Below are 57,671 nucleotides of genomic sequence, written 5' to 3'. Positions count from 1 at the left end.
AACCGTCCGGACTGAGGCCCTGGATGGAATGCGGAACACCGGAAGGGAAGAACCAGAGGTCGCCGGCACTGACGTCATCGATGAAGTAGCGCCCTTTGGCATCGACCGCCGTGATGCGGGCTGTGCCGTAGAGCATGTAGGCCCACTCAGAAGCCTTGTGCCAATGCAACTCGCGCACGCCACCGGCATTCAAGCGCATGTTCACACCGGCAAGAGCGGTGGCGACGCCGAGTTCGCGCCGGGTTACCTGGCGGGTCCAGCCGCCTGTCTCCAGCCGCATATGCGCATCGGAAAACGAGAAGCGCAGGTTCGGCAAGCTGCCGTGATCGGTCGAGGGCGGCACGAGCATATCCGGATTTTGCCGGTCCCGCGTCAGATCGCGCGGACCGGGATCGGTGCCGCCGCGGCCGGGCCGCTGCGGCTGCGGGATTGCGTCTATGGATTGCGCGTGTGCGATAGCGGTTGTCGTGAGAAGGCTGCCAGCAGCGGTCGCTGCCAGCATTTGGCGACGAGAAAGGGAATCCATGATCTGGCTCCTTTGGTTCGAGACTCTACACTGGTATTGCCACGGACGCGGGAACCTGAAATCCTCACAGCGTCATCGACCGCCGACAGTGGGCGCAGGGCGCGACCGTTCATCCTGCAGATGCATATAGGTTCACGGTCCTCTCGGCAGAATTGAAAATATAGCAGCAGCATCCTGCACCGGCCGCATTCCACGGCGCAAGACAGTCCATTTCAAGGTCGATCATCCTGCGTTGAGACCCGGCGTCTTTCGCTCTGGACTGACCGAGATGCTTCGCCTGCCCTTAGCGATCTCGCATTCTCTCTGCCATGCCGCCACAGAATGCGGACCGCAACGCCGCTGCTATCGGCTGTAACGCCATAGTGAGATGGCGTAACGGGATTTTACGGGAATGCCTGCGGAAGGCTGCCTACATATCACTGGATATGGGTGCGGATGAGATTGCCGATGATCCGCAATTTACGATGTTCGCGCTGTTTGCCAGAGCAACCTTTGGAGATAAGGTCATGAAACGGCTTCTTCTCGCAATCGCGATCGCCGGTATGGGCTCGCTCGCCGCTACCAATGCCGATGCGCGGTCTGCTTATGACGGCCCATGGAGTCTCCTGTTCGTCACGCAATACGGTCCCTGTGATCCGACGTACAGTTTCTCCGTCAACATCATCAACGGCTTCGTAACTCATCCCAACATAGTGAATTTCAGGGGGCGCGTGGCGCCATCCGGCGCGGTTCGCGCCTCTGTTACGGTTCACGAGAAATATGCTTCCGGATCCGGCAGGCTCGTCGGCCCATCGGGTCGTGGAACCTGGAGCGGCCATTCCGGCAATGCGCGCTGCGCGGGCTACTGGACCGCCCAACGCAACTGAACAGGCAAGCGGGTCCCCGCAACCCTGCCAGCTTCACGCAAGCAAGATGGTCATTATAGTCGGGAGTTCTCCAAAAGGACCTCTCGATGGTGTCGACGTATGCCAGCTACAATTCCGTCGTGCGCAACCTCCAGCAGTCCCTGACGCGGGTTGCGCAGCAGTCCGACGTGGCAAGAAGCGCCGCCTACTACAAAGAGAACATAGGCAAGGTAAAAGCCGTCGACGAATTTCTCCAGAACGATCGTCTCTACCAGTATGCAATGAAAGCATATGGGCTGGAGGATATGATCTATGCAAAAGCCTTCATGAGAAAGGTGCTGGAGAGCAATCCCCTCGACGCGAACAGCTTCGCCAACAAATTGACGGACAAGCGGTTCCGGGATTTTGCGTCGGCATTTTCCTTCACACAAGCCGACACGCCCGTCGCGCAATCCTCAAGCCAGACCGACGAGATGGTTGGCTTGTATACGGCAACGGTCCAGAGCCGGGTTGATGCCATCGACGAGGATACACGCTACTACAACGCCATGATCGGCGGGGTCAAAAGCGTCGATGAGCTTCTGAACGACGATCGCCTTCGCACCTATGTGTTTTCGTCGTTCGGTATCGATGACAGCAATTGGTCGCGCGACACGATACGGAAGGTGCTGAGCAGCGATCCATCCGATCCGAACAGTTACGTCAACACCACCCTGGCTCCTCAAAAGAATGAGATCAGTGCTAGCCTCGATCAAGCCCGGGCGGATGCGATGGACGCCAATTCGAAGATAGCAGACTACATGGCGCAGCTCTCGCAACCCGGCGCCGACGTGACAGACTTGAGAGCGAAGATCACGACTCAGGCAAACCGGTTGGCAAAAAGCAGCGCAGACATATCCAGCTTTCAGGACTCTCTCGCCACGATCGACCGCTATTTCGATATCGCCGGCGCGTTCGAGTTTTCGGCAGATGGAACGCTCGCCTCCGGCCAGTCCGCCCAGACCGACGAGAACCGGGACAAGACCAACGAAAAGTTTGTCCTCAGCAAGGGCGCAACATATCTCGACGCGGAGGAAGACTATGAAACCCTCGCGATAAAGCAGTTCAGGGCCGGCATCTACGGCGTAAAGTCAGTTGAACAGTTCGTATCCACGCCGAACGTGTACAACTTCGCGCTCAAGTCGGTCGGCCTCGATCCCGAAAAGGTCTCGGCGGTCACGATCAAGGCTGTGCTCACGAGCGATCTGAACGACCCGACGAGCTATGCCTATACCCTCCGAGACGATCGATACCTGCAGCTCGCGCACGCTTTCAACTTTGACGGCAAGGGCAACCTGGCAACGCCGCTGGTGGCGCAAAACTCGGTTGAGGTCACGCAAATTGCCAAGGATTACATCATCGCGAAAACGCGATTTGCCAGCGCTTCGGAAGCGGACGGACTTCGGCAGAAGGCTGAGCAGGATGCTGCGTATTACCAACGCACCATCGCAGACATAGGGAGCGTTTCCGAGCTGCTTTCGGACAGGAGATTAGTCGATATCATTCTTGTCGCCAAAGGCCTGGATCCCGCTGGGGTGACCGACGATTATCTGAAGAAGATCTTCAGTTCCGATCTGGACGATCCCAAAAGCTTCGCAAACACTGCCAGCGACTCCCGCTTTGCCGAGATTGCGGCATCGTTCAATTTTGACAAGGAAGGCAACGTCAGCCGTATCGCTGCAATAGGACCGCAGAAGCGAGACCAGCTTCTCGAAACGCAGAACAATTATCTCCAGCAAACGTTGGAAACGCAGGAGGGAGACGCAAATGCCGGCGTTCGGCTGGCGCTGTATTTCCAACGGAAGTCCACACAGATCACGTCGGCATACGATATCCTTGCCGATCCGGCTCTCGCGCAGGTGTTTCGAACCACCTACAATCTGCCCGACGCGCTCGGGGGCATGGCAATCGATCAGCAGGCAAAGATCGTGGAAAAGCACCTCAACCTGAAGGATCTCGCCGATCCGGAGAAACTTGGGGCGCTGTTGCAGCGGTTTACTGCCATGTACGACCTGAAGAACAGCAGCCAGGTTTCGTCACCGGCGCTCGCCATCCTGCAAGGGACGGGCGCAGGCATCAGTCAGGACACGCTCCTGTCCATCGCGCTGTTGGGCAAACAGCATTGAGCGGCCCCAGCTCCCGGCAACATGGGAGCTGCATTCTGGATGCTGGTCGCGGAACCCTTACGTAGCAGCCCGGATTCCAGCATCACGTCCCGCCGGCGGAGATCGTAGGGTTCGCACAAGGTTCGCTTGATATCCAGCAAATCAGGATTTGCCTGTCCGCCGATGAAACCATGGCCGAACCAGCAACCAACGAGACCGCAGCCCAAGCGACGAGCGCCTCGCAGCCAACCGCCGCCGATGCCGGCAAGGGCGGCGCATCGCAGACGCGGCCGGGCAATAAGGCGAAGGCCGCCGCACCTCGTGCGGCCGCAGCTACTGTTGACGAACTGCTCGCCCAGGAGGCGCTCGCCACCCTGAAGCGCACACGTGCAATGGCCCGCGGAGAGCCTGTCAGGTCCAAGGCGCGCGCGCCCGTTCCGGCCGCCACACTCGTCGTCAAGAAGCCGCAGCCACGGACATGGATGGCGCCGTTCGTCTCCCTTGCCGTGATCGTCGCGATCTCCTCTGTCATCTCCATAGGCGGCGTCGCCTACCTGTTCCTGCGGCCCATTGCCATCACCGCAGCCTCGGATGCCGAACTTCGCAACCTCCGCGAGGCGATGTCGCAACTGCGGCGCAATGTTGCAACGCTCTCAAGTGACGTCGCGGCGAACCGCGCGGCATTCGACGCCGCAAACAGAGCCTCGAGCGACCGATTTGGCCGCCTGGTCCAAAGCGTCGAGCGCGTCGAAAGAGACCAGTCAGTATCGGCCACAAAGGTCGAACGCTTGGCCGAAGGAAAGCCGCAGGTTGCGCGAACCGCGGCCGCAATCCCATCCCTCGACGTCACCGGCACCATTCAGCCACGGCCTCGGCAAACCACTGCACGACGAGAGATCATCCAGGGCTGGCGCGTGCGTCGTGCTTACGAGGGCGTCGCCATCCTTGAAGGACCGACAGGTGTGATCGAGGCTGCTCAGGGCCAGGACGTGCCGAACCTGGGTCGCATCGAGGAAATCAAAAACGAGAACGGCGGCTGGCAGGTGTTGACCAGCAAAGGCATCGTTGCTTCGCGTTGACATTGCTGCTGCACGACTCACCGTATGACACGGTCAAGTCGATATGACCGCCAGCGTGCATTGCGTTGGCATGCCAGGCGCAGCAATCAGGCGCTCGTCATGGCGAGGCTGCAGTTTCGTCAACTGGCATCACATCGAGCGATGTCTCTCGTCGTCGCACGATGATCTCGTGCCGGCGACGCGACTTCGACTTCGCGACCACGAGTGGCATGACACAACTTAGAGGAGCACATTGCCAAGTATTCCGAGCTGATCCGACGAGTAAACGTTTCAATAAAGCAACATCTACTCGCTGGTGAGTTGTCTCGCAGTAAATGCCTAGTTCAATTGCTTGACGATGATACTCCACTTCGACGTAATGGAGGTATTCCGATTCGACGGTGCGCGAGCTGATGTTCATTCTTGATGTGACCTTCAACAACAAGACGCTGTTCGCTTCGCGCCGGAAAGACAATCGGTTGTATCGAGGCCAGAATGCCACTGCACGAACAGTGCTGAGGACTCCCAAAAGATTGCCGAGCAGCATCTCCACGGCAACCGTCCTCATCGCCGCAAACGGCGGCACCACCCGCACCTGATCAAGCTTTCGAGCGAACCAGACGCGCGTGTTTCGGTCTCAGTATCTTGTATCGTGTCAGTACCTGTTGTTTTGCGTAACCAAGTGGGGCGAGCACGCCGGCTCGACTCCACAACAACACTCTAGGGCAAACAGGGGCATCCACATGTTCATCGTCATCGATGATCGGGAGACCGTTACACGAGGCTACGCAGCAGGATTCGATCGCGAAGGCGTGGTTTCGATCGGCTTCTCATCGAAAGATTTTCGCGAATGGCTGCAATCTGCCGTAGGCAATGACGTATTGGCAATCGGGGCGTTTATCCTGGGGGACTGCTCGGACCGGACGAGCATTCCCAAGAGCATCCGCAACAAGTCTCACGCGCCAATCATCGCCCTGAACAACCTGAAGCAGCTCAGGGATACGATCGAATTGTTCGAAGCCGGCGTCGACGACGTCGTTCATGTTCCGATCCATGTTCGCGAGATACTCGTTCGCACGGCCGTCATCCGCCGGCGAACCGTCGGTCAATCAGCGGACACGCCGACGAGCCTGATCCGCGTTTTCCTTGACGGCCGTGATCCCGAGATCGGCGGCAGCACGCTGGCCCTGCCGCGTCGCGAGCTGCGTATTCTCGAGCACCTGGTCGCCCACCAGGGAAAGTGGCTTACAAAGACCCAGCTCTTCAACGCGATCTACGGTCTTTTCGACGCGAGCTTCGACGAAAACGTGATCGAGGGGCATGTCAGCAAGCTTCGCAAGAAGCTCCGCAACCATCTCGGCTACGATCCGATCGAGTCAAAGCGCTATATGGGATACCGTCTCGACGACTTGAGAAAGCGGTCTAACGGCGAATTTGATCCCTCGAGACATAATTGAAATCCTGCACGAGCATGTCCTGCAAGACGTCAGCCTGAAGGCGCTTGTTGACGTGCTCTCTGACCGTGCGTGCAAAGTGGGCGAGGTCGAACCGAGCGAGGTTCTTGAAGTCGAGATTCTCGTCGGAATAGATATTCCGGAATGCCTCGTCCACGACAAAGGCCTCAGGCGGCACCGGAAGCTGACGAAGCACCGTTGCATCGGCCGTGAAGACGAACTGTGCAACGATGTAGCCTTGGACGCTGCCTTCCGCGATCATCGGCACGTTGATCACCCTGGTCTTCTCGTAGACGAGGCCGCCCGCGTAATCCTCCCTGGCAGCGGGCGCGGCGTGTCCTTCCTTCCAATATGACAGAGCCAGGCTTGCGCCGACGGTAACGATGCAGGCCCAGACGCCAGCCACCAACAGCCTGACTATTTGCATCCGCCCGGCCCCATCAATGAGTATGTACCGTCCGATTCAACTTCCTGGATCGACCTCGCGATGATCGCCGAAACCTCGCGAACGGCATCGAGATGCATTTGCAATGCGGCTTGATTTCTTACAAGGCTTGCCCGCAGGCGCGTCAGGTGCGCGACCACGCGCGGGTCGAACTCGACCCCTTGCGTCAGCCGCATGGCCCTTGTCAGTTCGAGCAGGCCACGATTCTTGCGCTGACTAAAGGAGTCGAAATCGACCTGCGTCCGGCTCTCAAGCCTGTCGGTTTCCTCGTCAATGGTTGCCGTGAGCCGCTCGATCGCATTCAACACGTTGGAGCTGGTTCCGAGCCATTGAGCGGCGATGTCTTGCGCATCCGTGAGCCCAGGCAGCGGTGGTTGCGGCAGCGCTTGCAACCCGCCTCCCTCAGAAGCTGCCCGCTCCTGCGCCTCGAGGATATCCAACGTTTGTTGCTGCTCGTCATTCTGATTCATCGTAGCGCCCATCTTGCTGCAAGTTAGCCTTTACCCGTCGCGGAATTGACAGCGCGGGATTTCGCCAGCTGCTTGGCAATTCCTATCCCCTCACCCTTGGCCATCTCATTGCCGATCTGCTCAGCCAGCATCGACCGCCAGATCGTGCCGGCGGTTCCTTTGCCGAAGACTTCGCTGGCGTCCTGCGGCAGCATCGACTCGACGAATGTCTGCAGGACGAACGCTTCGAACTTCCGATAGACGGCGCGATCGGTATCAGCCTTCTTGATGATCGTGGCGTGCCCGCTGCCGTCGATCGCGCCGCGCAAACCGCTCGTGCCTTGCTCGGATGCTGCGGGTCGTTCCAGCGCGCCTGCCTCGATCTTCCGGTCCACCGCCGCGGCGAAGTCCTCGCCGCCTGCAGATGACGCGCGCTCAAGCCTGCCAGCGGCCACGCGCTGGGAGGCCGGATCTGCGGCCTCCATCACATCCAGGATAAGATCCGGTACGGGAGTGACCATCATGCGCCCTCACTTGCCGACCCGGTTTCATTGCCCTGCATTCTCCCGGACGGCCGTTTCGCCGCCGCTTCAGTTATTTCCTCAAGGACGCGCTGTTCCCGCTCTCGAAACGCCTGCTGTGCAGCCGTCCCGGCCATCCGAAGCACCTGCTTCAGCTTGCGCGCCTCGCTCATTGCGTGCGAGGCGATCCGCTCCTTCGCCTTGGCAAGCACGCCCTGTTCGACGCTCGCGGTCCTCAGATTCTGGCCCGCGGTTTGCGCCGCCAGTGGCGGCACGCCGTTCGCGTCGTTGAAGCCCTCGATGATCCGACGCTGGCGCTCCTGCAGTTCGTGCTCCTTCGCGTTACACTCCATCAGCTCCCATTGCGCGAGGCGATGCATCTTCGCCTGGACGGCGGCAATGCGACGGATTTTGCGATCCCTTGATTTCATGCGTCGATCAACCGGTCAGCCATGATGAAAATGCGATAGTGAACTGCAGCACGAGTTCGCGACTGGTGAGGTAGACCAGCATGAGGCCGCCGAACAGCACGAAGGGCAGCGAAATGAAATAGACGGGAATGCTTGGCGTCAGCTTGTTGGCGAGTCCGAGCGCGAAATTGACGATGACCCCGTAAATGACGAACGGGCTGGCCACCCTGAGCGCCAGGATGAACGCCTGCGAGAGATGATCGGTAAGCTCGGAGAGCCCGGTCTCCCCGCTTATGCCGGCCGCCGGCGTCCAGATCCGATAAGAGCCGATGAGCCCGCGAAGCAGCTCCCAATGCTGATCGGTCATGAAGAACAGGACGATCGCCGGCAATGTGATGAACGGCACGAGGGCCGGCATGTGTTCGCCGTCTTCCGCCGTTCCGGCTATTCCGCTGAGCCCGATCGCGGATGCCGCCATCGTCGCCACTGTTTCCAGGGCGAGAAAGAACACCCGGGCGATCAGGCCAATCAGGAGGCCGATCACCAGCTCCGACATGATCGCACGGACGATGGCCGCCATCGCGGCCGCCTCCACGACAGGGCGTAAGGCGGCTTCGAGCAAGGGCGCCAGCATCAGGGTGACGTTGATGGCCAGAAACAGCCGGACCTGCACCGGAATATTGGAACGCGAAAATCCCGGCGCGATCATCAGGCACGTGCCGACCCGGCAGAAGATCAGAAAAGTGGCGAGCACGGAGCCTGATACGCTCGCGATCAAGAAATTGCTCCGAGCGACTTCACCTCCACACCACGCGCGATCTCGACATGCGACAACACCGGCAGGGTCGGGAACACCCGTTCCGTGATCATGCGGACATATGGACGAACTTCCGGGGGCGCGACGAGCACCACGCTTTCGCCCTGCCCCATTGCCTTTCGAACCGCGGTCGAGACATCCGCAGCGAATTGCTCGACAAGGCGAGGATCGGCGTCGAATTCCACAATCTCGCCCTTGGCATCGCGTTTGAGGCTTTGATGAAATGCGAGATCCCAGCGGTTTCCGAGCCGCAGCACTTTCAGCACCCCGTTGTCGGCAAAGTCGCCGCAGATCTGCTGTGCGATGCGCATGCGAACGTGCTCTGCGATATGTTCGGCGCGGCGGATGAAAGGCGCGATTTCCGCAACGGCTTCGAGAATCAGATGCAGATTCCTGATCGAGATGCGCTCGGCAAGCAGCAGCTTGAGGACCGCCTGCAGGCCTGAATAGGAGATTTGCGACGGGCAGATATCCTCGATGAGTCGCTTGTACTCGGGATCGAGCCGGTCCAGCAGGGCCCGCATGTCCTTGTAGGAGAGGAGCTGGGACAGGTTGCCACGAATGATCTCGCTCAAATGGGTGAGAAGGACGGAAATGTTGTCCGCAACCTTGAAGCCATCCCGCTTGACCTCTTCGAGGAAGGTCTCAGGGATCCACATCGCCTTCATGCCAAAGGCCGGCTCCACCGTCTCGTCGCCCGGCACGTCCGGTTTGCGAACACCATCAAGAAGCACGAGAACCTCGCCGATGCGAAGCTCGTGCTGCGCCACGATCGTGCCGTGTATCTTGATGCGGTAGCTCTTCGGCCCGATGGACATGTCGTCCGTCAATTTGATCTCGGGAATCACAAACCCGTATTGGGTCGCGAAGCGGCGTCGTATCTTGCTGACACGATGCGCAAGTTCCCCATGCGAATGCAGCATTTGAACCGCCAGCTGGGTTCCGACGCAGAGCTCGACGTCCGCCGTCTTCAGGTATTCCTTGATCGATTCTTTCGACTCGGCCTGCGATCGCTCGCGCTCCTGCGCCGCAAGCGCCTCCTCCTGCTGCCGTCTTGCCGCCTGCCGGCGCGGAAGCGCGTAGCTCATGAACGCCATCACGCCACCCAGGAAGGCAAAGGGCAGCAGCGGCAGGCCTGGCAGCATTCCCAGAACGAACATCATGAGCGCGGCCACCGACTGCGCGCGCGGATAGCCGCCGAGCTGCCTCAGCACCGTCTGCTCGGCCGATCCCCTCGTGCCGCCCTTCGAAACCAGCAGGCCAGCCGAAAGGGAGACGATAAGCGCCGGGATCTGCGAGACCAGACCGTCACCGACGGAAAGCTTGGTGAAGATATCCGCCGCACGCGCCAGCGGGAGGCCGTGGTGGACCACGCCGATGACGATTCCGCCGAATATGTTGATCGCAGTGATGATCAGCCCGGCAATGGCATCGCCGCGCACGAATTTCGAGGCACCATCCATGGCGCCGAAGAAGGCACTCTCCTCCTCCAGTTCCCTGCGCCGGCGCTGTGCCTCCTTGTCGTCGATCAGCCCGGCTGACAGATCGGCATCGATCGCCATTTGCTTGCCCGGGATCGCATCGAGCGTAAAACGGGCGCCGACCTCGGCGATACGCGTGGCGCCCTTGGTGATCACGACAAAATTGACCGTGACAAGAATGGCGAAGATGATGAGACCGATGACGAAGTCGCCGCCCATCACGAATTTCGAGAATCCGGCCACGACGTAACCGGCCGCGTGCTCGCCTTCGGCCCCGCGCGACAGGATCACCCGCGTCGTCGCCACGTTCAGCGCGAGGCGAAGAATGGTCGCAATCAAGAGCACCGTCGGGAAGGCCGAAAAGTCCAGCGGCCGCTGAATCCACAGCGCCACCATCAGGATCAGCGCCGAGAGCGCGATCGAGAAGGCGAGACCGACATCGATCAGGACAGAGGGGACCGGCAGAACCAGGATCGTCAGGATGGCGACGATTCCGACCGCAAAGGCAACGTCGGCACCAATCCGACGCTCGCTCGGAAGAGCTGGGCTTAGTGCTTGGGCCATGAGGATTCCTGCGACACCGTCATATCAACACCTTGCAGCGCCTAGCTTGCGCGAAGGTGGTGGCGACGACGTCCCGCTCCGGAGCGTTTTCGAGCGAAGTGGATACCGGTTCGCGTGAAGAAAACGCCTCAAAGAGAGAATCTAGAGCTTCGGTTCTGATTCCATCAGAACCGAAGCTCTAGAATCCGTGCTCGATCCGCGAGTAGAGCAGTTCGGTGAAGGCGTAAATGTGCGCGCCGATGAACGAGCCGGAGACCGCGACCACGATCAGCATGACCACGATCTTCGGAATAAAGGTCAGCGTCATCTCCTGCACCTGTGTCAACGCCTGCAGCAGCGCAATCAGGATGCCGACAATCATCGCGGCTCCGACCGCGGGACCAGAGACAACGATGATGGTCCAGATCGCCTGCTGGACGATGTCGAGAGCGTCGCGTTCGTTCATGGCTAGCTGATCGTGATGCCCGGCCCAAGCTGCACGTCGACGCCATTTTCGAGTGTCGCCACGGCACCGCCCTGAATGATCCGCACCGACATGATCTTGCCTTTGATATCCTCGCCTTCAGAGCTCGTAAATGACACCGTGCGTCCGACCAGGCTTTCGGCCTGGGCCAATGCGCTGGAGGACAGCAGCGTATCGAGCTTGGCGTTCGTCTGCATCGCCTGTTCGACGGCGGATAGCTGCGCGAACTGACTCATGTACTGCGACATGTCCGTTGGACTGGTCGGATCCTGGTTCTTCATCTGCGCGATCAGGAGTTGCAAGAACTGATTGTAGTCCACCGTTGCCGGCGTGGACGAGGATTCCGAGCTCTTGTTCGCCGCCGAGTTTGGAGAATTCACGCTGTCAACGTTCATATCGTCCTCCTGATGCTTCACGCGACTTCGACGGGCCTCGGCAGGTCGCCGCCCGTCATGATCTGCTGTTCAATCTCGAACAGAGCGCGAGTTCTGCGCAAAGCTTCATAGTATCGTTTCGATTCGACCAGTTTCTCGATCTGTTCCAGGCCGTCCAGGATCTCTGCGTTTTCGGTGGCTGCGAGCAAGCCGGACCGCTGCTGCCGATAGACCGATTTTGCCTCTTCGACGTCATGAGGGCTCATGAGCATGAGCTGGACGACGAAATAAAGCTGGCGCAGCGGGGTCGTCGCGTCCGTGACCTGCATGACCTGGCTCTCGAGCAGAAACGTCACGTCATTGATCAGCTCGAGAGTCACCTTGCGGTCGACCCGGAGCACCGCTCCGTTCACGTAGATCCGCTCGCCGCCGCGCAGCGAAATACAGATCGGCTTCTTCATGCGAGCGCGTCTCGAATGATGACGTTGATCGCGACGAGCTCCGCAACGTCGCCGGAACTCTCCTGCCGAATCCGGTCCGCTTCCTTGATGATCCACAGGCCGATCGAGATAAGATCGGCGCGCAACTTTTCCGGAAGCCCATTGCGGGGGCTGGAGAGGTCCTCCACGAAGAACGCCCAGAGCCTTCGAACGAACAGCAACGCCTCGGCATCCTCCGGCGGCGGAAGATCCCCGCTCTGCAGGCGCCTCAACAGATCGATCCCGTGGTTCAGGGCCTGTTGCTCGCGGGCACGCGCCTCCCGCCCGCTATCTTCGATCACCGCGTCGTAACTGGATAATGTCATTTAACTCGCAGCCGGCTGGTTACTGACGGATTGCCGATCAGAGATAGTTGAGGATGCTGAGCTGCTGAATGCGAGCCGTAAGCGCCAGCGACATGTCCAATTGGTTTTTCAGGTTGGTAACACGGACCGATGCTTCTGCCGGATCGACCGCTTCCATCGCCGTGACCTGCTTCGTGATCAGATCGCTCTGGATTTTGAGGCGGCTCGTGGCATTGGTCGTCTGCTCCTGGGCCGTTCCCAATTTGGCGCCCACGCCGGCCAGATCATTGATCGCGCCACCGATGATTTCGGTCGCCTTGTCGATCACCGCCTGGAACGCATTCTGGTTGAGGTTCTGCGTGCCAAGGTCGCTCAGCATCGTGTAGGCCATCGCCAGCTTGCGAAATGCAGGTTCGTTGGCGCTGACTGAGGAGTCGATCGTCTCCGTCGTCGAGATGCGGCTCCGCATCACCTGATCGGAAGCGGTCGACCAGTTTGCACCCCAGGCCGGATCGTCGAACTGCGCCTTGAACGTCGTATCCAGGAAGTTCTGCATCGCCGCGGCGCTGATGCCTGACACCGCCGGATCAGTCTGCGTAAAGCCGAAATTCACCAGGAACGCGGCATCGACAGCGTTCTTGCTGGTCGAGCCGGTCGCGTAGCCCGTCATCGGCTGCACGCCGGTATTGATGCCGCCGAACAGATATTGGCCATCCATCGTGACGTTCAGCGCCCCGATCAGGCTGTCGAGGTTGGCGCGCGACGGCTGCAGGATGACGTTGCCGCCGTTGGCGGAATTGCGCGCCGCAAACAAATCCTTCTGGAAGGATTGCGCCGTGCTGATCAGCTCGCCCACCCGCTGCTGCGATATGTCGAGCCGTCCGGAGATAAGGGCATTGGTGTCCACCAGCTTGTCGAGATCGAGCAGATCGGCCCTGAGCGTCACATCGCGACCGGCGAGTGCGCCAAGCTCGCGCCCCACATCGGCAAAGCGGCCGTTCGTCGCCTCCTTCGTCGCTTGCGCGATCGCGGTCTGGCTCTTCATGGCCGCGATGCGCAACGTCGTCGAGATCGAGCTGGAGGAAATGAATGTCGTAGCCATACCGTTACCTCACCGCCGCGAGAAGGTCTTTCAGCATCTCGTCGACCGTCGCGATCAGTTTCGACGAGGCAGAAAATGTACGTTCGACCTGCAACATGAACGACATTTCGTCGTCCATGTTGACGCCGCTGACGTTGGACAGCGCTTCCGCGCTGCGCTCCAGCAGCGTTTGGCTATAGGTCGCTTCATCGTTCGTGCTCTTGCGCTCAGCTTCCAGCCAGCTCACCGACGAGCCGGCGAAGTCGATCAGGCTCGCATTCGGCTTCCCGAGGGCCGCCGGATTGAACGGACGGCTTGCAGCCATGCCATCCACAAGCTGTTGCACCCGGGCGGAGAACCCGGCCGCGCCGCTCGTGTTGTAGCGGTAAGCCACGTTGCCGGAGATGGCGCCGTCTCTCAGCAGCAGCGGATTGCCGCCGGCACCCTGATCGACCGACGGATTGACGAAGATCGTGCCGGCAAGCCCCGAGGAGATCGCACCCGTTGGCGGCATGGCCGGCGCACCCGGATAAGTGAAGAGGCCGGGCACGTCGGGCAGCGCCGCGCCAGTCTGATCGCTCTCCGCGAAAGTCTCGATCAAGCCGCGCGCGATCTCGTCGAGCTGGTTTTGATAGGTGACCGTGGTATCGTCGCGTAGCGCGGCAAGGCCGGCGAGCTTTCCGCCATGGATCGGCATCACCGCCGACGCGCCGGTGACGGGAACGCCGTCGATATAGACCGCATTTCCGGTCGTGCCCGCCGTATAAGAAAAAGTCGCGTCGAGCGTGACTGACCGCGCCTTGGTCTCAAAGAGCGTAACGCCAGAGTCCGTGTAGATGACCATATCGTTGTTGGCACGGGTGGCGGTCGTTATGCCGACCTCCTGCGAGAGCTTGGACAGAATATTGTCCCGCATATCGAGGTAGTCTGTGATATCGCTTCCGGTGATGGTCCCCTTGACGATCGAGGTGTTGACCGTCTCGAACTGGGCCAACAGCTGGTTGATGGTCGAGACCGATGTCACCATGTCGGCATCGGCGTCGGCCCGCACCGACTGAACCGTCTTCGTCGCGTCGTTGAGCGCCGAAGCGACGCCCTTGGCCGCCGTGACTGCCGCTTGCGCGAGCGTGATATTGTCCGGCGCCGTCGCATATTGCTGCAGGGCGCTCTTCAGCTTGGCAAGCTGCGCGGCCGGCGACTGGTCCTGCTGCGGATCGTCGACGGTTGTGGCCGCGATCTTCTGCAGGCCGTTGTAGATCGAATCCTGCTTGGCAGTGGTGGAGGCCGCCTTCAGCACATTGTAGAACAGCCCCTCGCTGGTGGCGCGCTGAATGCCCGCGACATAGACCCCGTTTCCTGGCAGCGTTGCGACCAGCACATTCTTTCGCGAATAGCCCTCCTGCATGGAGCCGGCGATATTGCGCGATATCACGGAAGCCTGCGCACTTGTCGCCATGAGCGACGTACGCGCCGAACTGAGTGCGACCGTGAGTGACATGAGACCCCCCGCCCCGATGATGCGCCGACGCCGCCTAGCGCTTCAGATTGACCAGCACGTCGAGCAGATCGGCTCCGGTCTGGAAGACCTTTGAATTGGCGGTGTATCCGCGCTGCGACTCGATCATCGAGGTCAACTCCGCGGCAAGGTCGACGTTGGACTGTTCGAGCGCCTCCGATTTGACGGTGCCCAGGCCGCTCCGCCCGGCGAAGTCGAGCTGCACGTTCCCGGAGTCGATCCCGACCGAGTAGACGTTGCCGGCCTCCGGCATGAGATTGTCCGGGCTCGGCACGGTCGCGAGCGGAATTTTATAGGTGGCGAGCCGGGTCCCGTCGGCATAGATCGAGTACAGGGTGCCGTCGGTGTCGACCTCCACCTTGTCGATCGAACTCGGCGCATTGCCGTTGACGTTCGGCTTGAAGGCGAAGTCGTCGGCGACCTGCGTCATCGCCGAAAGGTCGAGCGTGAACGGCGAGCCGCCCGGGATTGTAAACGTGAGAGTGGTGGGGCTGGCCGCGTCCAGCTTGCCTTTTCCAGTCGCGCTGACGTCGAAGGTGAACGTATCGGAATCCAGCGGTCCGCTTGAATAGGGAAAACCGCCGTTCGTCGAGGCGGCGTTGTCATACGCTTGCACGTCCCAGGTGTTGGCCGCCGTCTTGAACATGTAGACGTCGAGGGTCACCTTGTTCCCGATATTGTCGTAGGTGACGATCGAGGTCTTGGACGTATAGTTGGGCGGGCCTGCGGTGATGGGTGCGTTGGCGTCGAGATTGGCACTCTCCAATGTCGCCCTCGTCGAAGGATTGCCCTGAAGTGCCGTTTGCGCGATGTTGACGACGTCAAGGCCGGTCAAACCATTCGCGACAACGTTGGGCGGACCGTTTCTGACGTCATAGCCCATCAAATAGAATCCCGCCGCATTGACCAGGTTGCCTTCGCCATCCGGCACGAAGGAACCGGCGCGGGTCAGGAACGGCGTGCCCCCGGCATCGGTCACGACAAAGAATCCGTTGCCCTGGATCATGAGATCTGTCGCTGATGTCGTGTATTGCGGCGCCCCGGGATCGGAGATGGCATAGCGGACATTCGTCTCCACGCTGCCGGAATTGTAGCTGCCGGACCCGCTCCTCAGAATGAGCGAAGAGAATTCGGTGGCGGCACGCTTGTAGCCTGTGGTGTTGACGTTCGCGATGTTGTCGGCAACGGTCGACAGCTTGTTGGATTGCGCATTCATGCCGGAGCCACCGGTGCGCATGACACCATACAGACTCATCAATCACCTCCGCTCTGAGTGAATAACATTAAAGGCGCTCTTGCTTGTGTGGGGCTGTCTGCAGCGCGTTCCTTGAGATCATGATCCGATTGGGCGGAATCGGATCATGATCTCTTTGTTTGAGCATGATCTTTCGGAAAACCGGTTTCCACTTTTCCGGATCATGCTCTAGCTCAGGTCGTGCGCTCGCCACAGTATGCGCGCGCGCCGGTCGTCCACGCTCCAAAGCCGCTCGCCACCAGGCTTCCGATCACGCTGCAAATGTAGCGTCGTTGCGCGACCGTATTGTTCGGACCCGCGTTGTAGCGGGCGACCGCCATGGTCCAGCTGCCCTCCCGCGCGCGCAATTCCTTGAGGAAGCGCGCCGCATAGTCGACGTTTTTCGCCGGATCGAACATCGCCTCGACGCTGGTGAACTCGTGTCCGTGATAGTGATGGTTGATCTGCATGCAACCGAGATCGACCAGCTTGGCGCCCTTGCTCTTCGCTTCGCGAAACTGGGCAACGGCATCCCGGAGGTCGCTGGCCATGGCCGTCCTGCCGTCGATATTGAGCGCGTAGGGATGCAGGACGCCCTTGCGTCCGGTCTCGCTCAGACCAACTGCATACAGTACCCCCAGCGGCACGCGGTGCGTGCGTGCCGCGCGCGCCATCTCGCGCTCGCAAAGCCCGTCGGCGCGTGCGACGGTGGCCGGGCTACAGATAGACAGCACCACTATTGCGATCGCGTGCCACCTCTTCGTCCTGACGACGCTCGGTTGGCTTGATGAACTGGTCATGGCCCTGCCTGTTGTGACGCGTCCCGGCTTGCCCATCGCCGGACTGACGCTCCGAGGCGCCATTGTTGAACTGTGATCCGCCCTGGGGCTGCTGCGACTGTTGCTGATCCGATTGCGCGTGCGACGGGCCGCCGCCTGAAGTCGCGTGGCGCGCACTGCTATGGTCAATCGACGCAATATCGAACGTGTAGCCGGCGGACTGCATCGCATCCATCAGGACCCCGCGCTCCTCGCGCAGCAACTGCGTTGTCTCATGCCGGTCCGCGAGCAGCCTTACCTCGACGGCATCGCCGGCGAGGCGCATCCTCACGGTCACCGTACCCATGCTGGGCGGATCCAGTTGCAGGGTCAGCATCCTGACCGGCGCATCAGGCCCGCGACGCATATCCGGAGGCGTGAGATCTGCCGCCGTCGCAGGCGCTGCGGCCGGCGCCGTTGCCAGATCAGGCGCGATGCGATCGACGATCTTCTGCAATAGCGTTGGCTGGCCGACGGGCTGGAAATGCGTCTCCTGCTCGCGCACCGCGACCTTCACCGTCGGCATGGGCCGCGTCTCCATTGCACCGAGCGATGATGCAAAGCGCTGCTCGGGAACGACATCCGCCTTTGGAGATTTCGCCGGCTCGCCTGGCGTGAGCAGGTCCGCTCCATGCTCGACCCGGGCTTGCGACCGGGCGGGGCGCGGAGTGCCGCCATCATCCCGCGAGGAGAGCGGCTGATCGAGCCTGGAGATCATGGAACTGAGTGCGGCCTCGGGCGCACGCCATTCCGGAGCAGTCGGCGTCATTTCTTCGCCCGATCGGTGCGAGGAAGTTTCGCTCGCCTGCCGGCGGGTCCGATCCCTGGGCCGGCTCGCTACCTGATCCGGCACGTCCGCGAGGGGATTGGACGGTTCAGGCTCCTGCGCCGGCTCCATCTCGGCACTCTTGGTATCGACCCGAGGCTTCTGCTTCGCTCCCTCCGCGAGCACCCGGAGCTGCTCACGAAATTGTCCGGCGTTACCCTTGCTGTCCTCGAGCTTGCCCTTGTGGTCCTTGGCGACCATCGCAGTCTGGGGCGCGAGGCGCGTAGCCGCCTTGCCGCCGGTGAGCTGGCGGATCATGGCCATCAAAGGGTCGGTCTTGTTCATCGAACTCGCTCCTTCAATTGCTCTTTCGATTCGTCGAGAAGCGCTTGCGCCCGGTTGACGGCGGCAAGCGAACGGCCGAAGTCGATCCGCGGGCGCATCGACGTCTGCGCCTCGCCCGAGTGCTCCTGCTGTGCCGGAGCCGCAGGAAGCGCCTTTCTGACGTTGTGCCCGACCGCGAGCGCTGCCCTCAGCAACTCGGCATCTCGTTCGGGAAGCCGGCCAACCTCGATCTTCTGCAGATCCAGCAGCGCTTCTTCATGCGCGTTCGTCACCACGCGCGCGGCTGCGCGATAAAATCTCGCGCGCTCGCGCTCGGAACTGCCCTCGTCCGTAAGCCCCAGCACGCGCTCTGCCGCCAGATCCGCCATGTCGACCTTGCCGCGCACCAGCGCGGTGCGCGCGATCAGCAGATAAAGGGCGCGCTGGCCGGCGCTGTCGAGCTGATCGAGCAAGGCGACAAGGCGGGGAAACCGATCCGATTGCTGCGCGAAGCTGAAACGCGCCACCGCCACTGCAAGCCGCTGGCGAAAATTCCCCGCATAGATCGAATGCCTGAAGCGTCGAAAATACTTTTGCGCCAGCGCTTCGAACTTGTCGAAATCGTCGACCTGGCCGGCGACGAAAATCTCCCGGCGCAGCGCCGCCTCCTCGACCAGCGTTCCCGGCATCAGCAGCCTTGCGTCATCCAGCCGTTCGATCGCTGCCTTCGGGTCGGTTTGCGCAACGAGCGCGGACTGCACCAGTGCAATCTCGGCCGCGATGGTCGGCGGCAGGTCGCGCGCGCCTATGCCCGCAAGCCGTGCCTTGGCGTCCTCCGCTCGGCCTTCCACATAGGCGATCGCGCCGTCCAGGATCGCCTCATCGGGGCTGAGCAGTTTCCGGGAGCGGAGCGCATCGACCACCTGGGGCGATCCTCCGCTGAGCAGGAAGGTCACCACCGCACGCGAGTTTCTCGGGTCCTTCCAGACCGACGGATCGACTTTCTGAAGCTCCTCGCCTAATCGCTTGAGCAGGGCTGGCTGCGCATTGTGCGCCTCGAGGTTGCCGCGCGCGATCTCGTCCTGCAAAGCGTGGAGCGTCCGGACCGGCTGATAGGGTTCGCGCGTCGGCGCTTCTGCCTCTTCCGCTCGGGCTGCGCCCACCAGAACGAACAGCACGACGGCGATGGTTCCCGCGCGGCTCATGGCAAAGGAGTGCGGATCAAGAGCTCGATCCGCCGGTTCTCTGCGGCTGACGGATCGTTCGGATTTTTCGGCCGGCGATCGGCGAAGCCCTCGACGTGATCGATGCGCCGGGCATCGAGGCCGCCGCGTATCAGCATGTGATAGGCCATATGGGCGCGCGCGGTCGACAATCGCCAATTGTCGTATTCCGACGATCGATAGGGGCGGTTATCGGTATGGCCACGTACAATCACCGGTCCCTGGCTTTGCGATATCAAGGGCGTGATCTTGTCGAGCGCCCGCACGAGGCCAGGGGTGGGTTCCGCCGACCCGGTGGCGAACATGCCGTAGTTCACATCGTCCGTAAGGCTGATGAGGAGGCCCTCATTGCTCTCGCGGACCTCGGCAACAGGACGCGCCGATCCGAGCGGCGCGAGAGCCGCGGATATGGCGGCCTGCAGCTTGCTCGCCTCGCTCTGCACAGGCTTCCGATCGGCTTGCGGAGCGGCTGAGCCTTTGTCGCCTGCGGGCGAAGTCGAGCCCTTCTCTCCCTGCGCCGCAGATGAGCGATTGGCGGCCGGATCGTTCATGGAGTCATCATCGGCGAACAGGCCAATCGCCTTTGCCGTATCCTGCTTCTCGGTCGCCGCCGGAGATCCCTTGGCTGCATCCGACCTCTGAATGGGAGCCGCTGTGGCGTCCGGCTTGCCTTCCGACGGGTGTGGACCTTTTCCCTCGCTCAGCGCCGTGGCGTCGTCGTCGAACGGCAGATTGCCAAGCTCCTTGCTGCCCGACGCTTTCTTTTCCAGCGGCGCCGCAGACGCCATGGGCCAGTAAACGGGATCGAACGGGTCTTTGAAGGCCTCGCCGCCCTTCCACCCCTCTTTGCGGGTCGAGTCCAGCGCAGTGCCCACTTCCGCGATCCGCGGGGGACCGCCGGCAATTTCCGACAGCACGGCGTAAGGATCGCGGAACAGCGTCGCTTCGCCGAAACGCGGCGGCGGCGCCTGTGGACGTTGCACCTGCTGCGCCGACTTGCCCGGTTCAGGTTTCGGCCGCAGGCTGTCTTCCTCCACGGCCTTGCCGGGATCGACGCGCCGGGCGTCGTTGATGCCCTTGCGATCAGGGGTCGAGTCGGCCAGCTTGATCGGGTTGAAGTAACTGGCGACGCTTTCGCGCGTCTCCTGGTTGGTGGCGCTGATGAGCCACATCACCAGGAAGAATGCCATCATCGCCGTCATGAAATCGGCATAGGCAATTTTCCAGACGCTGTTCTTTGCTTCGGGGCTGTCGAGGGTGCTCCGACGTCGGACGATGATCAGCTCTGACCTGTCTTGATCGGCCATGTCAGTTCAGGACCGCGAACTTCAATCGCTCCGCCCAGAGCTTCATCTGGGTTTCAAGGAAGACCTGATCGACAGTGACCGAAACCTCCGCCACCGGAGCGGCCCGAAGCTCGACCGCAATTGCGCGTACCGCAAGCTTGCCGCGCAGCACTTCCACCAGTTCAGCCGGGCATGTGACCCGCACCGCCGGCCGGCGAACATCGGAGGCGACCGACGCGAGCTGCTCGACGAAGGTGTTAACCGCCTGCTTCTGCACAGCGTTCGAAATAAACGGCTCGAGTATGCGCGCCGTCACCCCGGCGATCTTGGCTTCAAGCTGCGCGCCGACTTCGGCGATGTCTCCGGCAATCTTGGCAGCCATTTCATTCAGCAGCTTGTGCCTTTCGTCGGCGAACTGCAGGCTCAGCCTGTGTTTCTCGTCGGCAAGCTTCTGCTCCAACTCGGCCAATGCCGTCGCGTAGCCGTTGGATCTTCCACGCTGATACGCATCATCCTCGTCGGACGGTGCTGGAGGCGCCGGCTTGGGCTGCACCTTCGGACTGGAATGCTGGGTGTAATCGAACGGAATGACGCGGCTGCGCGCCTTCTGCGATTCCGGCTGATCGAAGCTTGCCAGCAAACGCGCTACCTTCTCCGAACTCATGCCGACTCCTCCTGCCGAATCCATTGCTTGAGAATCGCTGCTGCCTGCTTCTCATCGAGCTGAACGATCTGCTCCAATCGCCGCTGTGGAGCGTGCTGAACTCGTTTCGATATATCCTGGACGAGATTCGGCGCCTCTTCTCCGAACTGCGCCATCGAGCCGCCCTCGCCGCCCAGCAGCGCGGTGGTCTCTCCCATCTCGACCTGGGCAGTTTCGGATGAGCGGGAGTCGAGGATCGCGTTGATCGCGGGCCGCAAGCCGAACCAGATCAGCATTGCGGCAACAGCGACGATTGCGACTGCGCTGACAAAGGCGCCGGACTGGCGCATCAGCACTTCCGTAAAGGTGATCGCCGGGACCGGCGGGAAGTCGCGCGCGCCTTCCATGAACTCGACCGCCGATACCTGGATCTGGTCTCCGCGCTGACGGTCAATGCCTGCCGCGGTCGCGGCGAGCTGGCCGATCTCGGCGACCTTTGCTTCCACGGCCCCATCGCCGGCTTTGTCACCAAGACTGGCCAGGAGGCGCGGACGATTGACCAGCACCGCGAGGAACAGCTTGTTGACCACATAGCCGTCGCTTACGGTCGTCGTGGTTTTCGACGACACTTCGAAGTTGGTGACGTCCTCCCGCCGCTGCTTCTCATCGTTGGAATTCTTGCCGCCGCTCGCATTGATCTGTTGATCCGGCAGGTTCTGCTGCACCGTCGTCGGCGTCTGCCGATCCAGGCTCTGCGACGACTCCTTCTCACGAACGGCGCGAACGGATCGCTGGACGCGGGACTCCGGATCGTAGACGGTCTCGTTGGTCTGCCGCTTGTCCGTGCTGAGCTGAGTGGCGACGCTGACCTCAAAATTGTCGAGGCCCAGATAGGGCGCGAGCGCCTTGCTGACATTCTCCTGGATCAGGCGACTGACGACGCGCTGCAGGTTCGCCATGCTCGCCGGTGCCGCGGTCTCGTCGTCGGACGCGAGCAGCGATCCATCGCTGTCCAGGACAGTCACCTTGTCGGCGGTCATCCCCGGAACTGCCGCTGCGACGAGGTGACGAACCGATCGCGCCGTCCTGGGGTCGGCAGCCCCGTCGGTGCGGATCACAACGGATGCCGAAGGCGGCTGCTGCTCCCGCCGGAACGATCCACGCGCCGGCATGACGATGTGGACGCGCGCAGCCTTCACGCCTTTGAGGACTTGGATCGTGCGGGCGATCTCGCCTTCGAGCGCACGGACGCGGGTGACTTCCTGCATGAACGACGTGAGACCAAGCGAGCCGATCTTGTCGAACAGCTCGTAGCCCCCGCTGCTGCTGTTCGGCAAACCCTTCTCGGCCAGCAATGTTCTTGCCTGAGCGGTCTGCCCCGGTCGCACGAAGATGGTGTCGCCTGACGCATTCACGTCGAACGCGACGTTCGCGTCGCGCAGGACCGCGCCGACGCGCGAGACGTCTTCCCGGCTGAGACCGGTGTAGAGCACATCGAATTCCGGCCGGCTCAGATAGTAGGCGCCGCCGCCGACACCCAGGAAGACGGCAAGGCCGACAAGCGCGAGCACAGTGAGGCGCCGGGGGCCAAGCTCGAGCAGATTGTTCCAGAGCCTTTGCGCATGTTCGCGGTTAACCATCAAACCCTCTGCCATACTTCCGAATCGATTCTCGATCGTGAAGCTTGTCCGAGGGTTGCGCGGCGCGAACGTAGCAAAACGGCCGCGACCAGGTCGGTCGCGGCCGTCATAGTCAAGAGATCAAGTCGACTAGCCGCGGAACAGCGACAGGATGCTCTGGCTGCCCGCGTTCGCGATCGACAGAGCCTGAATGCCGAGCTGCTGCTGGGTCTGAAGGGCCTGCAAACGGGTCGATTCAGCGTTCATGTCGGCGTCGACGAGCTGGCCGATACCGCGATCGAGCGAGTCAGTCAGGGTCTTGACGAAGTCCTGCTGCAGGCCGATGCGGTTCTTGATCGCGCCGAGATTGGTCGCCGCGTCGGTGATCTTGGCGAAGGCATCCTGGGTGCCCTGGATGTAGGTCTCGAGCTTCTTGAGGTCAGCAGCGCTGTCGGTGATCTTCGAGATGTCCAGCGTCGCGACGCTGAAGGTTTCCCAGGCCGTACCGGTATAGGCGTCGTAGGTCTGGTCCAGGATGCCCTTCTTGGTGTCGACGGGGTTGGCGATCGCGGTCAGCGTGACCGCAGCGCCAAGACCGGCGACGCTCGCGTCGATGACGACGTTCGCGTCGTTGCGGCTCTTGAACGACAGCTTGTCGCCAGTCGACGCGACGCCGACCGAAAGGCCGTCGATGCCGAGCTTGTTGATCGCCGTCGCGATGTCCGACAGGGAGGTGTTCTTCGCCACGGCGATGTTGATGGCCGTGCCGCCACCGACGGTCACCGTGATGTTGCCGCCGACGTCGTTGGTGGCATTGTAGGCAGCGGTATCGACCGACGGGAACGCCTGCGCCGCGTACGCGGTGTCCAGGTTCGCGTCATAGAGCTTGATCGCGTCCAGATTGACCGAAAGCGTGTCGATCTTGACCGTGCCGCCAGCGCGGGAGAAGGACGAAACGACTGTTTTCGAGGAGTTGTAGCTCGCCGAGGTCGAGTCGACCGAGATCCAGTTCTCACCGTTGAAGACCGCGCTGTCAGCGGTGTTCTTCAACTGCTTCTGCAGTTCGGTGATTTCGCTCTGGATCTTGGCACGATCGACGCCGGGCGTACGCGCGGCGACCAGCTTGGCGTTGATCTGCGAGACGACGCTGACGGTGCCGTTCAGGCCCGTATACATCGTGTCGATGGTCGCAGCACCCAGGCCGAGTGCGTCCTGCACGGCGCTGAGCGCCATGTTGTCCGAACGCATGGTGGTGGCGATCGACCAATAAGCGGCGTTGTCGGAGGCCGTCGACACCCGATAGCCGGTGGAGATGCGGTTCTGGGTGGTGGCAAGACCCGCGCTCACCGTCCGCAGGGTCTGCAGGGCGGTCATGGCGGAGCTGTTAGTCATCAAGCTTGACATTGCTTATGTCCCTTTAGTGTGAGGTTTTTATCGGGGGACATACCGGGCTTTCACCGGTACGGCAGGGCGGCATCATGCCTTTGGGGCTGGGGAAACACCCAACCTGCCGTTCATTCATCCTAGCATCCGAACCTTACCCAAAGCTGAACATCAGCTCGAAGATTTGCGATCTGGATGCCGTCCAAGGTGCCCCGCTGCTACTGAAATGATCGTACCAGGCCGATGACGAGAAGATTCCAGCCATCGATCAGCACGAAGAACAGCACCTTGAACGGAAGCGCGAACACGGTCGGCGGCATCATCATCATGCCCATGGACATCGTGAGCGTGGCGACAACCATATCGATCACGAGAAACGGCATGATGACCAGGAAGCCAATCTCGAAGGCCCTTCGCAGCTCGGAGATCATGAAGGCAGGTATGATCACGCGGAGGTCGATGCGCTGACCGTCGGGCCGCGTCTTGAAGCCCTCGGCGGCCAGGCTTTCAAAGCTTTGCAAGTCCTTCTCGCGGACGTGCGCCAGCATGAACTCGCGAAACGGATCCGTCACACGTGAATAGGCTTCCTGCTCCGAAATCTCGTTCTGCATCAACGGCTGGATGCCGTTCTGCCAAGCGCGGTCAAAAGTCGGGGCCATGACATAGAACGTCATGAAGAGCGCAAGGCTGATCATGACGATATTTGCCGGCGTTGTCTGCAATCCAAGTCCCGCGCGCAGGAATGAAAGCGCGACCACGAACCTCGTGAAACTCGTCACCATGATCAGAAGTCCGGGAGCCAGCGACAATACCGTGAGCAGCGCCACGAGCTGGACGATCCGGCCACTGGCGCTTCCGCCGCCGGGCGGGATCAGCGTGGACAGATCCGGGATCTGGGCCACCGCCGCAGTGGGGAGAAGGGCCAGCAGCAGGACAAGGCAAAAGCGCTTCATTGGACGACCAGTGTTTCGATGATCAGTTCGCGCACCTTTCCGCCCGAACGGATCGCCGCCCGCTCGTTGAGATCCTCGCGAAGATATTGCAGCCCGCGCGCACCCTCGATCTGTGTCGCCGAGATCGTTCGCAGATAGGACACGATGTCTTCGCCCAGCCGGGCAGTGAGAAGGCTCGCCTCCTCCTCGTTCATCTGATCGGTGACCACCGATCCCTCCACGCGAATCCAGGCGCCGGCCGGCGCGGCGAGGTTGGTCACAACCGGCGAAATCTTCCGCAGCCGCGCCGTTTGACCGAATGCGGTGGCGACCGGCCGCTCCGCAGGTTCCTTCTGGCTATCCGCGATCCGCTGCCCGGCCGAGAGGAGATACAGGCTGGCAAGACCGCCCGCCCCGGCGGACAGCACCGCAAGCAGCAACAACGCGGCCAACCATTGCATCACGTTTCCCATGTCCCGCTCCGCTGCCCGACGAGCTTCGCCGCTTCTGGCTAGAACGGCCCGACCTGGTCGTAGATCTGATGCCCCCACGCTGGCTGCTGCACCTCCATGAGCCGGCCACGGCCACCATAGGAGATTCGCGCCTCTCCGATCTTGTCGTAGGCAATGGTGTTGTTGCGGCCGATGTCCCGTGGCCGGACGATACCGGCCACGTTCAGAATGCGCAGTTCGTAATTGACGCGCACTTCCTGCGATCCGCTGACCAGCAGATTCCCGTTCGGGAGCACGTCGACCACGACTGCCCCGACCGAGAACTTCACCTCTTCGGTGCGGTCGATCTTGCCCTCTCCCTTGGTCGAGGTTTGCGAGTTGACGTTGCCATTGGCCTGTCCCTTGGGCGTCCAGCCAAACATGTCGACGAGGTAGTCGGCGCTGAATTTCGTCTGCGAATCCCGCGACCGGTCGGTCTTGTTGTCGAGGGTCGCCTTGTCGTTCATGGAGATGGTGACGGTGATGAGATCACCGATGCGCGCCGCGCGCGGATCGCGGTAAAGATCCCTCCGCTCATCCCACAGCGATTGGTAGCCTGCGGCGTATCGGCTGCGCGCCTCGACGGGAACCGCGCGCGCTTCTGCGTGCAGGCCCTGGCCGATCGGCGACAAATAAGGCGCCTGGTTGAGCTCGGCGAGACTGTTCATGCAGCCCCCCAGAGCGAGAACCGGAAGCAGAGAGAGTAAGCGAAGAACCTTCATTTGTTCGTCTTCCCGTCGTCGGGGCGCCGCATGCCCGCCAGGGTATCGGCGAGGTGGGCCGCACGCCCGGGCTCCATCTCGTTCAGGATCGCGCTTGCGGTCCGCACCCGAAGCTTGGCGAGCACGGCGGCCGCGGTTTCATCCGCCATGCTCGCGATCTGCTGTGCGGCAGCATCCGGGTTCATGCCGGAGTAGATCTCGACGACGTTGTCTTCCGCCTTCTTCAGGAAGTCTTCGCGCAGCTTCAACCATTTCTCGTACTCGGCGCGCTTCGCCTCCAGCTCCACGATCCGCTCCCGAAGCTTGGCCTCGGACGCTTCGAGCTGCTTTTGCTGCCACGCCACGCGCGCATCCAGCGCTGCATCCGTGATGTTCTTGCAGAAATCGGTGGCGTCGGATCCACGCTGATCTGTCGGCTCTGCGGGCGCCGATGGCGACGCGGCACTCCTTGCAACGGTCGCAGTCGTCAGCGGCAGCTCGGGCTGGGGATTGCCGGGCGGCGCCTCCAGCTTGGCAACAGGGCGGGACGGCGGCACGCGCGACGTCTTGGCAAAGGTGGCCAGGTTCAGCGGTTTCGACGGTTTCTGCTCAGGCTGCGCCGATGCCGACGCCTGCGCGGAGAGCGCAAGATACCCCGCAAGGAGCATACTTCTTCCCAGCAACGTCGCGAGCCTCACCATCCGCTCTCCGCACGGCATCTGTCCGAAGCGTTGCACGTTCAAGCTTGTGCGACGCTGACGCGACCTTCTACTGGATGACAAGATCGGCCTGCAGCGCGCCCGCTGCCTTGATCGCTTGCAGGATCGCGATGATGCCCTGCGGCTTCAACCCGATCTGGTTCAAGCCGCGCACAAGACGCTGCAAGTCCGTTCCACGCAAGATCGCGACCTGCGCACCGGGCTCGCCCGCTTCGATGAAGGTTTGCGGCGTCACGACCGTTTCGCCGCGCGAGAATGGCGCGGGCTGGGAAACGATCGGCATCTCGGTGATCCGAACCGAGAGATTGCCGTGTGTGACGGCAACGGTCGAAACCTGGACGTTGCGACCGATCACGACGGTGCCGGTCCGCTCGTCGATGACGACACGCGCCGGCGTGTCAGGCTCGACCAGCAGTTCGCCGATCTCGGCGATGAAGCGAACCGGGGCAACCGTGCGCGGCCGGGACAATATGATCGACCGGTAGTCGCGCTCAAAGGCCATGCTGGCGCGATACCGCCCCTGACCGTAGTGGTTGATGGCGTCAATGATTCGCGTCGCAGTGACGAAATCCGGATTTTTCAGCTCGAGAATGAGCGATTCCATCTCGTAGAATTTACCCTGCACCTCGCGCTCGATCAGCGCGCCGTTTGGAATGCGGCCTGACGTTGGAACGCCCTGACTGACGGTCTGCGCGGCGCCTTCGACCGAATATCCGCCAACCGCAACGGCACCCTGGGCCACGGCATAGACCTCACCGTCGGCGCCACGGAGCTGGGTCATGAGGAGAGTGCCTCCCAAAAGCGAAGAGGAATCGCCGAGCGACGACAGGGCGACATCCATGCGCGAACCACCGGCAGCGTACGGCGGCAGATCGGCCGTCACCACGACAGCAGCGACGTTCCGCGTCCGCAGCAACGTTCCCCGAATGTTGATCCCCATGTTATCGAGCATCGATTGCAGCGACTGCTCGGTGAAAGGTGCGTTGCGCAAAGTATCACCGGTCCCTTTGAGACCGATCACCAGGCCGTAACCGATAAGCTGGTTTTCCCGCACACCCTTGAGGTTGGCGATATCCTTGATCCGCACCGCCGCATCGGCGACGGTGGAGGAGAGGAGCAGGACAATGAATGATAGAAGTCGCAGCATCATCCGTTTTGAATCCGCACCGATCCGTCCGGCTGGACGACGCCCCTGATGATCACGCCCGTATCGAGGTTGCGAAGCTGGATCATGGCGCCCGGACTACCTGATTGCAGCGACGAGGCGTAGGTGACGATGGAAAGCGATCCATCCTCGACAATCACCTTGACGACGTTGCCTCGCGCCACAAGTTTCTGCTCTTCGAGGGCATTGATCGGAATAGGTTGGCCCGACACCAGCGTCCTTCTCGCGACGCGGCCGACGAGCGATGCCCGGTCAGCGACAAAGGCCGCTGCGCCGGGCATGTTCGGCGCGAAGGCACGATCGATGATCAACTCGTCCTTGATCATATCGCCCGGATAGATCACCGTTGCCGGCACGGGAAAGCGCATCGACTCCTCGGCGATCGCGCCACTGTGCGCGCCGCTTGCAACGAGCGCGAGCGCTGCGATCATGCGGACCAGCGCAGACTGGACGAGCTTCAAGACGCTTCTCCGTTTGCAATCCTATCGAAGACCTTTGGAGACCGTCGACGCCATCTCGTCTGCCGCCTGGATCACCTTCGAGTTCATTTCGTAAGACCGCTGCGCGGAGATCAATTCAGTGATCTCCTTGACCGGATCGACGTTCGAACTTTCCAGATAGTGCTGATGGATCTTGCCGAAGCCGGGATCGCCGGGAACGCCGACGACCGGAACGCCGGACGCCAGCGTCTCCTTGTAGAGATTGCCGCCAAGCGGATCGAGGCCCGCCTCGTTGGCGAAGTTGGCAAGATTGAGCTGGCCGATCTGGCGCGGCGCGATTTCGGTGTCGAGCTTCGCGAACATCTGGCCCGATTCATTCACCGTGACATCGACCGTCCCTTGCGGAACGATGATCGCGGGATCGACGGTGTAGCCGTCCGCCGTCACCAACTGTCCGTCCGCGTTGGTATTGAAGGACCCGGCACGGGTGTAGAGCGTTTCGCCATTCGGTCCCACGACCTGGAACCAGCCTCTGCCGTTGACGGCGAGATCGAAAGTATTGCCGGTTTGCGCCAGCGACCCCTGCAAATGCAGCTTTCGCACGGCCACCGACCGAACGCCCAGCCCCAGCTTGGCCCCTTCGGGGACCGCGGCTTCGCCGGCGCGGTTCGGAACGCCCTGCATGCGGTCGACCTGATAGAACAGGTCGGTGAACTCAGCCCGCGCACGCTTATACGACGTCGTGTTGATGTTCGCGATATTGTTGGCGATGACCTCGACGTTGAGCTGCTGTGCGCTCATTCCGGTCGCCGCGATGGCAAGCGCTCTCATTGCTATCCCTCAGATCGCCATTCGACTGACTTCTTGATACGCCTGCACGACCTTGTCGCGCACGGCGACCGCCATCTGCAGCGTCTGCTCGGCGGACATGACGGCCTCCACCACGCTCTGGGCCGACACCTTGCCGTGGATATAGGAGACCGACGCCGCCTCTCCGTTCTTGAGGCTGCCGACGGCATCGGCGGCAACCTGCTCCAGGACCCCGTCGAAACCGAGCGCGGGTTGAGCCGTCCGCGTTGCGGCCGGCGCGGACGCCGCAACACTGCTTGATTGAACGACGCCAGCAGCGTCCTTCAGAATGGACGAAACCGCTTCCATCATCATCGATCATGCCCCCTTCAACAAATCGATCGCCATCGCAACCATCGACCGTGCTTGCTTGATCACCTGCAGATTGGCTTCATACGACCGATTGGTTTCCCGCATGTCGGCCATTTCGATCAGCATGTTCACGTTCGGCAACTTGACATAACCGTCCGAACCGGCTGCCGGATGAGTCGGCTCGTAGTCGACCCGAAACGGAGCACGATCGACGCCGATGTCCTTGATCTTCACGACCCGCACACCCGCCGCGCGATCGACCTCCGCCGAGAACGTCGTCGTCTTGCGCCGGTAGGGTTCGGCACCGGGTGTACGCCCCGTGGAGTTTGCGTTCGCCATGTTCTCGGACACGACGCGCATCCTGGTCGACTGCGCCTCAAGTCCTGAACTGGCGATTTGAACGGATGCCTGCAGCGGATCGATCATCAACCCTCGCGTTAGCTCTTCGCACCGGTCATGAACATGCGGTGAAACGATTTGACGATTGCGACATTCAACGAATAGTCCTTGTTGATATCGCCCGCCTTGAGCATTTCCTGCTCGAGGCTCACCGAGTTTCCGGAGTGAACGATTTCCCAGCTGTTCTCCTTGCGCGTGCCCTGCGGGCGCACGAGCGAGCCGGTGGTCATATGTTTCGGCGATGTGACTGCGAGCGGTACGACTTTGGTGTCGAGTATCTTGTCGAACGGCTCGATATCCTGTGCTCGGTAGCCGGGCGTATTCGCGTTGGCCACGTTCGACGAAATCGTGGCCTGTCGGAGCGACAGCCAGCGAGCCTGAGAAGAGGCAAGATCGAAGAGATAAACGGGTCCCACAAGGTCCTCGTCACAGTCATCCTATGACGACCGTATACGAACCCAAACTTGTCCGAGGCTGGTGAGATTTCCGCCGTCGATGCGGAGCGTTTTCACGCGCCCGCCTTCTGCTTGCGCGAATGCAGGAAATAGATGATCTCGGCCACCGGGCGAAAGAACTCTTGCGGAATCACCTGGTCGATCTGGACGGCACCGTACATGGATCTCGCAAGCATCTTGTCCTCCACGACCGGCACATTGTTCTGCTCGGCAATTTCCCTGATCTTGAGAGCGATAAGATCCTGCCCCTTCGCAAGCACGGTGGGAGCTTCATCTTCGCCATGTCGATATTTCAGCGCGATCGCATAGTGCGTCGGATTGGCCACGACCAACGTTGCGCGCGGGACTGCCGCCAGCATGGACTTTCGCGCCCGGTCGCGTGCCAACGACCTCAACCGCGACTTGACCAGAGGATCACCCTCCGCCTGCTTGAATTCGTCCTTGAGTTCCTGGCGCGTCATGCGCAGCTCCCGCCGCCAATGGAATCGGGCCCAGACGAGATCAAGCGCCACCAGCACGATAGTGGCAATGCTGATCGCCGATACGAGCCGCATCGCAGTCGTCAAAATAAGTTCCGGAACGCCGGTCGGATCGCTAAACAAAGAATTCACGGCCACAGCCTCCTCGGCCCGCAATACGATGGTCACGACAATGCCTACGGCAAAAAACTTAAAGGCGGCCTTCAGGAACTCGATGCGCCCCTGACCGCCGAATATTCTTTCCCATCCCTGAGAAATCGAAATACGTGAGCTATCGGGCTTGATCCTCTCAAACACCAGGCGCGGAGCATTCTGCAGAAACGAAGCCGCCAACCCGGCTATAGCCAGGACGATCACGATCGGAAGCAACAGGGCGGCCGAACTGCCGGCGATGACGACCATGAATTCCAACGCATCCGCACCGTTACGGATGCGAATCCCGGAGGGATCATCGATCAACCGGCTCAGCGTCGACGCTAGGTTCCGGACACTGTCGATCGTAAGGAAGCTCAGGATGATGAGAAGCGCGATCATGGACGAAAAGACCGAGGCTTCGCGTGAGACCGGAATCTTTCCCTTCTCGACGGAGTCTCTTATCTTCTTTTCCGTCGGCTCTTCGGTCTTGCTTTCCTTGTCGGGTCCCTCGGCCATGACGGCTCGTCTTTAGGTGAATACGGGCTGATCTTCCTGGTCCGGGTTGAGCTCGATCTCGCCTCGCCCGGCCATGTCGAGCGCGAGGTCCGTGATCGCGCGTCGCGCCTCCAGGATTTCGCGCTGGTTCGAAGGGATGCCGTTCGCAAGCTCGTGCTCGACCAGCCGGCGTGTCCGCGACGCCAGCGACGACAGGATGAGTTCGCGAAAGCTCGAATCGGTTCCCTTCAGCGCCGTCACCACGCGATCGGTCGGAACCTGATCGAAGATCACCATACGCGCCTTGGCGGTGAGGTTGACGATATCGTCGAACGTGAACAGCATCCCCTTCAGTATCTCCGCCGACTTCGGTCGCGATTCCGAAAGGTTCTTCAGCGATTCCTCCATCTGCGTCCGCTCCATCTTGTTGATGATGTCGGCCATGCGGGGATAGGTGTCGGATGCGAGGTTGCGCGCGAAATTGATCATGAAGTCTTCGTGCATGGTCTTCTCGATGATCCCCATTGCCTCCTCGACAACGGGTTTCAGGCTCAGCATGCGACGCATCAGGCCATGCCGCAGGTCCGCCGGCATCAGGCTCATCACTCTTGCGGCACAGGCCGGCTTCACCCTGGAAAGGATCAACGCGGCCGTTTGCGGATGCTCCTTGAGCAGATAGTTGGCCAGCAGGCTTTCGGACACGGAAGAGATCCGCTCCCACACCGACTTGGTCTTGTTGCCGAGCACCTCCGAGATGATGTCCGTGACCTGTTCGGGCGGAAGAACGCCGGTCAGCAGTTTCTCCAGTTCGCCAACCGTTCCGAAGATGTTAGGCCCGCTCGTGAAGTGCTGGGCGAACTCCTCGATGATCTCCTCAAGCTCGTTACCCGAAATAGGTTTCAATTCCGCCGCTGCGCGCGTGACGAGCCTGATCTCTTCCGGATCGAATTCCCTTAGAACGCCGCCGGAAAGCTCCCGGCCCATGGCCAGGAGAAGCGCGGCGACCTTCTCGGTCCCGCGCAACGGCCTGGCTTCGGTGCCACGCTTTGCAGGTGCATTGAACGCCATCCGCTGATCCCTTAGGCCTCTACATCGCCTGGGGATCCTCCGACGATTTCGGTGAGCGACACGCCGAATCGCGAGTTCTCATCTTCCACGACGACAACCGCACCGCGCGCCACGATGCGGCCGTTGACAACCACCTCCACCGGTTCACCAACGCGATGGTCAAGCGGAATGACGGCGCCTCGCCCGAGCTTCATCAGATCGGCGACCGGCATCGTCGCTGAGCCAAGAAGAACCTGGACGGTGACCGGAATGCGCAGGATCGGCTCAAGGTTCGTAAGTCGGCTGGTTTCCTCCGCCGCGCGCGCAGCGAGATCGGCCAATTTCCCGAAGGCGGCCCCTCCCGGCTTGGTCGTCTCCGAGGCGTTCGCTGTCGCGGCGGTAGCTGATTCGGTTTCGAACGGCTGCTTCATTTCAGATGCTTTCTCGGCAATTTCGATTTCTGGCGATGACGACGCCAATAATGACTATCTTCGGGACACATCGGCATGAGTCTCGATATCAACGATTGCCTTGCGCGCCTCCTCGATCTTGCTCCCGAGGATGTTGACCAGCTGCTTTCCATCGGCGCTGAACTCCCGCACCATGAGCACCATGTCGTCCATGGTTTCGGTCGTCTTGCCCAGAATGAAAGCGAAGTCTCCCTGGCTGGCGCGCAGGTGCACGAGCTCCCGGTGCATCCTTGTCACACGGATGGTGGTGACGAGCAGCGCCGCCAGGAGAATAAGGTCAACGAGATAGGATGCCATCGATGAACTCCCGCTTTTGATCCGCCGATTCCTTGACTTGCAGCGAATAGACCCCGTTCAGCTGTCCCATCTGGCACCAGAACAGCCGCTGATCGTTGCACTCGAGCCTCACGAGAGTGCTCGGCGTGGCATTCAGCTTGATCACCTGACCCACGTGGAATCCTGCGACTTCGCCGAGAGTGAGCGAGCGCTCCTCGAGCACCGCTTTCAACACCACCTCGGTGCGCTGTATCTCATTGTGCAGCTGCTTGCTCCAGTTCGGATCCGTGGATACGGATTCTCCGGAGACAATCTGCGAGAGAGCCTGGCGAAGAGGATTGAGAACCGAGTGCGGAATGACGATGAACATCTCGCCGCCGCGATCCAACCCCTGGACCAGAATCTTGGCATAGACGGCCATGTTGTTGAGCCGACCGATGGCCAGATAATCCATCCGCGTCTCGACGCGCTCCAGATTGAACTTGACATCCGAAGCGCGGGAGAACGATGACTCCAATGCCTTGCCGAAGCGCTCGAAAAGCGCTTCTGCGACATGCAGCTCCACGTTCGAGAACACTCGCGGCATGTCCAGCGGCGGCTCCGCCCCGTCGGCGCCAAACAACAGCTCCACCATCGTGTACACGAAGTCGCGATCGAAGCCGATGAGGATTCGGCCGTCCCACGCCTGGGCGTAGAACACCGCCACGATCGCTTCTGATTCGTAGCTGTCGAGGATCTCGGAAAGACGATCGCTGCCGACGCCGGTCAGCGAAAAATACGACTGCGACGGCGACATCGACCGCAGACTCTCGGCGCAGAGGTTGGTCATCTGATCGAAAATCACATGCAGCATCGGCATGCGATCGACCGAGATTCCGGCAGCTCCGAGCAGTTGATCCGGCGCCTGCTCGTGCCGCAACGGCTTGCTTTCCGACATCAGGCCTTCGCTCCCGCTACCTTCGCCACCGCTTCACCGCCTCCGCTCTTTGTCGCGCCGGCGATGGTTTCGTTCTCCACCACGTCGATCGAGGGACGATCGCCGGGTCCGATCATCTTGCGGCCATGCTCGATGGCGATTTGCGGCAGTGCGCCGTTCATGAAGGCGAGCAGCGTCTGCTTGACGATGATGTACAGCCGGCATCGTTGCTCGCGCACCATTTTGACCTTGTGGGCCAACGGCGCAACAAGACCGTAGGACAGAAAGATTCCGGCAAATGTTCCAACCAGCGCCGCACCGATCAGGCCGCCGAGAAGCTTGGGCGACTGATCGAGCGCGCCCATCGCCTTGATGACGCCGAGGACGGCGGCCACGATCCCGAGCGCCGGCAGGCCTTCCGCAACCATCATCAAGGAATGATACGGCTTCAGTTTGCTGCGAACGATCGTTTCGATCTCTTCGTCCATCAGCGCTTCGATTTCATGCGGCCGCGCACTTCCCATGATGATCAGGCGAAAATAGTCACAGATGAAATGCACGAGAGGATCGTTGGCGAGCACGGTGGGAAAGTTCTGGAAGATCTCCGACGATGACGGATCGTCGATATGTGCCTCGACTTCATTGCGCCCCTTGTTGCGCACTTCGCGCATCAGCGCGTGCAGAAGTCCAAGCAGGTCGAGGTAGTGGCGCTGCTTCGGCACGGCTACCATAAGCGCCTCTACGAGCGCGACGCCGGTGTCGATGACGACCTTCCACGGGTTTGCGACGATGAAGGTTCCGATCGCCATGCCGGCAATGATGACAAACTCCCACGGCTGCCAGATCACGCTGACATGGCCGCCCAGCGCCACGAAGCCGCCCAGCAGGCTCGCGATCGTGATGATGACGCCAAAAAGAATGCTCAAGCACACCGCTCCGAATTGGGACACATTCGTTTAGGCAGCGATCCTTGCACGAAGCTGTCACTGGACCGCCGCGAACAGCCCCACACAAGCTTGCCGGTCGATTTTTCCGCCAGCCTCAACCCTCGTGTCCGCGCAGGAGCAGCTTCCGCGATGGTGTCCCACGCAGACCGCGCGCAGAACCTGAAGATCGGAAGATAGCCGGTATGCAATCAGCGCTCTATGTCAGCCTCTCTGCTCAGGTCGCCCTCGAAAAAAGGCTTGAGACCATCGCCAACAACCTGGCGAACATGAAGACAGCCGCTTTCCGTGCCGACGCCGTGAAGTTCGAGACTGCACTGTCGCGCGCGGCGTCGCAGCCCGTCGCCTTCTCGACCCCCGGAGAAAACTTCATCTCTCGAAAGCCCGGGAGTGTGACGCGGACTGAAAATGGCCTCGACGTCGCCGTCATCGGCAACACGTGGATGGGGTTTACCGGCCCTGCCGGTAAGGTCTACACGCGGGACGGCCGGATGCAGATCAGCAACAATGGCGAATTGCAGACCGTTGCAGGGTATCCCGTGCTCGATGCAGGCGGTACGCCGATCATCGTCGATCCGGAAGGCGGGCCGCTGACGATTGCGCGCAACGGGACCATTTCGCAAGGTACAAACCAGGTCGGAGTGCTCGGCCTTTTCGAAATTCCCCCCAGCGCAAGGCTGGAGCGTTTCGGCAATTCAGGAGTCATTCCCGACCGCGCCGCCGCACCTGTCATCGATTTCCTGAACACGGGGTTCGAACAGGGCTTTGTCGAGGAGTCCAACGTCGACGCGCTATCGGAGCTGACACAGTTGATCACCGCGTCGCGCGCGTTCCAGAGCGTCACCTCGCTCGTCGAGGGCTCCGAGGGTTCGATGCAGAACGCGATTCGCTCGCTTGGCGAGCCGACCAAGGCATAGCAGCCAGCAACAGAGGAGCCTGGTGACCGATGAACGCGCTGGAGCGGTTGGAATCGACACTTTCGTCGCTCCGCAAGGACGTGCCGACGGTCCGGGTTGGCGGCATCGTTTCGGAGGTCGCGCCAACCCACTACCGCGTATCGGGCCTCTCGCGATTCGTGAGACTGGGCGAGTTGATCGGGCTCGAGATCGATAACCAGGTGCAACTCGGCGAGGTCGTTCGTATCGACGGCAACGGCGTTACTGCCAAGCCGTTCGATTCCCACATCGGAGCGGGCCTAGGGCTCGTTGCCTATCGTCTTCCACCGAAGACGATCTCGCCGCATCCAAGTTGGAAGGGCCGGGTGCTCAACGCCCTCGCCGAACCGCTCGACGACGGTGGCACGTTGCACGTCGGAGACCGGATCATGTCGACGGATGCGAGCCCGCCGCCCGCCATCAGCCGCGCCCGGGTGCGGACACCGTTGCGAACGGGAGTGCGGGTGCTGGACCTGTTTACGCCGCTCTGCGTCGGACAACGCATTGGTATTTTTGCGGGGTCAGGCGTCGGCAAGACGACGTTGCTGTCCATGATCGCGCAAAGCCAGGGCTTCGACACCGTCGTTACGGCCCTGGTCGGCGAACGCGGCCGCGAGGTGCGCGAGTTCCTCGAGGAAGCACTCGTTCACCATCGATCGCGCGCGATCACGGTGGTGTCCACGAGCGATGAGAGTCCGATGATGCGCCGTCTGGCGGCAAAGACCGCCACCACGATCGCCGAATATTTTCGGGATCGCGGCGAATCGGTGCTGCTGATCGTCGATTCGGTCACACGCTTTGCTCACGCGGCGCGTGAAATCGCGCTGGCCACCGGAGAGCCCGCGGTTGCGCGCGGCTACGCCCCAAGCGTCTTCAGCGAGCTGCCGCGCATGCTCGAGCGCTCCGGCCCCGGCAGCGACGGACAAGGCTCAATCACCGGCATCTATTCCGTGCTCGTCGATGGCGACGACCACAACGAGCCGATAGCAGATACGGTGCGCGGCACCCTCGATGGTCACATCGTGCTTGACCGGGAGGTCGCGGATCAGGGGCGATATCCCGCCGTCAATGTGCTTTCATCGGTGTCGCGCCTGGCCCAACAGGTCTGGACCGCGGACGAACGCAATCTGCTGCGAAAGCTGCGCGCCATGATCGCGCGCTTCGAGGACACGCGCGATTTGCGCTTGATGGGCGGCTATCAGCCCGGTCGCGACGGCGAGCTCGATCAAGCCGTCCAACTCGTTCCGAAGATCTACGACCTGATGCGGCAGGCACCGTCGGATCCGCCGAGCCGCGAGCCGTATCAGGAATTGCTGACCCTGATCAAGGCAACAATCGAGTAGCGGTTGCCTCTCGAGGAAGAGCGCCATCGCAGCGTCGCTACCCGAAGCTGCGATGCTTTGTCCGCGGGTCTTGCCCGCTTCATCAACGGGCGGAGTTTCGCTTTTCCTCGTCGGTAAGGGCCTAGGCCTGTTCGGACGTCAGAGCGCCATTTCCGACCACTTGAAACACGCTGTTGGTATCGTAGCTCTGCCTGTTCTTGCGGCCTGGCTGCTGTTCGTTTTCAGGACTGCCATCACCGCCGCCGAAGCCGAGGAATTCGACCATGATGACCGAAGGCTGCCCTTCAGCTTGCTTTGATGATGGCACCGTCGCCGTTTGCGCGGCGGACCCGGCCAGATTGGAGGCTTCGGTCAGGCCGCTGATGTTCGGCGCCTGCACGGTCGGAACCCCCGTGGCCGCTCCGGACACCGTGATATTGGCCGCATTGACCACGCGAAGCGCCGCGATGTTCAGGTCGCCGACCACCCGGATGCCAGCATCGCCGGCATTGATCTCTCCCTTGAAGGCCAGCAGGTCCATCCGACTTTTCTTGCGCTGCTCCTTGCCCGGATTTTTGGGTTGGCTGTCGCCGATAGCCCAAGGCGGCGGCGCATCGGAATCGGCACCGGAGCTTCTGTTTGCATCGAGCACACCGATGCCTGCGCCAGTCGAAAGGCCGAATGCGTCGACAGAGACGCGTGCGTCGTTGTCCATCGCGAACTTCAGCGGAATGTTGAAGACCGATGTCTTGGCGCCGGCGCCCGCGCTGATATTGCCGTTCGAGGTCCACATGGTCAGAGTGAAGACGCGGGAGACGTAAAGATCGATGCTGCCGTCGGCCATGACGCGGACATCGCCACCACGTCGCGTAACGATGCCGCCCTTTCCGTAATTTTCGACCTTCTCGCTGTCATAGCCCACGGTGACCTTGCCGTAGGGCGCCATGATGCTGATGTTGCCGCCGGACTGCGTTTGCACAATGCCGCCGCGCAGCATCACGTCGCCCCACCCGCCGCTCGCCGCCTCGGGCGAGGACGGGAACAGTCTTTCGATCGCCGAATAGCCGCGGGTGTACTGCTTGAAACGAAGACTGTCGGCGTTGTTGTAGTCGATGCCCGTCTCCTTCAGCTCGGTGAACAGCACCTTTTGCAGGAAGGCCTGCTGGGTGAGCTTGGGCAGCGAAGCGAACAGCGCCCGCTGTTCATCGGCCGGCCGCTCGCCATAACCGAGCCCTTTCAGGAAGCCGGCCAGATCCTTTTCATAGGTCCTCACCACCTTGCCTGCATTGTCCGGATGCGACAGCGGTAGTGTCGGGTCGGAGGCGTTGCGCGGATCGAGATAGATGTCGGCGAAGCCGGCGTAGTCGGCGCCGCCGGCCGTGCCGGCGATGATGTTGATATCGCCGCCTTTATCGGGAAGCGCCAGATTGGGGATGTTGCTCTCCGCGCGGGCTTCGCTGAAGTTGGGGATGAGAACATTGCCCATGCTCATGATGCTGCCGCGCCCCACGGTGCCGTCAGCGGCAACGAAGGTCAGGTTGCGGCCGGCCTCGACCCACAACATGCCTTCACCAAGGAACGCGATCTGCGGGCGGATGATGTCCCTCCCGGCGATCACGCTCGACACCTGCAAGGGATTGTTGTTCTGAGCGATGATCGATCCGTAGAGGATGTCTTCTCCGGCATAGACATCGACCGGTTTCGGGGCGGTGAGACCCCAGGTGGCAATGCTGCCGATCGTGCCGTTCAGAGCATACAGCCGCACGGGCTCGGAATCGGCAGCATGGAGCGGAACGAACCCGCGCTCCCAATTGCTGTTCGGTCCGATCGGCTGCGGGATAGCGTCTTCAACGCCGAGATAGATGACGGAATTCCGGTCGGTGCGGAAAGGCGCGAGCGCGCCGCGACGATATTGCGGGGCGATGTCCTGCATCTCGACCCGCTGTCCCGGATGGAACAGGATGTCGTTGCCGGCGAGCAACTCCAGCGCTCCCGATGCGCTCGGGGCAAGCATTGTCGCGCCGAAGCCGACTATCTCGGGCTGCTTGGTCGCGATTGAGAGGTCGGATTGCAGCGAGGCCAATCGCAATGTCGGCGGCAGAAGCATGGCCTTGGACTGAAGGAGCGGCAGCCTCAGGTCGCTGAAGGGGTCCGCCGTTAGTCGCACCTCGTAGGAACCGCCGAGGCTCAGATCAGCGGCTCGCAACGAGTTGCCCTGGTATATGACCTTGCCGGAGGCCGATACTGCATCGAGCGCCGCGCGATCGGTGTAGCTGACGAAGGCCGACCCACGATTCCCGTTGCGATTGCCGGCGACCTGGCCGATCAGCATCGGATCGTAGATGCCTTCGACGGTGATATCGCCGACCGCGCTGAGGCTGGCCGTCGCATCCATCAACCCGATGAGCATGTTGACCGGAACGTCCGTGTAGACCGGCACCGGGACCCAGGTGTCGGTCCGCTGCTTTCCGTTCGCACCGCTTGCGGTGATGCGGTTGCCGGCATTCAGCTCAGCATGGCCGCGGCCGAGCATATACACGCCGCCGAGCAGATCGCGCCCGGTCTCGAGGTCGAGATTGCCGCCGCCGCGGACGACAAGATCTTCGGCGCGGGCGACCGGACCGCCCACGCCCGCCGGCGTCGTCGGCGTGGTGAGATGCCCTGTGGTCGGGATGGCGACCGACAGATCCCTGCTGTCGCGGCCCGCACGCACCCGCACATCGCCACCGCCAAGCGCGCCGACACCGGACTCGAAATTGGCGAACACGATCGACCAGCTCGTCTGGTCCTTGACCGTCGATGCTGCTGGATCGCCCGTCCAGTTGGACTCGCCGTAGTGGTAGAGCCAGGCCGCCGTGCTCTGCCGGACCACCGGGGCAATGATGTCCCGGCCGGCCTGGAGAGTGATGTCGCCACCAGCGGTCGGGTAGTCGCCGAGCTTGGAGCCGACAACGAAGCCCGCCGCGGTCGGTGTCTTCACCCCAGCGGTGTAGATCACCGATGTGTTGCCGGTGAGGACGAGATCGCGTCCCGCATCCATCCGGATCTCGCCGGTGCCGGTGCGGATGATCCGGTCGGCGCCGATGACGATGTCCCGGCGGCTCTCGAAGTTGAAATTGAACGAGGGTGCTGCGGATTTGAGCGCGGCGTCTTTCGCGGCGCTCGCGAAACCGTCGCTGATCGTGGCGTTGACCAGGATGTCCTGCTGGGCCTCGAAGCCCATCCAGCTCGGCCGGTTCAGGCCGGCGCCGCCGAGATCGATAGCGGAGGCGATGGTCAGATCACCGGAGCTGTTCCGGAACAGCGCGCCCCCCATCGAGGCGAAGCCCGCGACCGCATTGCCCGGCATGGACTGCAGGTCTGTCAGCACCTGGGCGACCAGTGCGGAGTCGACGGTTGCGACATCGTAGTTCCGAACTCCGACCAGAACCTTTTCGCGGGCGCCGACATAGGTTGCCGACGCGACGCGGAAAATGGCACCAAGATCGTCGCCCGCCGAAGCGTTCGCCCGCATCAGGATGCGGCCCCCGCCCGCTCGGCCGCCGGACACGTCAACGACGGCGCCTGCGGCCACATCGATCCCCTTCGCATCACCGACGCCGCTGCGCGTTCCGGTCGAAGCCAGTTCGACATAGCCGCTCGACGGCGCATAGCCATCCGCCGACACGATCTCGGCCTGGGCTTCGATCCGGGCACCGGCGTACAGCCTCACGCCCTCCTCTCCGATCAGCCGCACATCACCGCCATCGGCGATCGCCGCATCTCCGCCCGCGGCAATCGTGCCTCGAATCTCCACCCAGCCGCTGTCGGAGCGCAGCATCACGCGATGCGCTTCGAGCCGTTGCCCGGCGTCCAGCGCAATATCCTGCTCGCGCAAGCGGACGCTGATATCGCGGTCAAAGCTGCCCGCACCGAGCATTCCGGCGAGGCTCGAGAATGAGCCGACAAGCCGATCGGCATCTAGCGCGAGCGCCCCACCAGCAAAGCCATTGGCTGCACTAGCCCGCAGCGTCGCGTCGATCCGCGCGGTGTCGGCGATGATGTCGATTCGTCCCGCATCTCCGCCGCGAGACGACCCCGAGACATCGATCAGCGAACCCGCAGCGAGCGACACCAGCCCGGTCGCTTCCAGCCTGACGCCGCCGCCGGGCGCAAATCTCACGACATCGCGGAAGTCGACCGCGCGTCCAGAGACATCGAGCACCGCGCCATTGCCGACGATCAAGTCTCCGGAGGTCGCACGAATATCGATCACACCAGCCGGCAGCAGAGCCTGCGTGCCGAAAGTGACGCTGGTGCCCTGCAAGGCCAGCCGACCGCCAAACGGAACCTCCGCCGGATCGCCGGCAAACGAGCCCTGGTTGAGCTGCAGAACGCCGCTCGCCGTGACTGCGTAATCCGAGGCTGCCGCGGCGGTGATCCGGCCGACATCGAGAGCGACCGAACCGGCCCCGGCGCTGCTGGCAGTGACCACGTTGAGCACCCCCTTCCCGGATGTGCGCAGTTCGCCAACCCGACCCTGAATCGCGGCGAAGCCGCCGAGCGAGACATCGCCCGGCCCGAGCAGCAGCCGATCGATGTCGAGGTTCAGCGAGGCTGCCGTATCCGGTCCGGCATAACTCGCCGCAGCGCCGCTATTGCGCAGCGACAGCGACTGGGCCGTGATCGTCGGCTGACGCGCGGACACACCGACGCCCTGCAGCAGTCCTGTATCCAGGGTCAGTGCCTTGAGGCTCGCCGCGCCGTTTGCGTCGCGCCGGCCAAGCTCGAACGTGCCATACAGATTGATCGACTGGTGCCCGCGGATCAGCACATCGGAGGCCGCGGCAAAGCGCTCCAGCATCGCCTCCGTAAAGGTCGTACCTGTGGCTCCCGACGGCACATCGCCGAGATTGACGACGCTGGAGGCAAGGTCGAGCTGCGCTGCCTGGATCACCGCCCGCGCAGACAGATTGATGGCATTGCTGCCGTCGAACGAGATCGAACCCGAGCTCCGCAGCGCGGCATCATCGGCGAGGGCCAGCACGCCGGCGCTGCCGTTGCTGCCGGTGCGGACGAGTCCAACACGCTGCCCGGTGGACAGCCGCAGCAGCGCACCATTGCCGCTCATCAACAGGGGATTGGTATCGACGGTCGCCGGCCCCTCTGCCGTCAGCGACGCGCCGCTGCGAACATCGACCAGACCGGAGGCGGCAAGGATGATCTCCGGAGCGGTGAACTTCGCATTTTCATCAACTGTGACCTCGCTTGCGCCGATGGTGACTGTGGTCCCGGTCGCACCGTAGGAGCGCGTCCCGCCGATCAGCACGCTACCGGCGCCGAAGCTTTCCAGTTGCTGCGCGTCGATACGCAACACACCGGCGGACGTCGTGGTGGAGCCGCTCACGAGCGCGATCTTCGCCGCCGAAACGTCGAGATTGCCGAGAAGCCCTCCGGCAGGAGCGCCCAAGCGTCCAGTGCCTGCGAGATTCAGGCTGTGGCTCGCGGCCAGAATAATGGTTCCGGCGTCGGCGATCGTACGAACGGTAGGCAGCTCGGCCGCCTGCGCCAGTTCACGCGCGGACTGGTTGAAGGAGACCGTCTTGAACTCGCTGTATTGTTTCCAGGTCGCATTGTCCATCACCTTGAACTGGGCGTAGCCTGCATCACGGGCGCCGCTGTTCGCGGCGGCGCGATAGCCGCTGGTCACCACCGATCCATCGGGCAGTGTCGCGGCTCGGGGGGCTCCCGCATAACTGCCGCCGAGCGGCTCAACCAGCATGCCGCCTTCAAGCAACGCGTAGTGGGCGGGCAACAGCGTGTAATAGCCGGCCGCGAGGCCCGGAACGCCCTGGAGGTAGACGGTGTCACCGACCTTGAGCCGGCTATCCTGCAGCGGATAGGGGTCGTTGTAGCTGGGCCGCGGCGCATTGTTGCTGGTCGGCGCCGGTGCCGCGCCGAGACTCGGCAGGATCGCATAGCGTTCGACCGAGGTGTCGGCGAGGATGTTTCTTGTTCCGCCAATGCCGCCGACGAACGACCAGCCGAGGAGATCACCGCCACCGGAGACATCGATCACCGCACCGGCCTGCATATCCACATCGGGGCCAGCGAGCTTGACCGACTTGGTCGGCACCCGGCCGGCATATTGGTAACCACTGAACAGACCGCCGTAATCGAGATAGCCGAACGGAATGGTCAGGCCCTCGAGCGAGGCCGAGGTCAGACTGCCCGGTCGCAGGGTCAGCGACCGGCTCGCCTCGAGGCGGATCTGCCCCTGCGGCGCGCGGATGATACCGCCCTGGTCGATCACCGGCGCGCGCAGCGTCAGCCGTTGGCCATAGGACAGCGGCACCGGCGCGGCCCGTCCGTTCGACTTCACGGTGATTGACGCGCCGGCATTGACCAGGAAGCCCGGATCGGATTCGGGCAGCTCACGCGGGTCGTCCGCCAAATACAGGGATCGACCCGGGGCGACATAGACCTGAGCCGCATCGAGCAGGAGGGAGCCCGCCGTCGTCAGCGTGCCGGCCACCGGCCCATTGCCTGCCAGGCGGATGTCGCCGGTCGCGATGAACGAGGTCTGGCCGAAGCCGGCGATCTTGGCCATGCCGCTGATGTCGATGAGGTCGGCGCGAATCGTCAGCTGTCCATCGGTGCCTGCGGGAGCAGGACTGCTGAACTCTCTGCCGCCGATGACGTTCACGTAAGACGACGCCAAGTTCACCGAACCGGCGACCGTCGATATGTCGGCACCGGTGCTGAGATAGGGGGTGCCGAGCGTGATCGAGCGGCGCGTTGCGATCGTGACGTCGCCATCGAAGGCGATACCGTGGCTGTAGTTTGTGCTGCCCGGCACCAGGAACAAATCGTCGGCTCCGGAGCGATTGATCGTATCGGCAGACAAGCTCAGCGTCGTATAGCCCGATGTCGGCGACGCCTGCGTTACCTCACCAAACCCGGCCGGCGCGGTCTGTGCGATGACGAGGGTGGAAAGTTTCTGATAGGGACCCACCGCGTTGATGCTCAGCGTGCCGCCATAGCCACTGGCGCCGCCGGGCGACAGACGGAGATCGCCCGCAATCACACCATAGGTGGCCGAGATCGTGATCGATCCGGCCGCGCCGTCGACCTCGATCGGAACATATCGATCGCCAGAATTAAATCCCGACACGCCGCGATCCAGGTCGGCGACACCGTGGACGCCCGAGACGTCGATCACCGCCTGTCTGTCGATCAGCACCCTACCGGGCGGCGTATCTGGCGCCGCGCTGTTGATTCGGACCAGCCCTCCCGCCTCGACCGAACGACGCTCGCCGGAGGGACCGGAAACGATCTTCTGATAACCGCCCGCGAACAGTAGGGCATTGGCACCCAGCCGCACACTGCCATTTTCCAGACCACTATCCGGGTTGCGGTTCGGCTGGATATCGATTGTGCCCCCCGGCGTGGCGATCGTGCCGTCGACGAACACGTCAACCAGCGAGCCGAGCCGCACGGTGGACTCAGCCTCCATGAGAATCTCAGCGCCGGTCTCTATCGCGACTTTGCCCGGATGCCGCGCGATGGTGACGCCCGTCTGAGTGTTGTAGCTCGCGCCGGTGATGCGTTTCGGAGGAGCGGCGCTGTCGGGCGAGAACGGAAGCGTAGTGAGCGTGAGCTCCATCGGCTGTCGCAGATCCGCCGGCAGATCAGACGAGTTACGTAGCGAGACGCCGTCCTGCTGGCGCATGAGATCATACAGCCGCGCTCCGTTCGCGGCCTGGACTATGCCGCCGTCCAGCACCATTGTGTCGACGGTGGGCGCGATCACCGTTCCCGACGTCACGGTCATGCCGCGCGCGCCGCTCAGCGCGTAGCTCGCAAAGCCGCCTTTGGTGAAGAAATCAGCAGCCACGGTCATGGGCGGCACGATATTGATCGGCCGGTCCAGGACGGCGCCCTTCGGAATGATGCTTCCGGCTCGAAGCGTGACATCTTGCGACCATGGCCCCGGTGGCACGGTCACCGTAAACGGGACTACCTGTACGCCATTCGGAAATATGTCGGCCGGAACGACGTCACCCGGATTGAAGCCGCCGAATACATATTTCAGTGTGGTCCCCGCTGGGACGACATCGCCTGGATAATAGCCGGTGAAATCAGCGGTATAGAGTTCACTAAAGTTCTCCGGCACGATCCAGTCCACCGGAACGTACAAGTCCCCGCCTGCATATTCCGCCCAGACCGTTGCGGTTTCGCCTGGCCCCAAACGGTTGACCGTGGCGAGGTGTGACACCGGCACATAGGATCCCGCCGGGATCACGACATCCGACGTGAGCAGAAAATCCCTGACGGCGCGCGTGTTTGCCGGCAGGACACCGCCTTCGTACATCCGAGTGCCGCCGATGAGGACGTCATCACCCGTATCGATGGTCAGCGAGCCGCCTTTGCCCAGAGCATAGGCGACGATGTCGCCATTCATCTCCAGTCGTCCGGTCGCGAGGCCTGCGGGCGCATTGGTGCCGATATAGGGCGTGGCCGTATCGATCAGGATCGAGCCGCCATCACCGGCTGCGATCTTGCCAGTGGCGGAGAGATGCCCGCCGCCGCTCGCGTCGATGAGCGACCCTTTATCCAGCACGATGGTGCGGCTGATCAGCTCGACCTTTCCGCCGTTAACGACGGAGAACACGTCCGTAGCCCCCGCGCGATCGCGCGTCCAGCGGCCGGCAACGTCGATGACGCCCGTTTCTCCGAGGTGGATGCTCGGACGGTCCGCTTCGGGGATCGAATCCCACGCGACGCCCGACGAACCCAGCGCGCCCGCCTCAGATGTAGACCGCAGAGCTTCGATGTGCACCTTGCCGCCCGCCGCGCGGATCGTACCATCGATCTCGGCCTGGCGGCCGATAAAGGTGAAGGAGCCGAACGCACCGACATCGACGGTCGTATCCTCGCCAATCGTCAGAATGCCGTTCTTGCCGCCGCCGGAAACAAGCGTGACATTGCCGAAGGTCGAGCCGTCGAACCAGTTTGACGGCAGGACATGCTGGTGCGCCTGCACGCCCTCATAGAGCGAGGCGAGCTTATCCGTATAGTTGAGCAGTTTCGTATCGGCTTTGAAATCTTCGCCAAGTCTCGGGCTGTTGCTGCCGATGACGATGTTGCCGCCTGTCGGGCTGGCATCATAGAGACTCGAGACGCCGCCGCTGAAGTTGGACCCGAAGCTCAGGGTCGCAAGATTTGGTCGCTCGTGCCAGATCCGCATCACATCGGTCACCCCCGCCCCGGTCGAGGGATCGCGCTGGCGTTCACCGACCACGATGTCGGCGCGGACCTCACCGTCGAAAATTCGGACCGCATCAGTTGAAATGCCGCCGCCGCTATCGGCCCAGCCTGTCGGAAAGACGTTGTTCAGCAGCAGCGAACCCGCCGACCGGCCCTCGGTGTATCCCTTTTCGAACCTCGCTCCAGTCTTTGAGAAGGGCGACCTGTATCGCTCGACGATGTTCCAGTGGGCATGGTTGCGAATAAAATCGCCCTCGATGCCCACATACTCGACACCGGCCTGCGCCTGCTCGATCGGCACCAGTCGGCCATTCGCAGTCATCAGGCGCGTGCTTTGCACATATCCGTCCAGATAGCGGACGCTGCCGCCCGACAGATCAATGACGGAGCCTTCTCGGGCGATGATCTCCATGCCCGTCATCGAAATCTTGCCGCCGACCGTCATGAACTGCGACACGTCGCGGTTGATCAGATCATAATAGCCCGAGAAGTTCGCTATTCCCGTCCCGTCGGTAAGTTTGCTTCCGTAGCGGGCGTCGAAGTAGACTGTCGTTCCGCGCAGGCCGCTATCGCGCATCACCGGATTGTCGCTCAACTCATTGGCACGGAGCTCGGCGCGGATGGTGTTCTGCTCCATTGCGATCTCGACATCGCGCAGGCCCGAAACATCGATTGTTGCGCCGGCCGCGAGATAAATTCGGCTGTCGTCGATCGCATTGACCCCATATCCGTCCTTTCGATTGGCGACGAGCGCGATTTCGCCCGCCGGAACGTACAAGGCCGCGTTCGTCTGGAAGATGATGCTGTTGCCGTAGACCTCTACCGTTGACGGCTTGTAGGGATTGCCGACGACTTTCTCGCCGCTGAGATCGGGAAGGATCGTCGCATAGCTGCCCTCGCCGAAACTGACTTGGCCGCGCTCGCCGCGGACGTACGGAAACATGCCTTGGGTCAAGCCAACGTTGGTCGCCGTTCCGTACAGATCGCGGGTATGATTAGCTCCGGTCATCATGCCCGATTGGGCCTGGATCAAGATTGATCCGGCAACTTCCGCAGCCGTGGTCGAGATCAGCACACCGTCCTGGCTGACGTTCTTGCCGGTCAGCGTGATGTTGCCGCGCTCGGTGACAATCAGACCGGCATTCTCCGCAAAGCCGCCGCGGTCGACGCCGGCGAGAAAGCCGCGGATCGGCGCGCCGCCGCCGACATTGTCGCCAGCAGGGCCCTTAAGCGCATCGCGCAGGGTGCCGTCGAGCAGCAACACCGCGCGTCCCGCCGCCATCAGCACCTGGCCGTCAGGCGCATCGATCCTGCCGCGGTTGACGACGTTGTGGCCGAGCAGAACCGCTTGACCATAGGTGCCGACGGCGATTTGCGCCCCCGCTTCCACCGTGACGCCGTCGTAGGCGGCAAAGGTCTCGCCCGGCCTTGTACGATCGGCGACCGCGTTCAAGTTCGTGCCATCGAAGAAAGTCAGCGGCACGCTCTGGCTGGACGCCGGATTGGCGGCGAGGATCCCATCCATGAAGCGCTGATTGCGCGCCGCGAGCTTCTGCTGCTCGGTCGCGCCCGCCTGATATTCGATCGCGCCGCCATGGATATCGAGCGACGAGGCGATCAGGCTGCCGACATTCACCTGGCTGGTACCATTGAAGATGATGCCGTTGCGATTGATCACGTAGACGGCGCCGTCGGCCTTGATGGTGCCGAGAATGCGGCTCGGCGCCGCTGACGGATCGAGCACCCGGTTCAGGACCGACCAGTCGGCGCGACCCTGCTGATTAAACCGCAGATCCGTGCGCTCGCTGACGTTGAAGCTGTCCCAGGTCAGGATCGCCTTCTGCTGGGTCTGGCCGATCGTCACCTGGGTGCGGCCGGCGCTGACGCTCTCGGTCGGCAGGTCCGCGCCGCGCCAGAGATCGGGATTGATGCCGCCGCCCGGCAGCCGCACCCCCGACCCGATCTGCAATCCGCCCGGCTGCAGGCCGTCCGGGATGCCGCTCGGCCTCGCCGCGAGCGCTGCCGCTCTTGCCGCGTCCTGCGCCGCCTGCCTTGCCTGGATCGCAAGCGTCGCGCGGTTGATCGATTCCTGCGCCTGCCGCGCGGCCTGTATCGCGCCCTGCGCCGCCGCTGCGGCAGCGCCGGACGAACCTTGTGCATAGCTTCCGAGGGGACGCGCCAGAGATTCCGAGTCTGCCGCAGACAATGCCGTCACGCTGACGGTCGCGAGAAGAAGCCCTCGCCGCAACGCGCGCCCGGACGACGTATGGATGCAGCGGACGGACGACGGACGGAAGGACATGCAGGCACCTCTGACAACGGCGGCCCGTGGCGACAGGAGCGCAGCCACGGGCCTCGGTGCTGTGACGTTTCCCGAGGCGCGACCCCACAGAAGAATGTTATGAAGTTTTGATGACAGTTCCGCCCGGGGGCTTTTCCCGGCGTCAGCTCAGGAGCACGACGCCACCGGGCAGCGTCTTGCGGGTGACGCCGAACGCTTGCTCGATCTGCGTCAGCACGTCATCGGGCCGGTCGATGCGAAAGCGACCGTTCACCGGTCGGCTGCCGAGCTGTGCATTCAGCAGAACGATGCGTCCCGAGCGATAGCGGTTCAACTCGGCAACCACGTCGGACAGCGGAGTCATGCGGAACAGCAACACGCCGTTGGTCCACGCCGAGACAACTTCCGGATCGATGTCCGCGACCGCACCCAACACGCCATTACCGTAGGAAACCTGCTGCCTGTCGCGCAGCGTCACCGCGCGCTGTCCATACCTGACATCGACCTGCTGACGCAGGCAGGTCACGCAGGTCAAAGCGTCGAGAACGCGGATTTCGAAATTGGCATTGAGCGTACTCGTGCGGCCACCGCCTGCCTCCACGACGAACGGCCGCGCCACCGGCGCGGGAACACTGATCGATGCCTCCCCGGCGACCAGTTCGATGCCGGCCTCGCCGTCTCTCGTGCCGAGCGCAATGCTGGTGCGCGTGTTCATCCGGATCGATACGCCGTCCATCACCGTGATCCGGCGCTGCTCGCCAACCTGGGTGCGATAGTCTGCACGCAGTTCTGACCAGGAGGGCCACATCCCGAACGGCGGCCGTATGACCATCGCACCGGCGACGGAGGCCGCGAGCGCACCGCCGATCATGTGGCGCCTCGTCAGCACGGGTGGACGGCGGACGGTATTACCGGCGCTTTGCCCTTCGCGCAGGTGTTCGCCGGCCGGCCCCAGCGCGCCCCACAGCCGGCTTGCGGACACAAAGGCTTCCGCGTGAGCGGCGCTCCGGCCTCGCCAGCGCTTCAGCGCGTCCACGTCCGCGGCCGTCGCTTCGCCGGAGGTCAGACGCCTGATCCAGGCGTACGCCTCACGCTCCAGCGGATCCAGCGCATCGTCGTTATCAGAACGAACCATCTATAACTCCACCCGAGGCCTATGCCGGCCCGTGGCGAACCATCTCCATGGCTGCTGATGTTCATCCTTAAGACGTTTTTCGACCGGCAAAGCCGCACAACAAATTTTGCTCCTCCGCATCATTTGAGCGTCTTCCGCTTGAAGCGCGAGGCGCAATATTCCTGCGCCGCCCGCAGCTCCTGTTCGACCATGCTCACGGAAATTCCAAAGCGCGCGGCGATCTCGCGGCGTGTCATTCCGTCAACACGCGCCGCGAGCAGGATCTCCCGCCGCCGCGTCGGAAGTTTTGCGATGATGTCGCTCAGCCGGACAATCTCCCGTTGGTTCTCGACCACCTGCAAGGGTCCAGGCGCATCATCGGGGACATTGATCACGGCGTCGATGTCGGCCTTGGTAAGGCGCCGCTGTTCAGCGCGATGCTGGTCGAGAGCGGTGTTGATGGCCATGCGGAAGAGATAGGCCAGCGGATTGCGGATCGTTCCGACGCTTTCGCCTCCCGCAAGCCGCAGATAAGTATCGTGCAGCGCGTCCTCGGCCCATTCCCGCGACCCAAGCCGCCGCGCAAGACGGCGCGTGAGATCGGCATAGCGCTTGACGAACAGGGTCCGCAGTGCGGAGTCGTCTCCGACACTGTCATGGCCGCGCTCTTTCGCATCGCCGCCCTCGTCGGCGGGATCGCGGAGCTTATCCATGGCTCCGCCCTTTCACCTCAGCGGCGCAGTTGACGATGCCGGAGGAGCGCGGCAGCACCACAAACGTGAAGGGCTGCGTCAGCCCGGCCGGCGGCGGCTCGCCGATCGAGGCCGCTGCCACGGCGTCAAGGATCGCCGCATCCCGGTCCGGGTCGTTCGTCGAACTGAGCAGGACCGGATGCATCACCTCGCCAGCCGAGCCGATCCAGAATTTCATGGCGAGGCGATAGTCGCCCGGTCTGGTTCGCGCAGTGCTGCACAAGGCGCGGCCGATGCCGGCCTGCAGCAGGCTGAAATAGCTTTGCTCGTCCCTGCCGCGGTTCGCCAGCGCCGCCCGGGCGATGGCAGAGGATGAGCGCGCAACCGCCGGCTCCGGAGCATCCAGCACAATGACGATCGCTTCGTCAGCCGTGTATCGCGCGACAAGCCCGCTACCCTTCAGCAACCGTTGGAGCGCTACGTCGGAGGACAGTTCGCCTTTCACCTCGACCGAGGTGCGGCCCACCGCCAAGTTCCCGTCATAAAGCACGACGACTCCCGTCACAGCGCTGAACGTCTCCAGCGCCGATGCAAGTTGTTGCGCCGGGAGGTCGAACACGAAGCGATGATCGGCAGCGCGGAGGCTGCCGGAGATGAAGGCGACTGCAGTACCGAAGATCACGACCCAGCGCAAATGCCGCCGCCGGTCCCTCACAACCGGCCTGTTCATCGTCAAACGTACCCCCAGAATTCAGAAGCGTGTCGCGGACCCTAGCCAGCCTGTATCACAATCCCATGTCGGGTGTGGCAAACGCGGGCCGCAGCGTTGCGCCCATTATAATGTCAATGGTCTCGTCCATATCCGGCTTTCGTGATCGAACCGCAAAACAGCAGCACCGCCCGCCTCAGGCTTTAGGTGGTCGTCCGATTTACATCGTCTTGCCAAACGCATCACGCGACGCCGGTCTATGGCTGCAAATCCCTTGTGAACGAAAAGGAAACGCAACCAAAGGCATATTGGGCTAAGATGGCAGGCTTCGGGAGGGACCGTGAGGCGACGGGAGTTCATAGCGCTTCTCGGCAGCGCGGCAGCAATCCAACCGCTCGGCGTGCGTGCAGAGCGCCCACCGGCGCGCATCCTCTATTTCACGCTCTCCGCCGGTTATCGGCACGACGTCATCCCGCTTTCCAAATCGATACTGACACAGCTTGGACGGAGTTCCGGTGCTTTCGAGATCACTGCCACAGAAGACACATCCGAATTTTCAACCGACAACCTCAAACGCTATGCCGCGGTGATGTTCTACACCACCGGAGAGCTGCCGATGAACGACACTGAAAAGGAAGCTCTTCTTGATTTTGTGCGCTCCGGCGGAGGTTTCCTCGGTGTTCATTCCGCCACGGACACGTTCTACACGTGGCCGGATTATCTTGATCTGGTCGGCGGCTACTTCGATGGTCATCCATGGCATCAGGCCGTGACCGTCAAGGTGGTCGATCCCGGCAATCCACTGGTGGCGCATCTCGGCGATACGCTGCGAATCGAGGACGAGATCTACCAGATCAGAGATTTCGATCATCGTGGATCACACCTGCTCCTGCGCCTCGATCAAGACTCGGTGGATCTTGGTAAGCCTGGTGTGCACCAGCGATCCTATGGCTGGCCCCTCGCCTGGACCCGATCTTACGGCCAGGGACGAGTGTTCTACACGGCGCTTGGCCACGAGGCCTCAGTATGGCGCGACACCCGGTTTCAACGAATCCTGACCAACGCCATTCTTTGGTCTATCGGAAAGTCACCGTAGCTTTGTCGTTCCTGCATGCGCCGGATTTCTCACAGCAAGAAGGAAAGCGCCGCTTCGCACCGATCTTCTATCTTCAGCGTGAGCAGGTGATCGGCACGGGTCCGACCGAGATTGACGGCCGCGATCGGCAGGCCAATTTGAGCCGCCATCTGCGCGAACCGAAAGCCGGAATAGACCATCAGCGAGGAACCGACGATCAACATGCCGTCGGCTTCGTTGAGATGGCTCTTGGCGGTGGCAACGATGTCGCGCGAAACATTCTCGCCGAAGAAGACCACATCCGGCTTGAGAACTCCCCCGCACGATCGGCAAGTCGGTACGACAAAACTCGAGAAATCCTCGTTCTCAACGTCAGCGTCCCCGTCCGGCGCGTCCGCGGCGTCCAGGGCGAGCCACGCGCCGTTCAACCCAGCCAGTTCGTCCTGAAACGTCGACCTCGGCCTCGTCGACGCGCATCCCAGGCAGCGGACCATATCAAGCCGTCCATGCAGGTCGATGACCTGCTTGCTGCCAGCGACCTGGTGAAGCCCGTCGACATTTTGGGTCAGGAGAATTTTGCTTCGTCCCTTCGCTTCCAACTGGGCCAGCGCATGGTGAGCATCGTTAGGCAATGCGCGGCCAAACCTCCGCCATCCGATCAGACTTCGTGCCCAATAGCGCTGCCGGGTCGCGTGTTCATGGATGAAGGCCTGGTAGGTTACCGGCGGCGTCCGCTTCCACTTGCCGTCGCTATCGCGATAGTCCGGGATGCCGGAATTTGTGCTACAGCCTGCCCCCGTCAGGACGAACAGGCGTGAATGGCGGTTGATGAAGTCCTCGAGCGCGCGGTCTTGCATGGTCAGGAGTATCTAGTGCGCCGGTGTCGCTGACGCCAGGGCCGGACGAAGAGACGATCTTCGAGGAGGGAAGGAAGACGCGGACAGGCCGCTGCACCCGCAATGAACTCCGATTCAATTGTCGAGCAGCCGCCCTGTAGGATGGGTAGAGCGCAGCGAAACCCATCGCGATGGAGCAAGCCGTGCGAATGATGGGTTTCGCTCCGCTCTACCCATCCTACGACTGTCGTCCCTGCGCCCGGGACGACGTGAGGATGGTTTCCGATTCAAATGTCAAACAGCGGAGCCGTAGGGTGGGCAAAGGCGCACTTGCGCCGTGCCCACCATCAACACTTCGCTCATGATGGTGGCACGCTCTTTTTTCCCGCGACCGCGGCCCGCACGACAGCGCAATCGCGGGTTACCGACGTAACGCGAATTTTTGAACCGGACAATGTTGCGTAACACGGGCGCCCATACATGACCCTGTAGCGCTCTCAAGCGCCCCCTCCCGGTCAATTGAGGCCTTTATGACGAACGGATCCAAACTTCGCGTCGCCTTGTCTGGAGACAGCATCGTCGAGCGGCGGCTACTGACACGTGAAGACGCGACAGTACGGCCGCTTTTCGATCTGATCCGAAATGCCGATATCGCCTTCACAAATCTCGAGGTCCTTCCGAATGATTTCGTCGGAGACCCTGTCCTCGAAAGCGGCGGAACGCATTTTGGCGCGCCCGCATGGGTGTTGGATGAGCTGACCGACGCCGGCTTCGATCTCTTCGCGATGGCAACCAACCACTGCCTCGATTACGGCATCTCCGGATTGCTCCGGGCGATCGAGGCCATGGAGAATCGGGGTCTCAGCTATGCCGGCGTGGGGCGCAATCTCGAAGAAGCACGACGTCCCGTTTACCACACGCATCCGAATGGAACTGCGGCCCTGATCTCTTGCTCGGCAACCTTCGCGAACGGCCAGGAGGCGAGCGCACAGCGCCCCGACTTGCCGGGTCGACCGGGTCTCAATCCCCTGCGTCATTCCAAGGTATACGAAGTCACGCCGCAGCAACTTGCCTCGCTCGTCGAAATCTCCGAGCAGCTTGGCCTGGAACGCTTGCGCCAGAAGATCATCCAGCTCGGGTTCGGCTTTCCGCCGGAAGACCCCAACGTGGTCGAGTTCGAGAAGATGCGCTTTCGCGCAGCGGAGCGGCCGGCAATCCGCATGAGCGCCAAGTCCGGCGATGTCGAAGCCATTGCGCGTTGGGTCCGCGAGGCCCGCGAGCTCAGCGATCTGGTGATGGTGAGCTTCCATGCCCATGAGTATGGCGAGGACGTGGAAGATCCCGCCGAGTTCCTCCCTGCTTTCGCGCATCGCATGATCGACGAAGGCGCGCACCTCGTGGTCGGGCATGGTCCGCATCTGCTGCGCGGCATGGAGATCTACCAGGGCTGCCCGATCTTCTACAGCCTTGGCAACTTCGTTGGCCAGAATGAACTGGTGTCACGCCTGCCCTCCGATGCCTACGAGCGGTTCCGCGTCGATCCGACGCTGACGCCGGGCATGGTCTTCAAGCAACGCACCGATTCTGATCGCAAGAGCTTTCCGGCTGACAGCCGCTTCTGGGAAACGGTGGTACCGATCTGCAGCTTCAGCGACGGACGGCTGTCCAGCCTCGAGCTCTATCCCGTTTCGCTCGGTCTTGGCGAAAAGAGACATCTCCGAGGCCGTCCCCGACTTGCGGCGGGAGAAACGGCCGAACGCATCCTGAACCGGTTTGCCAGCCTGTCCGAACCATTCGCCACCCACCTCAAGATTGGCACCGGCATGGCCACCCTCGCCATCTGATCGATCGGATAAACCGCCATGAAAGACCTGGACCACGCGCATGGTGCAAACACGCGCCTCGATGCTTCGCCCGATGCTCGCCGCACAATGACTACGCAGCTGCGGAAAATTCCTGCCGTCGTCCTGGGAAACGCTCTCGAGTTCTACGACTTCATCGTCTACGCGGCTTTCGCACCTGTCCTCGGCCGCGCATTCTTCCCGACGCAAGACCCGATGACCGGCCTCATCCTGTCTTTCTCCACCTACGGGATTGGCTTCGTCATCCGCCCTCTCGGCGCCGTGCTGCTCGGTGCGTATAGCGATCGCTACGGCAGGAAATCAGCAATGACGCTGACGATCGGGCTGATGGCCTTTGCCACCGGCATGATCGGCCTGGTTCCGGGCTATGGGCAGATAGGAATGGCGGCGCCGATCCTTCTGGTCCTTGCCCGTCTCGTTCAAGGCTTCTCGGTTGGTGGTGAGTTGGCTCCCTCAACCATCTTCCTGACGGAAATGGCGCCGATCGGAAGGAAGGGCTTCTTCGCGAGCTTCCAATTTGCCAGTCAAGGTTTGTCTGCTGTCATGTCCGGTGCAGTCGGCCTTTCGATCGCTGCTCTCCTGCCCAAGACCGCGGTGGAGCAATGGGGGTGGAGAATAGCCTTCCTGATAGGTATCCTGATTGCGCCGTTCGGCATTTATATCCGCAAGCGATTGCACGAGACGTTGTCGCAGGATCAGCCTCGCGCAAGCATGTCCACCATCCTGTCGATCACGCTGCGTCGCGAATGGCAGCTCGCTGCGCTGGGCATCCTGGTGGTGTCCGGCATTACGATTACTCAGTACTTCTTTCTCTACGCGGCCACTTACGCGACCGCCGTGCTGCACTACTCACAGCAAGTCGCGATGACGATAATCTTTGCCACGGGTGTGACCGGAATAGTGTTCGCGTTGATAGGCGGCCTACTGGCCGACAGGTTCGGGGTGATGCGTCTTGCGTTCGCGCCGCGGCTCGCCATGGTACTGCTGATGTATCCCGCGCTGAGCATCGCCTCGTCCAGCGGTTCGCCAACTGTCCTTTTGGCGGTTATCGTCGTCTTGATGGCTTTGCACGCAGTTGGGAGCATCGCACCCGCCCTTCTCGTCCTGAACGCGTTTCCAGCTCAGATTCGCGGCACCGGGTTTGCCATCTCGATGGCTCTTGCCATAACCCTGTTCGGAGGCACAGCCCAGATCGTGTTCACCTGGATCATCGCTTCCACAGGCGAAAAACTTTCCTTCATCTACTACATCATCGGCATGAACTTCGTGACTGTCGCCGCCTGCCTGTTGATGCTCACGCACTTAAATCGCCGTCGCTCCGCTGCCCCCTCGACCCGGACCATGACCAGTAGCGAGCGAGCCAATCTCGCGCAGTCGGATCGAGGCATCCGATACGAAGCGGACATCGAATAGAGCGTTTTCAAGCGAAGTGGACACCGGTTCGCATAGCAATCAAGTTTACGCGGATTGCGTAGACTTATCTGCGCAGAAAACGCGTCAAAACAAGAATCTAGAGTTTCGGTTCTGATTCAATCAGGACCGAAAATGCTCTGGTGGTCGGGCGGTTGTGGTCGTCTCTCGGCTCCTGCAGGACCGCCAGCACCCTACCGGGATTGCCCTCTCAGGTGCGGCTTCCCCTGGTATGGATCGCGGCCTTGATCCGCATCTGGCGCGATTACTGGACCGTGTGGGGCACGTCGGCCTCGGCGACGCGGTCGCGATCGGCGGCGGGCGTCTGCACCGCCGCGCCTTGCGCCGGCGAGGTCTTGGCCTTGTCCTTGGCCTTGTCCTTGGCCTTGTCGTTGACCTTGGCCAGGTTGGCGAGTTCGTCGCGCAGATAGGCCACCAGCTGCTGCACCAGGTGATCCCAGATTTCGATCTGGGCCCGCAGGTTGGTCGGCGTCACGCCGCCGGCGACCGAGACGTCGAGCGACAGCGCCAGGAACGGCGGGCTGAGCTGCAGGCGCGCGAACCGGCGGGTGGCGTTCCAGCGGTTGACCAATTCGAGCGGCAGTTCGCCCTGGACCTGCAGCACGGCGATGAGGGCGACGTCGAGGAAGCCCTGCGGCTCGCCGGCGGTCGGGTTGCCGGGACGGACGTCGAAGGCGAGCCCGTTGGTGGCGGAGCGCAGGTAGGCGAGGCC

The 57,671-nt window shown here is 62.1% G+C and carries 53 protein-coding genes (1 of these 53 running past the window's edge); 10 read left to right on the top strand and 43 right to left on the bottom strand.

Going from position 1 to position 57,671, the window contains the following annotated elements; translation table 11 throughout:
• On the bottom strand, positions 1 to 526 hold the 5' end (the start) of the coding sequence (locus K288_RS0122505; protein WP_027581597.1) for a cupin domain-containing protein. It extends 701 nt beyond the left edge of the window; only the first 526 of its 1,227 coding nucleotides appear in the window; the start codon lies at positions 524 to 526; the stop codon falls past the left edge of the window.
• A 308-nt stretch (positions 527 to 834) separates the two neighbouring features.
• Here K288_RS0122505 and K288_RS0122500 point away from each other — a divergent pair, with 308 nt between their 5' ends.
• The 5 genes from K288_RS0122500 (at position 835) to K288_RS0122480 (ending at position 6,030) form a co-directional block, all read left to right on the top strand.
• Positions 835 to 1,392 carry a hypothetical protein gene (locus K288_RS0122500; protein ID WP_244443216.1) on the top strand — a complete coding sequence of 186 codons (558 nt, stop codon included), beginning with the start codon at positions 835 to 837 and terminating at the stop codon, positions 1,390 to 1,392.
• A gap of 86 nt (positions 1,393 to 1,478) precedes the next feature.
• Positions 1,479 to 3,536 (top strand): DUF1217 domain-containing protein, encoded by a 2,058-nt coding sequence (locus tag K288_RS0122495; protein ID WP_027581595.1) that lies wholly within the window; start codon positions 1,479 to 1,481, stop codon positions 3,534 to 3,536.
• Positions 3,537 to 3,706: 170 nt separating this feature from the next.
• A complete protein-coding gene (locus K288_RS0122490) occupies positions 3,707 to 4,594 on the top strand; it encodes a hypothetical protein (RefSeq protein ID WP_027581594.1) in 888 nt (295 codons plus the stop codon).
• Between the two features lie 380 nt (positions 4,595 to 4,974).
• Positions 4,975 to 5,172 (top strand): hypothetical protein, encoded by a 198-nt coding sequence (locus K288_RS0122485; RefSeq protein WP_027581593.1) that lies wholly within the window; start codon positions 4,975 to 4,977, stop codon positions 5,170 to 5,172.
• A 144-nt stretch (positions 5,173 to 5,316) separates the two neighbouring features.
• Complete coding sequence (locus tag K288_RS0122480; protein WP_027581592.1) at positions 5,317 to 6,030, top strand: response regulator transcription factor; 714 nt, start codon at positions 5,317 to 5,319, stop codon at positions 6,028 to 6,030.
• On the opposite strand, the gene K288_RS0122475 is transcribed toward K288_RS0122480, so the two are convergent.
• The 36 genes from K288_RS0122475 to motA all read right to left on the bottom strand — a co-directional run bounded on the left by K288_RS0122475 (position 5,996) and on the right by motA (position 35,435).
• Positions 5,996 to 6,454, bottom strand: a complete 459-nt coding sequence (locus K288_RS0122475; protein WP_043160437.1) for a hypothetical protein — start codon at positions 6,452 to 6,454, stop codon at positions 5,996 to 5,998. The genes K288_RS0122480 and K288_RS0122475 overlap by 35 nt on opposite strands.
• Positions 6,445 to 6,942 (bottom strand): hypothetical protein, encoded by a 498-nt coding sequence (locus K288_RS46250; protein WP_244443215.1) that lies wholly within the window; start codon positions 6,940 to 6,942, stop codon positions 6,445 to 6,447. Before K288_RS46250 ends, K288_RS0122475 begins: the two co-directional genes overlap by 10 nt.
• Before the next feature lie 23 nt (positions 6,943 to 6,965).
• Complete coding sequence (locus K288_RS0122465; RefSeq protein WP_027581590.1) at positions 6,966 to 7,445, bottom strand: rod-binding protein; 480 nt, start codon at positions 7,443 to 7,445, stop codon at positions 6,966 to 6,968.
• Positions 7,442 to 7,822 (bottom strand): hypothetical protein, encoded by a 381-nt coding sequence (locus K288_RS46245; protein WP_244443214.1) that lies wholly within the window; start codon positions 7,820 to 7,822, stop codon positions 7,442 to 7,444. The genes K288_RS0122465 and K288_RS46245 overlap by 4 nt, the downstream gene beginning before the upstream one ends.
• Before the next feature lie 58 nt (positions 7,823 to 7,880).
• Positions 7,881 to 8,630, bottom strand: a complete 750-nt coding sequence (fliR, locus tag K288_RS0122455) for a flagellar biosynthesis protein FliR (protein ID WP_027581589.1) — start codon at positions 8,628 to 8,630, stop codon at positions 7,881 to 7,883.
• On the bottom strand, positions 8,627 to 10,714 hold the full coding sequence (gene flhA, locus K288_RS0122450) for a flagellar biosynthesis protein FlhA (RefSeq protein ID WP_027581588.1): 2,088 nt from the start codon (positions 10,712 to 10,714) through the stop codon (positions 8,627 to 8,629). The genes fliR and flhA overlap by 4 nt, the downstream gene beginning before the upstream one ends.
• Before the next feature lie 178 nt (positions 10,715 to 10,892).
• A complete protein-coding gene (gene fliQ, locus K288_RS0122445) occupies positions 10,893 to 11,159 on the bottom strand; it encodes a flagellar biosynthesis protein FliQ (RefSeq protein WP_027581587.1) in 267 nt (88 codons plus the stop codon).
• 2 nt (positions 11,160 to 11,161) lie between these two features.
• Positions 11,162 to 11,572 carry a flagellar hook assembly protein FlgD gene (gene flgD / locus K288_RS0122440; protein ID WP_027581586.1) on the bottom strand — a complete coding sequence of 137 codons (411 nt, stop codon included), beginning with the start codon at positions 11,570 to 11,572 and terminating at the stop codon, positions 11,162 to 11,164.
• Positions 11,573 to 11,589: 17 nt separating this feature from the next.
• Positions 11,590 to 12,000: a flagellar biosynthesis repressor FlbT gene (gene flbT, locus K288_RS0122435; RefSeq protein ID WP_027581585.1), complete on the bottom strand. Its 411-nt coding sequence runs from the start codon at positions 11,998 to 12,000 to the stop codon at positions 11,590 to 11,592.
• A gap of 8 nt (positions 12,001 to 12,008) precedes the next feature.
• Complete coding sequence (flaF, locus tag K288_RS0122430) at positions 12,009 to 12,356, bottom strand: flagellar biosynthesis regulator FlaF (RefSeq protein ID WP_027581584.1); 348 nt, start codon at positions 12,354 to 12,356, stop codon at positions 12,009 to 12,011.
• 37 nt (positions 12,357 to 12,393) lie between these two features.
• Entirely contained in the window at positions 12,394 to 13,437 is a 1,044-nt protein-coding gene (locus K288_RS0122425; RefSeq protein WP_027581583.1) for a flagellar hook-associated family protein, read from the bottom strand.
• 4 nt (positions 13,438 to 13,441) lie between these two features.
• Complete coding sequence (gene flgK / locus K288_RS0122420; protein WP_027581582.1) at positions 13,442 to 14,914, bottom strand: flagellar hook-associated protein FlgK; 1,473 nt, start codon at positions 14,912 to 14,914, stop codon at positions 13,442 to 13,444.
• A gap of 34 nt (positions 14,915 to 14,948) precedes the next feature.
• Positions 14,949 to 16,187, bottom strand: a complete 1,239-nt coding sequence (locus K288_RS0122415; protein ID WP_027581581.1) for a flagellar hook protein FlgE — start codon at positions 16,185 to 16,187, stop codon at positions 14,949 to 14,951.
• Between the two features lie 173 nt (positions 16,188 to 16,360).
• Positions 16,361 to 16,840, bottom strand: coding sequence for a transglycosylase SLT domain-containing protein (locus K288_RS0122410; RefSeq protein ID WP_027581580.1), 480 nt, complete (start codon positions 16,838 to 16,840; stop codon positions 16,361 to 16,363).
• 43 nt (positions 16,841 to 16,883) lie between these two features.
• Entirely contained in the window at positions 16,884 to 18,095 is a 1,212-nt protein-coding gene (locus K288_RS0122405) for a flagellar hook-length control protein FliK (protein WP_152535630.1), read from the bottom strand.
• Positions 18,092 to 19,279 carry a chemotaxis protein gene (locus K288_RS0122400; RefSeq protein ID WP_027581578.1) on the bottom strand — a complete coding sequence of 396 codons (1,188 nt, stop codon included), beginning with the start codon at positions 19,277 to 19,279 and terminating at the stop codon, positions 18,092 to 18,094. Before K288_RS0122400 ends, K288_RS0122405 begins: the two co-directional genes overlap by 4 nt.
• Positions 19,276 to 20,604 (bottom strand): MotB family protein, encoded by a 1,329-nt coding sequence (locus K288_RS0122395; protein WP_027581577.1) that lies wholly within the window; start codon positions 20,602 to 20,604, stop codon positions 19,276 to 19,278. The genes K288_RS0122400 and K288_RS0122395 overlap by 4 nt, the downstream gene beginning before the upstream one ends.
• Position 20,605: 1 nt before the next feature.
• Positions 20,606 to 21,247 carry a hypothetical protein gene (locus tag K288_RS0122390; RefSeq protein WP_027581576.1) on the bottom strand — a complete coding sequence of 214 codons (642 nt, stop codon included), beginning with the start codon at positions 21,245 to 21,247 and terminating at the stop codon, positions 20,606 to 20,608.
• Positions 21,244 to 22,866, bottom strand: a complete 1,623-nt coding sequence (gene fliF, locus K288_RS0122385; RefSeq protein WP_152535629.1) for a flagellar basal-body MS-ring/collar protein FliF — start codon at positions 22,864 to 22,866, stop codon at positions 21,244 to 21,246. The genes K288_RS0122390 and fliF overlap by 4 nt, the downstream gene beginning before the upstream one ends.
• Positions 22,867 to 22,995: 129 nt before the next feature.
• Positions 22,996 to 24,237, bottom strand: coding sequence for a flagellin (locus K288_RS55640; RefSeq protein WP_275451079.1), 1,242 nt, complete (start codon positions 24,235 to 24,237; stop codon positions 22,996 to 22,998).
• 209 nt (positions 24,238 to 24,446) lie between these two features.
• Positions 24,447 to 25,181, bottom strand: coding sequence for a flagellar type III secretion system pore protein FliP (gene fliP / locus K288_RS0122375; protein ID WP_027581573.1), 735 nt, complete (start codon positions 25,179 to 25,181; stop codon positions 24,447 to 24,449).
• A complete protein-coding gene (locus K288_RS0122370; protein ID WP_244443213.1) occupies positions 25,178 to 25,633 on the bottom strand; it encodes a flagellar basal body-associated FliL family protein in 456 nt (151 codons plus the stop codon). Before K288_RS0122370 ends, fliP begins: the two co-directional genes overlap by 4 nt.
• A gap of 38 nt (positions 25,634 to 25,671) precedes the next feature.
• The gene (flgH, locus tag K288_RS0122365) at positions 25,672 to 26,373 is read right to left on the bottom strand and encodes a flagellar basal body L-ring protein FlgH (RefSeq protein WP_027581571.1); all 702 of its coding nucleotides are present in this window, start codon (positions 26,371 to 26,373) and stop codon (positions 25,672 to 25,674) included.
• Positions 26,370 to 27,053 carry a MotE family protein gene (locus K288_RS0122360; RefSeq protein ID WP_027581570.1) on the bottom strand — a complete coding sequence of 228 codons (684 nt, stop codon included), beginning with the start codon at positions 27,051 to 27,053 and terminating at the stop codon, positions 26,370 to 26,372. Before K288_RS0122360 ends, flgH begins: the two co-directional genes overlap by 4 nt.
• Positions 27,054 to 27,120: 67 nt before the next feature.
• Positions 27,121 to 28,218, bottom strand: coding sequence for a flagellar basal body P-ring protein FlgI (gene flgI, locus K288_RS0122355; RefSeq protein ID WP_027581569.1), 1,098 nt, complete (start codon positions 28,216 to 28,218; stop codon positions 27,121 to 27,123).
• Positions 28,218 to 28,667 (bottom strand): flagellar basal body P-ring formation chaperone FlgA, encoded by a 450-nt coding sequence (gene flgA, locus K288_RS0122350; RefSeq protein ID WP_043160450.1) that lies wholly within the window; start codon positions 28,665 to 28,667, stop codon positions 28,218 to 28,220. The genes flgI and flgA overlap by 1 nt, the downstream gene beginning before the upstream one ends.
• A gap of 51 nt (positions 28,668 to 28,718) precedes the next feature.
• A complete protein-coding gene (gene flgG, locus K288_RS0122345; protein WP_027581567.1) occupies positions 28,719 to 29,507 on the bottom strand; it encodes a flagellar basal-body rod protein FlgG in 789 nt (262 codons plus the stop codon).
• A 9-nt stretch (positions 29,508 to 29,516) separates the two neighbouring features.
• Complete coding sequence (locus K288_RS0122340; RefSeq protein WP_027581566.1) at positions 29,517 to 29,837, bottom strand: flagellar hook-basal body complex protein FliE; 321 nt, start codon at positions 29,835 to 29,837, stop codon at positions 29,517 to 29,519.
• A gap of 6 nt (positions 29,838 to 29,843) precedes the next feature.
• Entirely contained in the window at positions 29,844 to 30,263 is a 420-nt protein-coding gene (gene flgC, locus K288_RS0122335) for a flagellar basal body rod protein FlgC (RefSeq protein WP_027581565.1), read from the bottom strand.
• Between the two features lie 11 nt (positions 30,264 to 30,274).
• Positions 30,275 to 30,652: a flagellar basal body rod protein FlgB gene (gene flgB / locus K288_RS0122330; RefSeq protein WP_027581564.1), complete on the bottom strand. Its 378-nt coding sequence runs from the start codon at positions 30,650 to 30,652 to the stop codon at positions 30,275 to 30,277.
• 92 nt (positions 30,653 to 30,744) lie between these two features.
• A complete protein-coding gene (gene flhB, locus K288_RS0122325) occupies positions 30,745 to 31,821 on the bottom strand; it encodes a flagellar biosynthesis protein FlhB (protein WP_027581563.1) in 1,077 nt (358 codons plus the stop codon).
• A 12-nt stretch (positions 31,822 to 31,833) separates the two neighbouring features.
• Entirely contained in the window at positions 31,834 to 32,868 is a 1,035-nt protein-coding gene (locus K288_RS0122320; RefSeq protein ID WP_027581562.1) for a flagellar motor switch protein FliG, read from the bottom strand.
• A gap of 11 nt (positions 32,869 to 32,879) precedes the next feature.
• Positions 32,880 to 33,278 (bottom strand): flagellar motor switch protein FliN, encoded by a 399-nt coding sequence (gene fliN / locus K288_RS0122315; RefSeq protein WP_027581561.1) that lies wholly within the window; start codon positions 33,276 to 33,278, stop codon positions 32,880 to 32,882.
• Positions 33,279 to 33,332: 54 nt separating this feature from the next.
• The gene (locus K288_RS0122310) at positions 33,333 to 33,614 is read right to left on the bottom strand and encodes a hypothetical protein (RefSeq protein WP_027581560.1); all 282 of its coding nucleotides are present in this window, start codon (positions 33,612 to 33,614) and stop codon (positions 33,333 to 33,335) included.
• The gene (locus K288_RS0122305; RefSeq protein ID WP_043160433.1) at positions 33,595 to 34,530 is read right to left on the bottom strand and encodes a FliM/FliN family flagellar motor switch protein; all 936 of its coding nucleotides are present in this window, start codon (positions 34,528 to 34,530) and stop codon (positions 33,595 to 33,597) included. The genes K288_RS0122310 and K288_RS0122305 overlap by 20 nt, the downstream gene beginning before the upstream one ends.
• On the bottom strand, positions 34,530 to 35,435 hold the full coding sequence (gene motA, locus K288_RS0122300) for a flagellar motor stator protein MotA (protein WP_043160448.1): 906 nt from the start codon (positions 35,433 to 35,435) through the stop codon (positions 34,530 to 34,532). The genes K288_RS0122305 and motA overlap by 1 nt, the downstream gene beginning before the upstream one ends.
• A gap of 203 nt (positions 35,436 to 35,638) precedes the next feature.
• Between motA and flgF the strand changes: the two genes are divergently transcribed.
• The gene (flgF, locus tag K288_RS0122295; protein ID WP_027581557.1) at positions 35,639 to 36,370 is read left to right on the top strand and encodes a flagellar basal-body rod protein FlgF; all 732 of its coding nucleotides are present in this window, start codon (positions 35,639 to 35,641) and stop codon (positions 36,368 to 36,370) included.
• Between the two features lie 29 nt (positions 36,371 to 36,399).
• The gene (fliI, locus tag K288_RS0122290) at positions 36,400 to 37,731 is read left to right on the top strand and encodes a flagellar protein export ATPase FliI (RefSeq protein ID WP_027581556.1); all 1,332 of its coding nucleotides are present in this window, start codon (positions 36,400 to 36,402) and stop codon (positions 37,729 to 37,731) included.
• 121 nt (positions 37,732 to 37,852) lie between these two features.
• Here fliI and K288_RS0122285 read toward each other — a convergent pair whose 3' ends face one another.
• From K288_RS0122285 to K288_RS46240, 4 genes are all read right to left on the bottom strand, one after another.
• Entirely contained in the window at positions 37,853 to 49,261 is an 11,409-nt protein-coding gene (locus K288_RS0122285; RefSeq protein ID WP_084799691.1) for a filamentous haemagglutinin family protein, read from the bottom strand.
• Positions 49,262 to 49,403: 142 nt separating this feature from the next.
• Complete coding sequence (locus tag K288_RS0122280; protein WP_027581554.1) at positions 49,404 to 50,375, bottom strand: FecR domain-containing protein; 972 nt, start codon at positions 50,373 to 50,375, stop codon at positions 49,404 to 49,406.
• A gap of 119 nt (positions 50,376 to 50,494) precedes the next feature.
• Positions 50,495 to 51,067: an RNA polymerase sigma factor gene (locus tag K288_RS0122275; RefSeq protein WP_051334667.1), complete on the bottom strand. Its 573-nt coding sequence runs from the start codon at positions 51,065 to 51,067 to the stop codon at positions 50,495 to 50,497.
• The gene (locus K288_RS46240; protein WP_051334666.1) at positions 51,060 to 51,776 is read right to left on the bottom strand and encodes an STN domain-containing protein; all 717 of its coding nucleotides are present in this window, start codon (positions 51,774 to 51,776) and stop codon (positions 51,060 to 51,062) included. Before K288_RS46240 ends, K288_RS0122275 begins: the two co-directional genes overlap by 8 nt.
• Before the next feature lie 319 nt (positions 51,777 to 52,095).
• Here K288_RS46240 and K288_RS0122265 point away from each other — a divergent pair, with 319 nt between their 5' ends.
• The gene (locus tag K288_RS0122265) at positions 52,096 to 52,851 is read left to right on the top strand and encodes a ThuA domain-containing protein (protein WP_027581552.1); all 756 of its coding nucleotides are present in this window, start codon (positions 52,096 to 52,098) and stop codon (positions 52,849 to 52,851) included.
• A 29-nt stretch (positions 52,852 to 52,880) separates the two neighbouring features.
• On the opposite strand, the gene K288_RS0122260 is transcribed toward K288_RS0122265, so the two are convergent.
• On the bottom strand, positions 52,881 to 53,687 hold the full coding sequence (locus K288_RS0122260; RefSeq protein ID WP_027581551.1) for an NAD-dependent protein deacetylase: 807 nt from the start codon (positions 53,685 to 53,687) through the stop codon (positions 52,881 to 52,883).
• A 509-nt stretch (positions 53,688 to 54,196) separates the two neighbouring features.
• On the opposite strand from K288_RS0122260, the gene K288_RS0122255 reads away from it, so the two are divergent.
• A complete protein-coding gene (locus K288_RS0122255; RefSeq protein ID WP_027581550.1) occupies positions 54,197 to 55,510 on the top strand; it encodes a CapA family protein in 1,314 nt (437 codons plus the stop codon).
• An 18-nt stretch (positions 55,511 to 55,528) separates the two neighbouring features.
• On the top strand, positions 55,529 to 56,941 hold the full coding sequence (locus K288_RS46235; RefSeq protein WP_051334665.1) for an MFS transporter: 1,413 nt from the start codon (positions 55,529 to 55,531) through the stop codon (positions 56,939 to 56,941).
• Between the two features lie 262 nt (positions 56,942 to 57,203).
• Here the strand turns inward: K288_RS46235 and K288_RS46230 are convergent.
• The coding region (locus K288_RS46230) for a YbjN domain-containing protein (protein ID WP_043160430.1) at positions 57,204 to 57,671 on the bottom strand (468 nt) is incomplete at its 5' end.

Source organism: Bradyrhizobium sp. Ai1a-2 (assembly GCF_000426245.1).
Lineage (GTDB): Bacteria > Pseudomonadota > Alphaproteobacteria > Rhizobiales > Xanthobacteraceae > Bradyrhizobium.
This window is presented reverse-complemented; position numbering and strand designations above follow the sequence as displayed.

Bases quoted from the DNA above. Each gene is read 5' to 3' on its own strand.
- K288_RS0122500 (WP_244443216.1), top strand. From the start codon at position 835: ATGCCGCCACAGAATGCGGACCGCAACGCCGCTGCTATCGGCTGTAAC.
- K288_RS0122495 (WP_027581595.1), top strand. From the start codon at position 1,479: ATGGTGTCGACGTATGCCAGCTACAATTCCGTCGTGCGCAACCTCCAG.
- K288_RS0122490 (WP_027581594.1), top strand. From the start codon at position 3,707: ATGGCCGAACCAGCAACCAACGAGACCGCAGCCCAAGCGACGAGCGCC.
- K288_RS0122480 (WP_027581592.1), top strand. From the start codon at position 5,317: ATGTTCATCGTCATCGATGATCGGGAGACCGTTACACGAGGCTACGCA.
- K288_RS0122475 (WP_043160437.1), bottom strand. From the start codon at position 6,454: ATGCAAATAGTCAGGCTGTTGGTGGCTGGCGTCTGGGCCTGCATCGTT.
- K288_RS46250 (WP_244443215.1), bottom strand. From the start codon at position 6,942: ATGAATCAGAATGACGAGCAGCAACAAACGTTGGATATCCTCGAGGCG.
- K288_RS0122465 (WP_027581590.1), bottom strand. From the start codon at position 7,445: ATGATGGTCACTCCCGTACCGGATCTTATCCTGGATGTGATGGAGGCC.
- K288_RS46245 (WP_244443214.1), bottom strand. From the start codon at position 7,822: ATGCATCGCCTCGCGCAATGGGAGCTGATGGAGTGTAACGCGAAGGAG.
- flhA (WP_027581588.1), bottom strand. From the start codon at position 10,714: ATGGCCCAAGCACTAAGCCCAGCTCTTCCGAGCGAGCGTCGGATTGGT.
- fliQ (WP_027581587.1), bottom strand. From the start codon at position 11,159: ATGAACGAACGCGACGCTCTCGACATCGTCCAGCAGGCGATCTGGACC.
- flgD (WP_027581586.1), bottom strand. From the start codon at position 11,572: ATGAACGTTGACAGCGTGAATTCTCCAAACTCGGCGGCGAACAAGAGC.
- flaF (WP_027581584.1), bottom strand. From the start codon at position 12,356: ATGACATTATCCAGTTACGACGCGGTGATCGAAGATAGCGGGCGGGAG.
- K288_RS0122425 (WP_027581583.1), bottom strand. From the start codon at position 13,437: ATGGCTACGACATTCATTTCCTCCAGCTCGATCTCGACGACGTTGCGC.
- flgK (WP_027581582.1), bottom strand. From the start codon at position 14,914: ATGTCACTCACGGTCGCACTCAGTTCGGCGCGTACGTCGCTCATGGCG.
- K288_RS0122415 (WP_027581581.1), bottom strand. From the start codon at position 16,187: ATGAGTCTGTATGGTGTCATGCGCACCGGTGGCTCCGGCATGAATGCG.
- K288_RS0122410 (WP_027581580.1), bottom strand. From the start codon at position 16,840: ATGGCGCGCGCGGCACGCACGCACCGCGTGCCGCTGGGGGTACTGTAT.
- K288_RS0122405 (WP_152535630.1), bottom strand. From the start codon at position 18,095: ATGAACAAGACCGACCCTTTGATGGCCATGATCCGCCAGCTCACCGGC.
- K288_RS0122400 (WP_027581578.1), bottom strand. From the start codon at position 19,279: ATGAGCCGCGCGGGAACCATCGCCGTCGTGCTGTTCGTTCTGGTGGGC.
- K288_RS0122395 (WP_027581577.1), bottom strand. From the start codon at position 20,604: ATGGCCGATCAAGACAGGTCAGAGCTGATCATCGTCCGACGTCGGAGC.
- K288_RS0122390 (WP_027581576.1), bottom strand. From the start codon at position 21,247: ATGAGTTCGGAGAAGGTAGCGCGTTTGCTGGCAAGCTTCGATCAGCCG.
- fliF (WP_152535629.1), bottom strand. From the start codon at position 22,866: ATGGTTAACCGCGAACATGCGCAAAGGCTCTGGAACAATCTGCTCGAG.
- K288_RS55640 (WP_275451079.1), bottom strand. From the start codon at position 24,237: ATGACTAACAGCTCCGCCATGACCGCCCTGCAGACCCTGCGGACGGTG.
- fliP (WP_027581573.1), bottom strand. From the start codon at position 25,181: ATGAAGCGCTTTTGCCTTGTCCTGCTGCTGGCCCTTCTCCCCACTGCG.
- K288_RS0122370 (WP_244443213.1), bottom strand. From the start codon at position 25,633: ATGGGAAACGTGATGCAATGGTTGGCCGCGTTGTTGCTGCTTGCGGTG.
- flgH (WP_027581571.1), bottom strand. From the start codon at position 26,373: ATGAAGGTTCTTCGCTTACTCTCTCTGCTTCCGGTTCTCGCTCTGGGG.
- K288_RS0122360 (WP_027581570.1), bottom strand. From the start codon at position 27,053: ATGGTGAGGCTCGCGACGTTGCTGGGAAGAAGTATGCTCCTTGCGGGG.
- flgI (WP_027581569.1), bottom strand. From the start codon at position 28,218: ATGCTGCGACTTCTATCATTCATTGTCCTGCTCCTCTCCTCCACCGTC.
- flgA (WP_043160450.1), bottom strand. From the start codon at position 28,667: ATGATCGCAGCGCTCGCGCTCGTTGCAAGCGGCGCGCACAGTGGCGCG.
- flgG (WP_027581567.1), bottom strand. From the start codon at position 29,507: ATGAGAGCGCTTGCCATCGCGGCGACCGGAATGAGCGCACAGCAGCTC.
- K288_RS0122340 (WP_027581566.1), bottom strand. From the start codon at position 29,837: ATGATGGAAGCGGTTTCGTCCATTCTGAAGGACGCTGCTGGCGTCGTT.
- flgC (WP_027581565.1), bottom strand. From the start codon at position 30,263: ATGATCGATCCGCTGCAGGCATCCGTTCAAATCGCCAGTTCAGGACTT.
- flhB (WP_027581563.1), bottom strand. From the start codon at position 31,821: ATGGCCGAGGGACCCGACAAGGAAAGCAAGACCGAAGAGCCGACGGAA.
- K288_RS0122320 (WP_027581562.1), bottom strand. From the start codon at position 32,868: ATGGCGTTCAATGCACCTGCAAAGCGTGGCACCGAAGCCAGGCCGTTG.
- fliN (WP_027581561.1), bottom strand. From the start codon at position 33,278: ATGAAGCAGCCGTTCGAAACCGAATCAGCTACCGCCGCGACAGCGAAC.
- K288_RS0122310 (WP_027581560.1), bottom strand. From the start codon at position 33,614: ATGGCATCCTATCTCGTTGACCTTATTCTCCTGGCGGCGCTGCTCGTC.
- K288_RS0122305 (WP_043160433.1), bottom strand. From the start codon at position 34,530: ATGTCGGAAAGCAAGCCGTTGCGGCACGAGCAGGCGCCGGATCAACTG.
- flgF (WP_027581557.1), top strand. From the start codon at position 35,639: ATGCAATCAGCGCTCTATGTCAGCCTCTCTGCTCAGGTCGCCCTCGAA.
- fliI (WP_027581556.1), top strand. From the start codon at position 36,400: ATGAACGCGCTGGAGCGGTTGGAATCGACACTTTCGTCGCTCCGCAAG.
- K288_RS0122285 (WP_084799691.1), bottom strand. From the start codon at position 49,261: ATGTCCTTCCGTCCGTCGTCCGTCCGCTGCATCCATACGTCGTCCGGG.
- K288_RS0122280 (WP_027581554.1), bottom strand. From the start codon at position 50,375: ATGGTTCGTTCTGATAACGACGATGCGCTGGATCCGCTGGAGCGTGAG.
- K288_RS0122275 (WP_051334667.1), bottom strand. From the start codon at position 51,067: ATGGATAAGCTCCGCGATCCCGCCGACGAGGGCGGCGATGCGAAAGAG.
- K288_RS46240 (WP_051334666.1), bottom strand. From the start codon at position 51,776: ATGAACAGGCCGGTTGTGAGGGACCGGCGGCGGCATTTGCGCTGGGTC.
- K288_RS0122260 (WP_027581551.1), bottom strand. From the start codon at position 53,687: ATGCAAGACCGCGCGCTCGAGGACTTCATCAACCGCCATTCACGCCTG.
- K288_RS0122255 (WP_027581550.1), top strand. From the start codon at position 54,197: ATGACGAACGGATCCAAACTTCGCGTCGCCTTGTCTGGAGACAGCATC.
- K288_RS46235 (WP_051334665.1), top strand. From the start codon at position 55,529: ATGAAAGACCTGGACCACGCGCATGGTGCAAACACGCGCCTCGATGCT.